The following is a 43,761-nucleotide window of genomic DNA, read 5'->3' on the forward strand; positions in this document are numbered from 1 at the left end:
GTTTTTGGGTTTTCAACCGAGGCGGATCGAGATTATGATAACAGTATCATGATACTGTTATCATAATCTCGATCCGCCTCGGTTGAAAACCCAAAAACCACCTGCTTTCCTTCCGTTTTTCCATCCGCATACAGCCATTTCCCTCCATTTACAGCCGATTCCAAGCTTCCTAGCCGTTTTCCATCCAAAATTACACAAGCTTATACAGACTATCCGCTCGTTCGATTGCAATTAATTTATATATTGACACACAAATTCGACCTGCAAATATATATTTTTATATATGCAGCGCGGTGAATTTAGCAATTTTATATCTTTACTATCTACCCTTCGATTCACCTCTTTCCTTCAACAAGACACACCAATTCATTCGCGCAACTCATCAAGCTCGCGTTATCAGCCTTCATTGCTCATCCAACCATAAGATCAACGAGCCATTTCAACGGGGCGCTGAAAGCTACCTCGTAACTTTATATGTGTGGCACCTCTCAGCGCCCCCAAACTATCAAACCTCAATTCCAGCCAGCATCCGGGCCCGTATGCTAAGCTGAAATCCAATCGTGCCCATATTCTACTTCTCTGCCTCTATCCGTATTCCAAACTCAGCTATGCTCGAAATGACTCGACGCGCAGTAAGAAGCCCATTCCGCCCATAGGGTCACCAACGGGTTATTCCGCCTGCACAGCAAGCATTTCATTTATCAAGCTCCACTCAGATGACTGAACCACCCAAACAAAACCCGCCGCCGCCTCACTTGGGATCTCCAACGAGTACCGCAACTTCAAAGACTATAAAGGAAAAAACTCTCGCAGTAAATCATAAATAGGCTTAAATTCCTATTTTATGCCTGGAAAAAGCAGAAAGGCAAAATGTGCTTTCGATTACGAAAAACGCACTTCGTCAAGTTAAGAAGCAAGCTTAATGGGCGTTTCGCCCGCATCCTCAAAACCACGATCATCTTTTGAAACAGACAGAAATTGAACACCCATCCCCCGCTCGGACGAAAACTGATCAGGAACATTATCGAGATGCTTTATAGCTGCGAAAATTCGTGCGCAGTTCTCACCATCGCGATGAGGGAAGGTTTTTTCTCGCCTAACCGCATATTTCTTATCACTCAATCCTGTGAGCGCCCTGCTCGTATGCTTCAGCAAATCATCATGAGTCGTGGCAACCGGACCAAAGCCGTCCGTTTCATAATCAAAGTATCCAACTTTATAACCATGTCCATCACCGAAGAATTCATCTTTATCAAACTGATAATATATAACATCCCGGTCAATATAAGCAGCCTCAAATGCAACTGAAGAATAATCAGTAATCATCACTTTTGACTGACCAAACAACGACTGAAGATCAATCGATTCATTCTGAGAGAGAACCTTAACGCCAGGAATATTCTCGAAAAAAGATTTGTAGGCGTCGAACATGAAGTGCAAAACAAATACTATTTCGCAAGAATGCTTTTCGGCCATCTGGCGTAGCTTTTTACTCTTTAAATATGCCTTCCATCGTAACGCATAATTGGACTTCGAAAACGATTCAAGCGGCTCCCTAACGCTCGTACCTGCAACGCTCTTCGCTAACAGAGAAGTCCGCCAAGTAGGCATAACCAAAATCGTTGACGGGTTATGAACCCGGCGGGCCAGCAAAGCATCATGACGAGCAAGACCTGTTAACTTTGTCTCTCTGGTACTGAGCTTGTAAGTCGACAGATCACCAGCAATGGAGTGGAACTCCCCTACTGTCGACGTAATCAACAACCGCGGCTGAACTGCATTTATTGCAGACGATACATCATGTAAAATGATGCCATGCTGCAAAAATATGAATTTGCTCCGTATTAAGTCTTTATATTTACTTAGAGGTAAAGGAAGTCGAATATGCCGTCCAGAATGAGAAGATATAATGTACTTGCAATTTAAAACTGCAAGATGATGCCGCCACGAACCGAACTCCAATAATTTGAAGCCTTCATTCTCCAGCCGTAGCCAATCCGGAGAAGACTTTCGAAGTAAGAAGTAAATATTCGGCGCGTCGGATCGACCTTTCAAATATCGATAAAAGTGCTCTCCATTGTCATCAGCTCTATCCTCACGATCTGCAATCAACCAAGCGTCATTAAAATACTCCCTTACCTGAGAGCGCTTAGCATGCCATTTCTTCACTCTAGATAGAAATTTCAACTTCGCCGTTATCTCGATATTGCATAAGACACCTATAGCTTTTTTTACAGGTACAACGTCATGACGCACGCCCTTAACGAAGACAGGTGCAAAGGAGCCGTCGACACATACACGTGCAGAAGTTACACCTTCAACATGCACCCAAAAAATCGTTTCGTAAACGAAATCGTGGTCCAAAAATTTATGCGCTACAGTCTTGCGATGAAGAATATCTCCTTGGACACCATCAAGAAATACCGAAAACGTCGTATCTTTTAGTCTTGAAAAATAACGGAATCTCAAGCAACCAGAGTCTTGATCATATTCTTCAGAATAAAAGTTATTAAAATCAGTACCACTAGATTTTAATAAACTACATATTCCTATTTTATGAAATGACCAAATACCTGCTAATTCGAAGCTAACGATATTGCTAACTGATATTGCAGAGAAAGCCTGCCTCAATAGTGTAAAGTAACGCTGTTTTTCGTGAGTAGATAGAAAACTTGTCGCGCTCGGATTATTTGTCACCCGTCGAAAATGCCACGAAAGATCATACAACACCATTCTCTGTATCCAGAACGGAGTTTCGCCTAATTTGCTTTTTGCGTAGTCAAGCAGACCGATCGATCCATATCTGATCTGCTCATCGAACCGCTCTTTCTTCGTCCAAGCCGTGTCAATCGTTGAGGTCTGAGTTTCACGCTTTCGATAATAATAAATACCCTTGTCGGTGAAACACATGTCCATATCGCCTGACTCTAGAAGGTAACGCCCTACGAAGTGAGCGTCTTCAAAAGCAGGTCTTATTCGTGGGTCAAACTTCAGATGTCCGCGCTTAATTATATCGCGCCGGAAAAAAGCAGTGGCAGCAGATAGCTGCATATATTTACCTGGATTGGATATAGGCACAACGACCGTGCCCTCACGAAACCTGTAAGTCAGCGTGTGGTTATCAATAACATTGCCACTCTTTTCATAATACATAAGCAACTTTGGCGCCAATAACGCCAAAGGTCTCCGCCGCCGGGTACGTAAAAGCCTGTCTGCCGCTAAGAAATATCTCCTAGAAACAAAGTCATCAGGATCGATGAACGTAATCCACTCCCCTGTAGCATGACGGAGACCACGATTTCGCGCGGCAGCTTGCCCAGCGTTCCGTTGTCGCACAATTGTAATGTTTTCGGGATAGGCTTCTTTCCAACGGCAACAAATAGAATAGGAGTTATCAGTAGAACCGTCGTCGACGATAACGATGTGAATATTTGATCGGAAATCAATAACTTGCCGAGTTAGCGACACGAAATAGTCGTTTAGATACGGCCCCATATTATACACAGCAGATACTACGGTGAACTTATGATCGGCACTTAGGCTTTTTCTCCATGGAATTTTCTTACCACGAGCAACGATCGCGCCTTCGATCCTATCAAACACCTTGTCTATTTTCTGTGACAGATAGTTACGAACCATTTTCATTAGCTAATCTCTATATCCAATAACCTTGAGCAATAATACCAAATCAATTACTGCAACAGATCACCTGTAACTCTCTCGGCGGGCGACCTAAATGGAAACCGGCGGCTAAGAAAACTTGACTTGAACTTACGAAACGAAACATCTCCTGCACTGCCCCCTCCATCGTTGATACAAAAAAACCGACTCTTCTTAAAGTCGCGCTTCTTAATGACCCGGTTGAAATTTGTAGACCTTATTACCATTGCATTCTCATAGAAAGGAATAGCTCGGCCTTTAGAGAAAGCGAAATGATGATATAAAAAAGAAGTGATCGAAAAATCCGTATGCGCTCGAAATTTTGCTTGTCGCGTAGTTTCCAGTTCATCCGGAAATAAATCCGTCAATTCATAATATAACGTCTTCAACAGCGCATGAGGCGTATGGCAGTGAAGTCTGGTGGGCCAGATACCGGTATAATCCCTCAACAGAGCAGAAGCGTTCACAGCGGCAGACTGCCAGCCTTCAGCGTTTTCAAACGCTACTACATTCCGTAGATAGTGAGTTGTCCCTTCGGCCTCCATACGACTAAGGGATTGTCCGTAGGAAGTGAAAAAATCGGTAGGATTTACGGGAGCAGCCAGAAAAACGTCATCGTTAAAATACAGATAACGCTCTGAAAGCCCCGGAATCTCATGAAGGAAAGTTTCAATCGCGTGGGAGTTGAATAAAGGAAGATATTTTTCCGGTATCACCTCGTGATGCATTATCCAACGTATGCGTTCTGACTCAATAAACCATTCTGGTGGAGCGCAATTCGTAAAGATAAAAACATTTCGCACCCAAGGAGCAAACGTGAACAACGAACGGATCGAATAACGAAGTTCATCGTCCTGAGAAAACCTATCATTGTCTATCACAGCTTCTGCGGCAAATTGCTCAATCAATGTCTTCCAGCCAACGTCAGTTGAGCTAACCCAAGTGTATACGACGTCAATTGCACCACAATGCACATCAGAATAATGCAGGGACTTTGTTTCGAAATGCTCACATTGAAAAAGTAATTTCTTCATTGGCACCTTCGAAGCTACCGCTTCCAGCAATTTACCTTTCTTTTTCCAAAGCGACACAGTAAATCGACTAACCAAATGGTCGTTTGAATCTACTATAGCTATTTCAACAAGACCATTTCGACACGGTTTCCTTACAAACAACTTTGACACGGCGCCTGTGATATGTCGCCATCTGCTAGTCGATGTTAAAACATATACGCTCGACTGCATTCCTCTAGCACTAACGACAAGAGCGTCCAAAAAACTCCAAAAGGATTTCACATGTAGATCGATGAATGTCGGATTACCCGTAGCAGCGGAAGATAATCCAAGATCATACTCTTTAAGCAAATCGTATGGGGTCAATAAGATACTTCTTCGTCGATCAAGAAAGCTTTAACAAGCATTCCCTCAGTTATATCGCCCGATGTGCGACTACAGATAGAAAGTCTTTGAGATTTTCCTTAACGAATTGTGGGATAAACTGCAATCAAAAACCTTTCAAACACACTCGAAATCTAGTTAACAATCTCACTTGATGTCGCCGTTTTCAAAGTAAAATCTCCGACGACCTATTGATTTAACTCTAAAAATGGAGAAAAAACTCGAGTTTTCTCTAAACAAAGCTCTGTAAAGCGTTCTAAAAATCAATACTTCTGCGGACAACCCGAACTCAAATTTAATACGTTGATAGTAGTCTGAGTCTTCTCCTACCGTTGAATCCTTGAAAAACCCCACGCGGTCTAATACAATATCTCGTCTAAACATCATAGAAATAATACATTTCATAACTCGGCGGTCGCCAATTTCGAGACTTTCATCATATTCATTTGTACGCACATAATTACATAAGCAAAGATATTTGTCTTTTCCTGTCAGCAGAGCTTCCAGTTGAACCGCTATTCTATTTGGCTCACTAAAATCATCGCCGTCTTGAAAAGTGATAAAACTGCCACTAGCAGCTAGTAATCCCACATTTCTCGTAAGTCCCGTACCAAGTTGGCTCACGTTGCGGAAAGTCTTCACTCTTTTATCGAGACACGAAAGTTTTGTCAGAATCTCTGGCGTTGCATCATCACTTGCGTCATCGATGACAACTACCTCTATCGCAGCATAAGTTTGAGCCAGAAGCGACCTAATAGACCGCTCGAGTGTGAGGCCGTTATTTCTTGTTGCAACGATAATGCTTACAATAGGCTTGGCGTAGCCTTTGCTGACTTGCCTTTGGAGCTTAAAATCTGTCCACCGATTAAACGAGGTTAAGGGATCTGCAATGAAATCAGAGAGTTTCCCACAATGGTCTAGCCTGCGAAAGAGGCTAGCTAGCAAAGGACTTACTGTTTGCAAGTCTTTGGCCGGGAACCGCCTAAAGCTTTGAAACTTGCTGAGCAACATAAACAGAACTCTCGGAATAACGTTAAGCGAAATATCAAGGATAGAGAATTTTCCCAACGGCCCTAAACCGCCAATCCGCAAGCTCCCTAAAATAAACAGCGGGATTCTGCCTATAAAGCTCCACATCCCGCTCATTCCCCACCTTCGCCACCACCCGCGCAACGATCGGCGTCAACAAATGACGCCAGCCGAGAAGGCCATAAGTGCCATAGGGCTTCCACTTTACGCGCCCGGCCAATGACAGGCGGGGCTTTGCCTGCGGGTCTGCCAGGCTGGCTATTGTCTGTTCGAACGAGCTGGCGGAGCCATCTGCGGGATTAAAATAAAGCGGATAAAGGATATAGGCTGCGGCGAAAAGGGCTTCGACGCTGAGGGTTCGGCCCCGGCGCGGGGTTTGCTGTCTATCATCCGTCAGCCCCCAGCCAGCGTAAAAGGGCGCGCCTATGGTCGTGACCTTTTTTCCCCGCATGAGGGCTTCGAAGCCTGCCAGAGAGGTGATGGTGTAGACGTGATCTGCCGCATCCAGCGCATCTGGCAGAGAGGTTTTTTCCCGCATGATGGTGCAGAGGTGGGCGACATCATCCGGGTTTGAGAGTTCGCGGCGCATGCGGCTCAGCACATCCGGGTGGGGCTTGTAGGTTATATCGGCGTCCGGGTTTTCCGCTGCGGCTGTTCGCACCAGATCATTATTCGTGAAGGGGCGGTCGCAACCATACAGGATGGAAGCATCTTCTTCCACCTGGCCGATGACAAGCACCTGCTTTCGCTGCGTGCCGGGCTGGGCGGGTGTGGGTGCGGGACTGGCGAGGTTTCCGTTATATTTCGTGAGTCGCTGTTGCAGCACGGCATTCATGCCTTCTCTGGCGCGCTGCATGAGGGCTTCGTCTGCATCGAAATCATAAGTGGCGAGGAGGTCTTCCAGATCGCTTTTGCCACGACTATCGAAATAGGGGCGGTTTGCATCCTGCGTGAGGGAGAGCGGCACGGAGTAACCGGCGTGGGCATCCAGCGAGCGAATGAAGCCATCTTCCATATGCCAGACATTAAGCCCTAGGCGCATGACGTGCTGTGCGACAAAATCTGGCAGGTTATTGCTCCAGACGAAGACCTGCGGCTTTTCGGCAGCTTCCAGCAGCGGCAGCACCTTCTTTTCAAAGATGCGCGGCGTGAGCTGGAAGGGAGCGAAGTGGAAGCGCTTTTGCGGGAAAAACTCTTGCAGGAAGGGGTGTTTCCACGCCTTCATGTGAAAAGCGACGACGGTGCCCGGCTGTGCCAGCGCCTGTGTGCGGGCGCTGAGCGTGTTGCGGGCGGAGTTCTGCGTTTCAGGCATCAATCAGTTTCGGTCGCGGATATTGTAATATGCCATGGTGGCCACACCCCAGGCGAAGAGGCAGGCGAGAAACACCAGCGCCACATTCATGGCGCGGGAGGGGTATTGCGCCAGTTCCGACTGTGTGGGCTGGATGAAGGTGGCGAGGTATCGCTGCTGGTTGTTGGCATCCATGCGGGCCTTTTCCAGACCGCCGAGGGCGGCGGTGTAGGCTTTTTCCGCGAATTCGCGCTCGGTCTCCAGCTTTTCGTAATTCAGGATGCGGGTGGCGACATCGCTGCTCTGCGCCTGACCTGCGGTGCCGCTGCCGAAGCGCTGGCGTTCTTCTTCCAGCTGCTTCTCTAGGCTGGTGATCTGCGTTGTGATGACGCGGATGCGAGGGGAATTCGTCGACATGCGGGTTTTTGCCGCCGTGAGTTCCGTCTTCAACTGTGTGAGCTGCTGTTCCAGCGAACCGACGAGCTGGGCGGCGAGCTTAGCCGCCTCGACCGGGTCTGCTTCCTGCGAGATATCGCGGAAGTTTCTGAGCGCCACGCGGGCGGCGGACAGCCTGCCTTCGGCCAGCGCCACCTCTTCCTGCGACGCCTTCAGCACGCCGTTGCGCGCTTCCAGCGACAGGTCGTTGATGAGGCGTTCGCTTTCCACGATGATGGCGGAGGCTATCGCCTGCGCGGTTTGCGGCTCGAACGCCTTGACGTGCAGGTTGAGGATGGAGGAGGTGTGGTCATAATTGACGCTGACCATATCCTTCCAGTATTCCAGCCGGTCCTCGATAGGCTGGCCGGGGGCAAGGGCGTAGAAGAAATCCGCACCACGGCGGGCGAAGGCCTGCTCCAGATCCACCACTTCCGATACGGCTTCGACCATGCGTTCGCTGCGGATATAATCCAGCAGCATATAGGAATCCGCGCCTGTGGTGTTGCCGCCGGTGCTTTGGGTGAACATGCCGAGCAGATCGCCAGTGGCCTTGCCATCGATGCTGCGCACCGCAAAGGCAGAGGACGAGTGGTACTGATCCGCCGCGATGAAGGCCATGTAGACGCCCGCCAGCGCCGTGGGGACAGCAACGCAGAGCGCAAAGCCTGCGGCAATCACCATATGCCGCAGCTTCAGGCCGTGCAGCTTGCCCCGGACCGGCGTGGACTGGCGAACGCCTTCGCGCTCAGGCTTGATATCGAGCTTCAGGAGATTATCGAACACGGTAAGGTTGGCACGTTTGGCCGGAACCTTCGCCTCTTCCACCTTCTTGCCCGGGCCTTGCTGCTCGACGCTCATTTTTCGCTTTCCTTCATATTGCGGTCATGAACGCGGATCGCATCCTCGACGTCATCGAAATATGTCAGCTTGCCGTTCTCAAGAACAACGCCGGTCTCGCAGTAATCGCGAATCGTGCCGGTACTGTGGGATACCATTATCACGTCGGAATCCTGCAAGCGATACTTGAACACATCGTGGCATTTCTTCTTGAAATTGGCATCACCGACTGCAGTTATCTCATCTACGAGATAATAGTCAAACTTCACGCCCATGCTGACCCCAAAAGCCAGCCGCGCCTTCATGCCCGACGAATAGGTTCCGACCGGAGCGCGGTAGAATGCGCCGAGTTCGGCAAACTCATCGACATAGGCCACCAGCTCATCCGTATCGACGCCGTAGATGCGGGCCACGAAGCGCACGTTCTGCTCGCCCGACATGCTAGGCTGAAAGCTGCCCTGAAAGCCGAGCGGCCAGGAGATCTTGCCATGACGAACGATCCGGCCGCGATCCAGTTGCAGGGAGCCGGCGATCAATTGCAGCAGCGTCGACTTGCCCGCACCGTTTCGCCCGAGCAGCCCGACGCTCCGACCACGGTTGATGACCAGCGATGCGTTCTCGATGATCGGCTTCTTGATGCCCTTGGTGCGAACATACTTCGTCGCCTGCTCCAGCCTGATCATCGGCTCCTCAACACGGATACGGAGGTGGTGAACAGCACCAGCCCGACGAACATGATCGTGAAGGCGAAGGAGTAGAGATAGAACATGTCCATCTCAAGCGCGCGATATTCCTGATAGAACCCCTTGCGGAACAGCATCACCACATGCACGAGCGGGTTGTACAGCACTATGTCTCGAATAGGTCCCGGCAGTGCATCTGGTAAGAAGAACACGCCGGAGATCAGGAATAGCGGTCGGTTAATGATGCCGAATATCTGCTCGTAAAGTGGAAATCGCAGTGCCGCGACATTGTTGAAGATACCCACCCCAAGCCCAAGAAGCGTGGCCGCAAACGCGGCCTCAATAATGGCGGGCCAGTTGAGGTAGACCGGCTGATTGACAGTCATAAGGATGACGCTGAGAACGCAGAATGTGACCACCGATGTTGTTCCCGCCTGTAGTATGTAGCGGGAAACTATGGTGTCGATTGGAGCGACGTTGGGGTAACTTAAAAGCGTTCTGTTAGCCTTGATAGCGCCGTTGAGATATCCAGCCATGGCCTGATAAAACTGAAAGGCGAGATAGCCCGTCGCAAAAAAAAGCGGAAAGCTCTTTCCCAGAGCAGGCGTGTGGGTGATCGCCATGAAAATCAGTGACAGGAAAGCGATATGCGCCACCGGATCAACGATTGCCCACACGTAGCCACCGGGCTTACTGCCGAAACGCGTCGACATCTCGCGAACCAGCAAAGCAGCCACAACGCGGATATGGGTTTTCAGATAATACAAAAGCCTCGTCTCCGACCGGTGAAACAGACGTCACCGAAAGGTCCTATGGTTAAATCAACCACGCACTGGTATGTCTTATGCACCAATCCGAAACGCCGCACCAGATAGCAATCAGTCCGCGAAGTTCTTCACCTGATATGCGGTTCCTATAGGGCGCCCAACAAGCTGCAGGAAGCGATCGATATCCACGGCAGGATGGCGCGAAACGTAGATTACGTCACGGCTTTTAACGGGGAAGGTTTGTCCCACGATCAGACTATCCGGACGCGTCATATCCAGGCGATAAACAAGCGGGAAACGGCCATCGCGGTTCGGGGTCATACCCTTGTCACGTAGCTGGCGGAAGCGTTCACTGCCAAGAAGATCGGCAACGATCTCCGGCTCTTCATAACGGAATACAAAATAACCGGCGGCATTGGAGCGATCCGACGCGCCACCACCGGCCAGTGCAACTGCTTCAAGAATATTCAGGTCATTCGCGCCGAACTCAATGCGGCTATTCTTCGATACCTCACCTAGAACCGTAAACGTACGAGGGTCCTTGGTCACGAAAATCTGGTCACCCGGCTCGACGTGGATGTTTTCAATCGGATTTTCGATGATCGTTTTGAGGAGCGCGGTTCCAGTCTGCCGTCCGCGAACCAAAGTGACATAGGATTCATATGGCTGGGCGCTAGGACCACCTGCCTTGGCAACGACCTCGGCAATGGTTTCGCCCGTCAGGCTAAGCGGCACCATGGATGGACGGCCGACGGCACCGGAGACAGTGACATTACGCGAACTGGTACTTGTGCTCGTGACGAGAACGTCTGGCTCGACCGCCTTACCTTTCAAGCCCGCAAGAATGGTTTGACGAGCCTGTTCAAGCGTTTTTCCCGCAAATTTGACGGTGCCGACATATGGGATTGCGGCGGTACCATCCGGTTGTACGACGACATCAAGCGCCGTCTGCTTGCTATCCGACGTGGAGAACAGACCATCGGCACCGGCTTCAAAAACAGTGACTTTCAGCTGATCGCCAACTCCGATAACAACCCGCTTTGCGGCCCCACCGATGCCAAACCGGCGCTGAAGCGTAGTCGTCGAGAAATTGGCTACCATCTGCGCCGAGCGGTGACTTACATCGACCACATCAAAAACGGTCGAAACGGAATCACCAGCAACGACAGCAGGCTTTCCTGCTTGATTGTTGATTTGCATCGCGCTCGGACCGGCGCTTGGCAGCGCTTCACAACCCGCGAGACCGGCACTGGCCAAAAGCACTACGCCGCGCAACGATTTAATACTCAACAACCGGTGCAACCCAAATTTCCCCAAATAATCCAACTGCCTGCTCAGATCAGTTAAACCTGCGCGGCCCGTTCGGCTCACATGCCTGTTTTACCCTCAACATCAGATTAATAAAGACCAGATAATCCAACCAAATGTGAGCTCGACAACTCTTTGTTGCCGACTGTGCCATAGTTATCACGCACGCCAGGCGGAAGGCACAATCACGCAGGCAACCGTTTCTTCACAGGTTTTGTGCGCCTTGCGACTCCTGTGTCCGCACCATGCGAATTGATATTCCCCGACAGAAGACGGCCCGCAATGGCTTGCGCCGCAGCTCTCGAGCCCGCTCGGGAGTAGAAATTGCCTCTGACCTGTATGGCTGCGGCCATAAGGCTGAAGAAATCATCCGCCAAAGCAGGCTGTGGCATCTGCGGTGTCCGCCAGAATTCGTCGAGTGATCCCTGATGGGTCAGACCATCCACATCGTAAATGGCGCAACCTAAAATCTTCACGGGCACACCCGTCCTTAATCCGGCAAGAACAGCCGTCGAATTCACCGTAACCATGCCGCTGCATTCAGCCACCAGCTTTGCCAAGTCGCCCCCGTCGATGAAAAGAACACGGTCTTTGACGCCCAAGCAACCTGAAAGCGATTGAATTCCGGCCCACCAGTCTGTGAGACCGTTATCTAGAGGGTGAAGTTTTACGACAAGGACAGCTTCAGGCGAAGAAGCTGCGGCAAAAGAGGTAACGACTTCCTCGATAGCCTCCATCTGAGATGAATATGGTGAATGGGCGCGCAGTTGATAATCCGTCTCCAACTGAAGCGGATAAACAAAGTAGCGGTGCTTTGAACGATGCAGCCTATCGATCACCTGATTTGCCGCTTCTTTGTTACGGCGCGATTTCAGCAACCTGGCACACCATCCCGCATATTCGCGTAGCGGATGAAATATCCCGTGCCGCCGATAGCCCGGGAACAGCGGGAAGAGAAAAACATTAGGCAGATTGTAGGCGAGATCGAAAACCGCTTCCTTCAGGAAACTCTGCCTGTACACCGGCTCCATCGAAGGTGAAAGCAGGTCTCGCGCCGCATCCCGAATTACATCCGGATCATTGGGAAAACGCGAATTCGCTGACATTCCATCGCGCTCGACCGTGACCCAGTCGGGGCGGAGATAACCCATTTCAACAACGGTGACGTCTATGCCGCGCTGTTTAGCCTTATCCACCGCGACGCGGTGATAGGGACGCTCCTCACCGAGAAGGACAAGATCGGTCACGCTACAGGAGCCCATGATCTCTTCTATATAGGTGGGCCAGCCCGCAAAATTGCCGCGATAATTGAGTGCGCCAGCTCTTCTCCAGAACAGCCAGTCACCTGCATTGAGATTGATCCGCAGACATTTATGGCCCGCGGCCTCGAGATGCGCTGCGATTTTTGGGAATAATGGTGACGAGGGCCCCTGTAAGAACAGGAATACCCGAGGACGGGCTACTTCGGTAGCGATGGTCATGCAAAGCGTTCCTTATAAAGCTTTGCGTGCAGAAGAATGGTTTCGAAGAGGTTCCAAGGCGCCTCCTCCCTTCCGTGAGCCGCCACCCGCTCTTGAGAACGGGCGGACCCCAATGGCACGACATAATAGTCAGTGCGCGGGTCTGGGAACGGATCGGCATAGGTTTTCAATAGCGGCGCATGGTCGCCATAAAAGGCCAGCCAGACGGGCCTGCCGGATTTTTCGAGCGCCTCTATGAGTGTCTCCAAAGCCTTGTCGGCCTTTTGCAACAGCTCGCGATATATCTCGACAGGCTCCGTCAAACCTTCGCATCGTCCTGGTCCCCATGGCCCGTGATTGGCCATGGATGCCACGAAAACGAAAGAAGGCTTGTCGGCGCCTATGTCATCAATTGTTTTTAGAACTTTCTGGGTGAGATCGGCATCGGACACATATGGGTTCGTGTCCGTTGGCGTGTGATCAAACTCGTCCAGCATCGTCATATGCTCGAAACCGAGCAGCGGCAAAGCCTTGTGGCGCATAAAGAATGTGCGATCGTAAGGGTGGATGAAATGCGTGTGCCATCCATTGCGCAGGAGTTTATTGGGCCACACCAGTTCCGCGTAATGGCTCGCACGGAGATAAGGATAAGAGGCGTCGACATGCACCTCTTCGGGCTTGAGGCCACTCAGCACCGCAAATTCCGTGCGTAGCGTGTAGCCTCCTTCAAACACATTGGTAAGTCGGCCCCACTGAACCGCCTCTCGCTTCAACCGGTCGATGGTCGGAAGGTGGAGATAGTTATCGCCCATGTGACGCAGGTCATAAAAAGATTCAGACTGCCACACGACGATAAGAGGAGCATTGTCATGTTCACCCTCGATCAGGTCGTGGATAGCCTTTTGAAGCCCTTGGCCTAGTTCTTCCACGATGTGATCGCGGTTCTTACCAAGCCAGACCAGAAAATGTAGCGTCACCGAGGTAAAAGTTCCGAAACGAACCGTGTTCGGCCTGACCTTGAGATGTGTCAGCAGCCTTTCCGACGCACGCGCTACAAGCCGGTTGATCGGCTTTACGAAAATCAGGGCGATCGGAGCCAGAAAAGCCGCGAGACCCAACAGCACGCCAATCAGCTCTGCACCGTCCGGCAACACATGCGGCTCCACAACCATGTAAAGCGCAGTGACACCGAAGACGTAAGACAGGGCTACGATCCAAAAGAGAATATTGAACTTTGAAGCATAGAATATCGTCTTATATTTAAAAACATCCACCACGAGAGCGATGTCTGAGAATATGAGTGGCTCTCGTATAAACCGAAATTTCACATAGGAAATGGCGGTGAAGATGACAAAGAAACTCGCTGTGCCCTGAGCGGCATAAATCGGACGCCACGAAATTGCGAAGAAAAACAAAAAGATGAATGCTATAACCGGAATACGCGCACTATATTCCAAAAGAGCGCGCATAAGACTACGATCTTGACGGTATTTGCTCTTTGCCTCTTTCGGAAGCGCAAACCCGTCAGTCGCGTAGACAAAGAGCGCCGTCACAGCAAAGCAGAGCGCCGTTAATCCGACTGGATAGTTATGTAGCTCAAAAGAATTAGTCATGTTTTCTTATGAGCGCCTGCGGATAAAGGTGCAACTGTAGAAAGTCACTGGGTTTTGGATGCAATGGCGCAAATCGTCTGAATCACTTCGGGACCGGATCTAGACGCGGCGTGATAGGTATCGGTAGATCAATGGTTTAACCAGGGGTCCAAGTAAAGCTAGCGCCTTGAGTTTCCATCCGAAGTGCACTGTCTCTCGACCGGTTTTAAACGCCCCATATATCTCATTTGCCACAGTCTCCACAGGCCAGATCGGACTTTTGCCCATCAAGCCTCTGGCAGCCGCGGAACGCTTCGGAAGCTCCATGACAAGTTGCGGAGTGTCCGTGTCCGGAGGAAACGCAACTGCAATTTTAACCTCCTTTTCCGTTTCACAGCGCAGGCTTTCGGCAAAGGATACGAGTGCTGCCTTTGACGCGCAGTATGCGGCATACCCCGGCAAACCAATCAAGGCGGCCCCCGAGGAAACGATCATGATCGAGCCGCGTCTTTCTTTTTGCATGGCAGGGAGTACAGCGCGCACAGCGTTGACCACGCCGAAGAAGTTTGTCTCCACCTGCATCTGAAAGGTCGATGGCGGCATTTCTACAAAGAAAGCGGGTTCTACCACACCCGCACTGGCGACCAGCAGATCGCAGTGGCCGAACTGGGCGACGCATTCTGCGATTGCCGCTTCGATCTGCTCCCTGTTGGCGACGTCTGCGGTGACTGAAAGAATGGTGGCGCCGGGAACGGAGCGCAACTCCCGAGATGCGCCTTTCAGCCTATCGATATCACGTCCAATGATGGAGACGTGATGTCCGTCAGCAGCAGCAAGTCTCGCCACGGCAAGCCCTATACCGCTCGACCCTCCCGTTATGATGACGTGCATTCGTTACCTCAGCGAAGGGACAAACTGCGTTGTAATGCCTCTAAATCAAGCGATGACGTACCGACGTTTTGAGCAACGAGTTTTTGTAAGAGCGTTGCGGTCTTTTCAACTGCCTCACTGATCTGTTCCTCGGTGTGGGTACAGGTGAGGAAAAAACGTATGCGGGCTAATCGCTCTGGAACGGCGGGGTGGATGATCGGAAGGGCATTGATGCCTTCGGCAAAAAGACGATTGCTCAATTCGACAGCGCGAAGCGAATCGCCAACGATGACCGGGACAACGGAATGTCCGGCGCTCGTGCCCGTATCCAGTCCTCTTTCTTTGGCTCTTTGCAAGAAAAAGCGCCCGTTGTGACTGAGGCGTGAGATGCGGTCCTGACTTTCGCGCAGTATCCTAAGGCTGGCCAAAGCGGCTGCGGCCAGTGGTGGGGACAGGCCGACGCTATAGACGAAACCGCCCGCGTGGGCTTTGAGAATATCGATAAGCGCGGCACTTCCGGCGATGTAGCCGCCGCAACTGGACGATGTTTTGGAGAGCGTACCCATCCAAATGTCGACTTCGTTCGGGTCGATTTCCAGATGTTCAAATGTTCCCTTGCCCGTTTTGCCAAGAACACCAAGTGAATGGGCCTCATCGACCATTAGCCAAAACGGGCACTTTTTGCGAAGATCCAGGATGCCGCGCAGGTCCGCGACATCGCCATCCATCGAATAAATGCCTTCAACAATCACAAGAACGTTGCGGAACTGGCCATTAATGTTGGCGAGAACCCGTTCCAGGTCGCTGATATCGTTATGTTTAAAGTTGAGGCGCTTGGCGCCTGAGAGCTGTGCGCCGGTCAAAGCACTGTTATGGATAAACTCATCGTGGATGACGACATCCTGTGGACCCATAACGCAGCTGATGGCGGTGATATTCGTGAGATAACCACTGACAAAGCAGACGGCGGATTCCACGCCGTAGTTCTCAGCTAGCGCGCGCTCGAGTTCTGCATGGACCGGACGCTCACCCGCAACAAGGCGGCTGGCGGAGGCGGATATCCCGTACTGATCGATCGCCTGTTTTGCAGCTTCATGAACGCGGGTGTCCGCATTGGTGGCGAGATAATCGTAGGACGCAAAATTGAGGAGCTTTCGGCCTTCTATCATCGTTTCCGCACCAGCCACTGTTTCGTGGGGACGGTAAAACGGATTTTCGACACCTGCGAAAGCCGCGACTGCCTTTTGGACCTGAACTGTTTTGTAAGAGTCGAGCTCTTCGAAACGTTTTTGCTTTCTCACTGCTTGCGGAGATGTGTTCGGTGGATTTGCCGCGTTACGCCTAACAGGGCCAGCACTGCGCTGGTTTTTCAGCTTTTCCAGCATTCCCGCTGAAAGCAGTTTACCCTTCGATTGCCCTCCGTCTCCCCGCCCCTCCGTCATGCTACATCCGCCAAGGCTTTGGGAGCGGTATGCTTCGTCGTGAGGCCGGAGAGCAGTTCCGCAGCTGCATCGTCAGCGCCATCCAGCGCCTGCCGGTTGTTGAGTTTATCCCGTAGTTTGGTGACGATATCCCCGACAGTCGTACCATCGGAAATTGCGCTCAAGGGGAGATCAATCCCGGTCTTTTGCTGGAAGCTCGTTCCCAACTCCATCGCCATCAGGCTGTCGAGACCGATATCCCGCAAAACCTTGTCTTGGGTAATATTCGTTTCTGCCATCTGAAGGATGAGCGCAAGTTCGGACGCGATTATGGAGTGAAGGGCAGCATCCATCTCCTCCACTGACTTACCTTCGATCAGAGTGTAGAGATCGAGATGCTCTCCGGCATTTGCCTGCTGGGCGATCTGGTGGCTGCCGATGGTGGCAAATAGCGGTTTGTTGACAATCGTCAGGCCTGCGGCGGTGGACCAATCGATTTCCGCGATTACAACTGAGCCGACCATACTGCCGGAAGGTTCGCATGTCAGATATTCCTCGACATGGCGAAGTGCATCGCGCGCCTTCATGGCCGAGCGACCGATGCGTTTCGAAAGGATTTCGTTGACGCTGGTGTTTCGGGCGAGGAAGCCCGTGTCCGCAATAGCACCGAAGCCGACAGCCAGTGCCGGTTTTCCGCGCTGGCGACGGGCGGTAGCGAGACCTTCGAGATAACCGTTCGCCGCCACATAGTTCGACTGACCGGGATTGCCGACCATCGTCGTTGCAGAGGAAAAAAGCAGGAAGAGGTCGAGATCATCTTGCTCCGTCAGTTCGTCAAGCAGCCGCGCGCCTTCGACCTTGGTGTGGATCACTGGCTGGTTTCGCTCGAGATCAAGGTTGGCGATCAGTGCATCATCCAACACCATCGCAGCGTGAATGACACCTTTCAGCGGACCGATGCGGCGCAACTCATCGAGCAATGCGTTGAGTTGCTCCGCGTTGGTCACATCACAGGCATGGACCGAAGCGGTTACGCCCTGATCATTCCAGCGCTCGATCGTATTGCGGGTCTCGTCGTCCAAAACACCGCTGCGTGTTGCAAGCGCGATGTGCGACGCGCCTTTCGCGGCGACCCAGTTCGCCGCTTCAAGCCCGAAACCGCCAATGCCTCCGATGACGAGGTGGACGCCACCTGAAATTTTTAAAGGATTCCGACCGTCGCGATGAACCGCATCCACGCCTGGGACCGGCGGAGTGACGATGATTTTGCCGATGTGGCCAGCACTCTGCATGAGGCGGAATGCAGGTGTTATCTCGTTGAAAGCAAACTGCCGGTAAGGGAGTGGTTTCAGGTGGTTCTCGTCGAACAGCACGGCAATCTCTTGGAATATTTTTGCAGCCGTCTCCGGCGTTTCAACGAGAAGCTGGTCGGCGTCGATGCCAAAATAGGAGATATTCTTGCGGAATGGCCGCAGGCCGATCTTGCTGTCTGAATAATAGTCGCGTTTGCCAAGCTCTAGGAAGCGCCCGAATGGCTTGACGAGTTCCAGGCTGCGTTCCATCGCCTCTTGGAACAATGAGTTGATAACGACATCGACGCCTGCGCCTTCAGTGACGTTGAGAATATCATCGACGAAATCCAGCGAGCGGGAATCGAAGACATGATTTGCGCCAAGTCTCTTCACCAAATTGCGCTTTTCATCCGTACCGGCAGTCGCAATGATCTTCGCGCCATTTAGCTTTGCGATCTGTAACGCGGCCAATCCGACGCCGCCAGCGGCACCGTGTATGAGAACGGTTTCACCAGCGCGCAGTCTTCCAAGCTCTACCAGAGCATAATAGGCGGTGAGGAATGTCACTGGGACTGTTGCAGCTTGCGCTGTGTCCATCGCCTTGGGAATGCGGGTAACGCCGTTTTCGGAGACAACCACATGCGTCGAGAACGCTCCAGGACCAATCCCCATCACGCGATCACCGACCTGCAATCGTTCGACGTTGCTGCCCACAGACAGGATCGTGCCGGAAAACTCCATGCCGATCGTAGCGCCAGCAAAACCATCTTCCAACGCCTCTTCCGGCAGCATTCCCATCGACCACATCACATCCCGGAAGTTCAGCCCGGTTGCTGCAACGGCAACAACCACTTCATCCGGCTTCGGCTCTCGAACCGAAGTCTGCTCCCAGGCAATCGTTTCGATACGACCTGGAGACCTTTGAACTATTGAAGCAGCCTGATAATCCCGAGTGAGCTCTTGCGAGCGTGTGAATGCGCCCGGGACGACCCGCAAAAGATCGAAGCGCCCAGATTGCGTGCTGTAAGCGATTTCGTTTTCGCCGAGTTTCTCAAGCTCGAAAATCTCGCTCCAGACGCTATCCGACACGTGCTCGCTTGCTATGTCGACCAGCGTCACATCAAGCTCGTCATATTCATTTTGAAGTACGCGGGCGAATGCCCATACACCCTGCGAAACCGGGTCGGTATCCTCTGAGAGTCTTGCACCTCCAGGAGAAAGGATGAAGAGCCGCGAAGGCTCTGCCCCCCCGCCACCGAAATTCGACCTCAAAGCTTCAGCGATGCGACCCAGCACGTTCACATGGTTCTGTATGGAGAGCGAATGCTGCGTTGTCCGTGACGAGGCATTCATGACATAAATGACGTCTGTCGGCTGCCCGGCATGACCCGCAAGAACGTCCTGAATGTCGGCAAGGCCACGCCCCGACACAGAGTCGAAACTGATCGGCTGGCAGAAATCGGCGCCTCTGAAACGGACGCCATCGCAAAGGATCGTGACGTTGTTGGTCGCGAGTTTCCTAGTGGACTTAGTGTTGGAATATCCATCTCCATCGCCCAGCAGGAAAACCAAGGACCCATCTGCGAAATCAGCCGAAACGCAGGACACCTGCCTGAAGCCGACCTGATCTAGCATTCTCTTCATTCCATCCTCGGATGGAATTTTGCCAACCGGCAAATCTGCCGTTACGGTATTGGAGAACCAATCCGGCTGAAGTCCGAAAACAAAATCGGCAAGAACGCCGTTTTTATGCTCAGCGAGAAGAATTTCAGCGCCGGTCGCTGCGATTTTCGTCAAACCCTGTCTAAGAGCGGCGCTTTCCTGAATACGCGTACACAGGAAGCCATTTGCACTGACCGCAAGGCCGATGTTTTCCGGCAGCACCACACCGTCATCATCAACGACGCTGACCCACGGATTACGGGCAAACGAGGTGCTCAGATTGCTGCGAAGGTTCTCATCGTCTTCAAGAATAAACAGTCTTGCATCGAACTGCTCGGCAATGGAAGCAAGCCTCTCGCTAACCGTGATCGACGTTGCTCCGACTTCGACAAGTACAAAGCCGGGCTTGCCCCGAGAGGCCTGTTTAAGGAAAGATTCAACGAGGTGACAGGTTTTGTCGACCCGCGTCTGTGCAATTCCAAGACCGTTACGGAAGTGATCGAGCGTCGCTTCCGAAGCTTCATAGGGGGGCAACTCTACCCCGCTATCCTGTGCCAGCGCTTCGATGGCGTCCAGCACGAACTGCCGGTTATTGTTAACAAGGATCGCAGCAGAACTACTGGCGGGAAAGCTTCCGACAAGCTCACGAATAATATCGGCGAACTCGGGCAGCTCTGCGTCTCCGCTCAAAATCCAATTGCCAGCATCGCCTGAAGCTAAGCCACAATCCTCCAGAATGAGGAGGCAGTTCGAAATGAAAGCGTTCAGGTCTTGATGCGAGGCAAGGAGGGATTCAACGCTTTTACCTCTCTTCAGGACGGAGTCGGCAATGTCATAGCAGGCGCGATAAATCGCGGCATCATAGAGCAGCGTCTCTTCACTCGGCTCTTCGGCGATGATGGACGATAGGATTGAAGGCAATATCCGATCACCCACAGGTTCGAGAACACTTGGCACCTTCTCGTAGTGAAATGAAATTGTCTCAAGGCTGTGATGAAGCTTTAGGAAAGTCCGCCTGAAACGGCAATCATCCAAGACAGCAATCAATTCACCTTCCACACCGAAGAGCTCGACCCGGATTTTCAAGGAGTGCGGAGAAAAGCGTAAAATCTCGATTTGGGCGGAGCGAATTTCATTATCGCCGGCATGAATGCGTATGGAACCGAAGCGAACCGGAATGTATGGTGCCCCGTCCAACTCACCCGTCAACTCGCCAAACAGCGCGACCAGCCCGTGAAAAGCAGCATCAACAGAGATTGGATTGATGTGATAGGACAGATAAGGGTGCGACGGCTTCGAACTGGACGAAAGCTCGACCTTCAGAACGTTGTCATCGAACACGCGAACGTTACGCAGCAACTGGAATAACGGACCGTAATCAAGACCGAATTTCCTTGCTGTTTCGTACGCGTCTCCCCCTGCAATTTCCAAAAAAGAAACATTATCTTGCTTATATTTGTTAATTTTTGACTTGAGCGCCGTTATGGGTTTTCGAATGCGTGCGACGGCGTGGACGCTCCAGTCATCTTCGCTCATATATTCGCGGGAGCGAATCTCGATCTGCCCCGTTTCGATCGACACGATGGTCGAAAGCTCACTCAGCCGGGTGGTGTGCAGCTCCAGTGGCCGAACAATTTCGAGATTGCTGACTTCGATCTCCGCGCTACCCAAAAGCTGATGGGCGGCTGCAACCGTGATTTCAAGGAAAGCGCTACCCGGAAGGATCGACTTGCCATCGACCACATGTTCGGCCAGATCCGGGAAAAGATTTGCATCGACGTGGTTTTTCCATGATGTCGATTTTGGATCGGTTCGCCAACCAAGAAGCGTATAACCCTTGGAGCTAGCGCTTTTACCGAAGAGATTGACGCGATCCGACGTCTCCGGCGCGCGCAGGGTTTCATTCTCGAACGGAAGCGGCGGCAACACGACATGAGCATTTCGCGGCGTAGCCTCGGGAACCCATGGCGAAACACCGTTGGCAACCACGGCCGCAACGATATGAGGTATTGGATTTCTTTCATGCGCCGTGCGGACCAGTGTCGGGATGACCTGTATGGAAGCTCCGGCCTGACGTGCGTTCTCGGAGAGATAAGATGCGAGGATTGAACGCGGCGTTATTTCGATAAAGAGGTTGCAGCCTGTTTCAATAGCGGTTGCGTTTGCCTCACTGAAGCGAACGACCTCCCGCACATTGTTCCACCAGTAGCGACCGTCCAGTTGCTCACCGCTCGATCTCTGGCCGGTTACGCTGGATATAAATATAACGTCGCCGGAGCTAGGCGTGAAATGTGGCAGGTCGAGAAGAAATGCATTCTTCTCACGGTCGATGGACGAGTGGTGAAACGGATAATCGATGTCGAGAATATGAGCCGAGACGTGTGCCTTTTTAGCGAATTCCCGGTATGCGGTGATCTCTTCCGCCGGCCCGGTCAATGTCACCGAGTTGGCACTGTTGATTGCGGCAAGTTCAATGCTTGACAGACCGTTTTTCTGAGAAAGCTCTAAAGCTCGCTCCGGCGACAAGGCAACAGCCGCCATTTTGCCCTCGCCAGCCAGAGCATGTTGATGGCGCGACCGAATAGCGACGACGGCAACCGCCTGATCGAGAGAGAGAATTCCAGCGCAGTAGGCAGCCGCGATTTCGCCTACCGAATGACCGAAAACGGCATAGGGCTTGATGTTTCTGCCGACAAGCACATCCGAAAGGCTGGCTTGAATAGCAAAGAGCAAAGCCTGCGCAACGCGGGTATCCGACAAACTGGATTGAAGCTCATCGCTCTGGAAGAGCGTAAGCAGATCAAAATCGAGCCACTTCCCAAACGTCGAACAGATTTCGCTAAAGCGGGTCGCAAACCCTGTATCGTAACGAAACGCATCCAAGGCCATACCAGCCCATTGGCTGCCATTGCCTGAAAACACGAATGCTGGACGAGTCTCGCCTGCTGGCACTTCCCCCTCCCGGCCCAAAGCGGAAGGCATGCAGCCGAGGAAGTCTTCTATGGCCTTGTTGACAATTCCTGGCTCAACGCTGTCCACCGCGAAACGGTGCTTCTGATGAGTGCGATTAATGGCCGACGTTGCAACAAGTTCACGAAGATCGGTGCGATCACTGTTTAGTTCCTGTCGATAGCTTTCGAGCAGGCTTTTCAGGGCAGATTGCGTATGAGCACTGACCATGAAAGGGCCACTGCTTATATTTACGGAAACGCTTTGTACGCGCGGATCGGAGATGACGACATGCGCATTGGTTCCGCCGAAACCAAACGAATTGATGCCAGCAAGACGTGCTTTTTCAAGGCGTGGAAGGTCACGGCCCTCACGGTTTACCCGTACGCACAGATCGTCAAAATCGATATCCGAATTCAGCTCGTCTGCATGGAGCGACGCGGGCAGATAATTATGCTGGAGCGCCAGCATGGCCTTTAATAAACCAAACATGCCGGATGCCGGTTCAGAATGGCCTACATTGGACTTTATAGAACCGATGAGCAGTTCGTCGTGCCGCTTTTGGCCTAGCTCCGTCCCGATCGCCCATAATTCCGCAGGGTCTCCGACTTTAGTGCCGGTTCCGTGTCCTTCGATAAAAGCGAGGTCATTCGGGTCAAGATCGTTCTGCGCATAGATCCCGCGTAGAAGTTCGGCCTGCATTTCGCGCGATGGCAAGGAGATACCATTCGTACGGCCGGCTGAATTCAAACCGGTTGCGACGATCCGCGCATAACTGCGATCATTGTTGGCTTCTGCTGCGGTTGTGGTGCGTAAGATGACGACGCCCCCACCTTCGGAGCGCACATAGCCCTGGCCGTTCTCGCCATAGGCGCGGCACAGACCTTCAGGGGAAAGCATGCGAGCCTGCGAAAAACCGACAAAGGAGAAAGGATGCGCGAGGAGATTAACACCGCCGACGATGGCCGTGTCGATCGCTCCGCTCTCAAGGGCACGAACAGCTTGGTCAAGCGCAACGAGCGACGATGAACAGGCTGTGTCTATCGTAAGGCTCGGCCCGTTAAGGCCGAATATATGCGAAACACGGTTGGCGATGATGGACAGCGTATTGCCCGTCATAAAGTACGGGCCACCGGCTGCGGGATCCTCGATATAGGTGTTTCCCGAATCGAGGCTGGAGGCACCGACGTAGACCCCCACCCGATCCTTTTGCAACATTGGGACAGTGAGAGATGCATCCTCAAGCGCGCGCCAGACAAGCTGGAGTAGAATGCGCTGCTGCGGATCCATATACATGGCTTCACGCGCCGTCAGGCCAAACAGGGTCGGATCGAAATCATAGATGCCGTCGACGATACCTGCCGCGAAACTATAGGATTTTCCCGGCGTACCAGGAACGGGATGCCAGAAGCGAGCATGCCCCCACCTTTCAGCTGGAACGGTGGTCACAACGGAGCGTCCAGCCTTAAGCAACTGAAAGAGCTCGTCTACATCTCGAGCGGAAGGAGTACGAACAGCGCGTCCGATGATTTCAACTGACATGTTTTGACTTCTCACCTTTAAGTAGCCTGAATGCAATATAGCGGCTTGGCGATCAACCTCTTATTTTCACTCTCTTTGTATTCAAGTGAGCATTCTGGCTAGCAAAAATCTCCGTCGTTCACGATCGAAGCTGACGGTACACGGCAAGCGATCTTAAGCCTCGAACGCTTCCAATTTTCTGGCAAACGTCACTAGCCAGCCATATCTTTAAAGGTAATTCGATGGCTGCCGTCAGTTGTTGGCCGAGTGGTCCAGCCGAATACAAACCACTTTTCCTTCGAATTTCCCTAAGAGTGAGCATCAGCCGCACTATCAACGGGTCTAGCAGGCCACCCTCGCCCCGGTCGATGATCATCATCGGCTTGATACGGTGCACATACCTCCCGACAAATATGTGAAGGTAGGTCGCCGATATTTAGGTCTTTTGGGCAACATCAGTAAGCGTCCTCAATCGCATCGATTTCCACTTGTCGAACAACTTTCGCGTGCCTAAAAGGAGAAAAAATGTCAGTGCGGTTTGAGAGAGGATCGACTTCGTGGAAACGCCAAATTCAAATTCTGGAAAGAGCCGACGTAACGCGCTGCTGGCGACGGTTGCGGGGGTGATTGTCGTTGCCGCGGTTGGCGCATACGGCGCTAAAGTTTTCTACGAGAAGAAGATCAATGAGGTTTTTGCGCGCAGCGTTGCGGCCGCGGGTTCTATTGGCGTCGATTTTCTGGGGAACGTTCACATTCGTGATCTGACCGTGCCGGTTGACGGCGGGAAGCAGATACGGGTTGCGACCATCGATGGACGCCCGAAGCTAGCATTTCTCGATGGCACACTGGAGATGAGCGGTGTCGATATCGACATGCCGACAGGTGATATCTCAATTCCTCAGTTGCGCATCGAGAACGCCGCTTTTCATGATCTGGCAAAGCCCGCCCCAGTAGCGGATGGCCAGCAATCCCAGCTATCCAGCTCTATTAAAAATTTTGCTGCCGAGCGTATCTTCACACCTGAGATGACGATCGTTCATTCCATTGCGCAGACCAGTCAGAAGATCGTTTACAAAAACGTAGCGCTGGCGAATGTGGCTGGCGGACAGATCGCAAACTATTCTGCAGACGGCGCGAACCAGGATATTCAGATCAACCTGCCAGACAGCACAGGTTCGATCAAAGAAAGGACGATGGTTGTCTCAACTGGCGCGATAGCGGGGAAAGACTTCGATGCAGCCCTTCTTGTCAGGCTCTACACGGACAAGGCGGGACCCGAGGACACGGAACCCAGGCCGCTCTACGGCCCCCTTTCCGTGAGCAAAATCTCCTTTTCTGACGGCAACGGCAAGTTCAGTTTTGATGAAATACGCAGCGATGGCTTTAGCGTTCGAATGCCAGCGGTGCCGCTACTTGAAACGTTGAATGCACTGAGCGCGGTGAAGAATACAGATCAGCTTTCACCGAAGGACAGCCAGGCTCTCATTACGCAAACGCTTGCGATTTTCGACATGATCGGAAAGAGCAATATGCAGTTGCTCGGGTTCAAAGCAGACGCGCCGGACGGAACCGATAGTTCCGGCGCAAAAAGGATTACGGCTAACATCGAGCGTATGGAAATGCAGATGGATAGGCGCAAAGTCGACTTTGGCGTCTATGGGATCTCGATTGCAAACGGGGATGACAGGATAGATGTCGCCGAGGCAAGTCTTGACGGCTTCGACTGGGGCGCCACGATGGATACTCTTTCTGAACTCGTAGCCCTTGATGAAGCGCAGATCGCAACGTTTCCGTTTAACAAGATGATCCCTGAACTGGGACGACTGCGCGTCGGCGGCATCAACGTGGATGTCGCACCGCCGGAAAACCCGGACACAGAGACAGATGGCGTTGCAGAACGGGTAAAATTCACTCTGCGAAATTTCGAAATGGGCCTGACAAAGCCCTTCAACGGCATTCCGACCGATATCGAAATTAGACAGGACGACTTGTCCTTGCCTGTCCCTGAAACTTCATCCGAAGAAATGTTCGTTGAAGCCCGGAAACTCGGGCTTGAAAACATTACACTTTCTTACGCCATGTCGGCGGGTTGGGATCAAGCGAATGACAATCTGAATATCCGGGAAATTTCCCTGAGCAGCAAGGGTTTTGGTAGCGTCAATCTCACCGGTTTGATCAGCGGTTTCACAGAGGAGTTTTTCGCTTTCGATGTAAACCGGGCGCAAGCCGCGCTCTTCGGTCTCGCTGGCCGCGAAGTCAAACTGACGATCACCGATGAGGGTTTGATGGACAAAGCCATTCGGATTTATGCGGCTGAAAACAATATGACGGAGGATCAGGTCCGGGGGACTTTAACGTTTGCGGCAAGTATGGTGCTGCAACAAGTTGCCGCCGCGCAGCCAAAACTGCAGGAAGCAGTCAATGCAGTTGGCAGCTTTATCAACACGCCAGGCGTATTGACAGTGAGCGTTAAATCCACGGGACAGAACGGTCTTGGAGTGTTCGATCTGGTCGCCGCCTCGCAAGACCCGATGCTTCTCTTAGACAAAGTCGATATTCAGGCCGTTGCAGAATAAGAGATTTGACGTTTCGTAGCGTCGATAAAAAACTCATCGTCTAAGCGTAGCATAACCCAGATATGGCTGCCGTGGAGAACCGCGGCAGTTTCGGATGGGAATCGCACCATCCATTCCGAGCAAGCGCATTTTCTGTTTTGAAGGAATCGCGCGCTTCCCTTTTGTCGGCGGTTGTCGTGAAGCTGCCTAAAAGGCTTCACCTCATGCTATCCAGGTCGCCGACCCACCGATATCTGTTCCTAAACAGCAACTTTACAATAGTGCATGTTTAGCCACGCGAGGATGCCGTTAAAAAGCGCACCGGGCTTCGCTATGGCTGGTTATGTTCGTGATTTCGAGGTATCGTTGCGTATGCTGACATCTTCTCAATGCCGCGCAGCCAGAGCGCTATTAAACTGGTCAAAACAAGACCTCGCCGATCAGTCGAAGATCGATAGTGCTATAATCAGCGATTTTGAGAGTGGTCGATCATCCGCGCAAGGTACTACCGTCGAGGAGCTGCAACGGTGTTTCGAACGGGCTGGCCTCAAATTCATAGACGACAATCAGGCATCGGCAGCAGGCGGCCCGGGCGTTCGCTTTGCTCTATCTCCGAAACCGGAAGTTCCAGGCCCGGAAACTGTCCAGTACCCCGAATACACAGCGCCTGATGCATCGACCGGAGCAGGTGGCTAAGATGTCCAAGAAACAAAAACTAGAGCACTCGGAATTTTCAGGTGAATTCGAAGACGATGGTATCACCGTGCTGGTCGATATATTCCGGCCCGCCGGTACAAACAACGACTGGCAACTGGAAGTGATAAGCGATCAAGACGATGTCACTACCTGGGACGAACCCTTTGCTACCGACAAAGACGCTTGGGAAGAGTTTCTGGCCACCTGTGAAAAGGACGGCATAAGAAGCTTTCTTGGTAGCGAAGAAGAAGCTCTACATTAGTATACAGCCCTATCAATTGATGCCCATCTCCTCGATGCGACGCTGAGGCGAAGCGGACGGGTGAAGCATTCTTGTCGAAAGATATCGACTTGGTCGGACCTGTTAAACTCCAAGCGTAAGACAGCTCATTTTGACGAATCTGCTCGAGAGTGCGTGGCAGCACTTTGTGCAGCCGCGTCGACGCCTTGCTATAAGAGCGAGGTGCCAAGACTAAAAACGCAAAACGAGGTTTTCCCACTGGTCGAAAGCAACGCAATTTAATTTCGAGAGTCATAGCCCTGTGCACACAAAAAGGCATCGGAGCAGACTGAAATTAGTGCTTTTCGAGTCCCCCGTTTATCTCGTACGCCTGTGTCAAAAATGACGAAAGCAGGAACGAGAATGGCAAAGCCTTTTTACTGGAATGAGCTTAATACGCTGGACTTTGCAGACCTGCACAAGGACCGGACAATCGCGGTATTACCGGTCGCCTCAACCGAGCAGCATGGTCCTCATCTGCCTGTGGCAACAGATGTTGCAATCGCCAATGGGATGCTGGCGCAACTAAAGGTCCAGCGACCGGATGATATCGATTTTCTAATTTTGCCGACGCAGGAAATTGGCAAGGCCAACGAGCATGTTCATGGTCCAGGCACACTGTCTCTTGGCCCTGAAATCCTAATTCCGGCGTGGACGGCGATAGGCGCGAAGGTGGCCGAGGTCGGTATCCGCAAGATGGTGATCGTCAACTCCCATGGCGGCAATGTCGATATCATGAGCATCGTTGCGCGTGAACTGCGCGTCAAGCATTGCATGGCGGTTGTCGGCACGCAGTGGGGTCGCTTCGGAAATCCTGATGGTATGATCTCTGAGCACGAACAGAAATTCGGGATCCACGGCGGTGATGTCGAGACATCTCTGATGCTTCATTTCCGCCCTGACCTTGTACGTATGGAGTTTGCGCAGAACTTCAGATCCAAGGCCGAATGGATGAAAGAACAGTCAAAATATCTACAACCATTGCCGCCCCATTCATTGGCATGGATCGCCCATGATCTCAATCCGCACGGCGTTGTCGGAAATGCAGCCGCTGCCACTGCAATCAAGGGAGAAGCCATCTGCCGTCATCAGGTCGCTGGCTTCATCGAACTGTTGCGCGACTTGACAAACTATTCGCTGGACAATCTCTATGTAGAGTGACTCCCCTCGCCTTTGTCCGATTGGCGTTGCGGTGGTACGTGGCCCTTAACTTCCAGATCAGCCACAATCTCTGCCAGCTGCGACAACAGAAACTCAACGAAAAGACTCGTCGCGGTATCCAGCGAAGAACGCGAGCGAGCGAAAAGCTTCATGGGCTGATGCCGAGAATGTGGGCCAGCTAAAGGACGAAAGACCAGTTCCCCTCGCTGGCATTCCGTCAGCACGTCGAGGGGGTTCAGCAGCGTCAATCCTGTGCCGAGCTTGACAAGCTGCTTGAGCATATCGGACGCATTGCTTTCAACGACGGGCTGAACAGCGACGGAAAGCGGCGCGAACGCCAAATTGATCACATTGCGAAGGCTAGTTCCCGACTGCGCAAGCACCAAAGGTTCCTGTGCGACGTCTGCGAGGTCAATGGCCTCCTCTCCCGCCAGACGGTGCCCGGTCGGCAGAACGACGCCGATTGGAATGTCGAAATTGGCAAGGGTGCGAATACCGGGCGTGGCGGGAATATTGAAGCCGAGGCCGATATCCACCTCGCCCGCCAAGACTGGAGAGATCGTTGTCGAAGGACCGTCATTGCGCAGATGGATATGTATCCTGGGACGCTGCGAGATAAAATTTGCGATGATCTGCGGCAGCGGACCCGTAGCAAGCCCCACGGTTGCAACCATTGAAACCTTGCCAGCCTGCGGTGCCTCCAGTCCCCTGATACGGGTCTCCATCCGCTCATAGGTCTTGAGCACGTCGCGGATATGCTCGATGCATAATTCTCCCGCCGCCGTCAGCCTCAATCCACGTGGCATTCGCTCAAAAATAGGCGTACCCAACTCGTCCTCCAAAGCCAAGATTTGCCGGTTTATGGCGGATGACGCGACGTTCAATCTGGCAGCGGCCTTTCGGATCGAGCCGCACCTGGCGATTTCGTCGATGTAACGAAGCTTTCTGGAGTGGAGCACGTACACTGATCCTTTGCTTAATTTTAAGGCGCGCTGCCATTTTCAGCAGTTCAATTCATAGGCGATGCCGGAAAGGCATCAATGCGCACGAATTTTGATGCTTTTCAAAGATCATTGCAACCGCTCAAATGCGCGAGAGCCGTCACGCCAACGATGACGGCAACAAGGGGAACAGAACGAAATGTTCAGATTTTCAGGGACGAAGAGCTGCCTGACTGTAATGAGCCTATGCGTTGCCACGCTATCAGCGCAGCCCACGTTCGCACTTGATGAGGTCAGCTACGGAACCAACTGGCTGGCGCAGGCTGAACATGGCGGTTTTTATCAGGCCGTAGCCGATGGCACATATGAGCGCCACGGTCTGAAAGTGACAATCGTCCAGGGCGGTCCAAATGCGGCCAACCGTTCTCTTTTGTTTGCCGGAAAAGTCGATTTCTACATGAGCGGTCAGTTGGGCGATATGGATGCGCGCAAGGAGGGCATCCCAGTGGTGGGCGTTGCATCCCTGTTCCAGAAAGATCCACAGATGCTGATGACCCATCCTGACGCTGGCATCGAGACGTTCGGCGACATGAACAAGCTGACAACCATATTCATGAGCAAAGAAGGCTTCGCGACCTACTTCGAATGGATGAAGAAGAACTATCCCGGTTTCAAGGAAGAACAATACAAGCCCTATACGTTCAACCCAGCGCCCTTCATCGCCGACAAGCAGTCCGCACAGCAGGGCTATCTGACCTCGGAGCCCTATGAAATCGAGAAACAAACCGGCTGGAAGCCGAAGGTCTTCCTGCTGGCCGATGCGGGATATGCACCGTACTCAACGATGATCACCGCCATGCAAAAGACCGTGGATGAAAAGCCTGATGTGGTCCAGCGCTTTGTCGATGCGACGCTGGAGGGGTGGTACTCGTATCTCTATGGTGACAACAAAGCCGCGAACGAACTCATCAAGAAGGACAATCCGGAAATGACGGATGGTCAGATCGCCTACTCCATCGCGAAAATGAAAGAATACGGCATTCTTGAATCGAGCGAAGCAGCAACAAAGGGCATCGGCTGCATGTCCGACGAGCGGTACAAGAAGTTCTTCGACGATATGGTTGCGATTGGGGTCGAGCCCGCCGACCTGGATTACAAGCAGGCTTACACGACGAAGTTTGTGTGCAAGGGCGTGGGCATGGCCCTCAAAAAATAAGACCGAGGATAGGATCATACGCCGCGCTCTGGCGGGTGAGGCGTGACATTCCGTTACAACGGACAGACAGTCCCCACGTCACGACGTTTGCCAAGGCCATACAATGAACCTATCGCCCGTTTCGACATTGCCACAGACCAGAGAAGCCAGAAAGCGACCACTGGTCAGCATGAGCAGCGTTTCAAAACAGTTTTCAAACGGGACGCTGGCCCTATCTGATGTTTCGTTGAGTATTGAGAATGGCGAATTCGTAAGCCTGCTCGGCCCGTCTGGATGTGGAAAATCGACGGCGCTTAGAATCATTGCCGGGCTTGGGGACGCGACATCCGGCATAATCGACTGGCCGAGTTCGCGCATCAATTCCAAAGGCCAGCCGGATGGCGACATCTCCTTCGTTTTTCAGGAACCGACGCTGATGCCCTGGCAGACGGTATTCGGCAATGTCCATCTGCCGTTAAAGCTGAAGGGCATTTCCAAGAACGCTGCCAGAGATGACGTCGCCAAAGCGCTTGAGACGGTTGGACTGCACGATTTTGCCGGTGCTTACCCACGCGAACTGTCCGGTGGAATGAAGATGCGTGTTTCAATCGCACGCGCACTCGTCACCAAGCCGAAACTGCTGTTGATGGACGAGCCATTCGCGGCGCTGGACGAGATCACGCGGCAAAAACTGAACGACGACGTGCTGAAACTGTGGAAGCAGACCGGCATCGCCGTCGTGTTCGTCACGCATTCGGTTTTCGAAAGCGCGTACCTGTCCAATCGTATTGTGATCATGCGCCCAAGGCCGGGTCGAGTGCACGCGGATTTCCCTCTCGTCACCAGTCTGGAGCGGGACGCATATTATCGCACGTCGGAGGAATATCGTCAGGCCTGCGAAAAGGTATCGAGCATGCTGATCGAAGCGATGGATGGTGGAGAGCATCCATGACATTCAATCGCGACATGGCTCTACGTATAACAATACCGATCGTCGTGGTGATCTGCATGATCCTGGTGTGGCAGGCCATCATCAGCGCATACGCGATCCCGCAATATATCCTGCCCGGTCCGGCCGCGGTCGGAAAGTCGCTCTACAATGACTGGGGCACGCTGTCGCCCGCATTGCTGGTGACGAGCAAGATCACGCTTCAGGCGCTGACACTGGCGTTGATCGGCGGTGTCGGTATCGCCATCATTCTCGTGCAATCCAGATGGCTGGAGATTGCCCTCTATCCAATCACGGTCATTCTTCAGGTGACCCCTATCGTTGCGATTGCACCACTCATCCTCATTTACACACCGACAACCCAGATTTCCTTGCTGATCTGTGCCTTCCTCGTGGCATTTTTCCCGATCCTGTCGAACATGGCGCAGGGCCTGAAAAGTGTTGACCACAATCTGCTCAACCTTTTCGACCTCTATGGCGCGTCCCGTTGGCAAACGCTGATTTATCTCAAGCTGCCGTCAGCGCTGCCCTATTTCATGACGGGCCTGAGGATTGGTGGCGGGCTTGCACTTATCGCAGCCGTCGTCGCGGAGTTCGCGGCGGGCTCTGCCGGGGCCGGGTCCGGCCTCGCCTTCCGGCTCCTGGAATCACAATACCGGCTGAACATTCCGCGGCTTTTCGCAGCATTGGTGCTGTTGTCGCTGTTGGGTGTGGTGATCTTCTGCATAACCTCCTTCATTTCGTGGCTCTTCCTGCACCGGTGGCACGAGAGTAGCATCAGGAGAGAAAATTGACGACGAATGGATTTACGGCACTGCCGCAAGGGGAACGTTTTGCGCTGACGAACGCCACATTGCCCTTGGTAGCCGTCGAAGGATTTGAAGCGCAAGCAAAGGATGGCCTTGTTTCTGCGGATATCGTGATCGCGGGCGGCAAGATCGAGGCGGTCTTGCACGCGGGGACCGCGCCTTCAGATCTGCCACGAACAGACTTGCGTAACGGCATGATTTTCCCGTGTTTTGTCGACATGCACACCCACCTGGACAAGGGCCACGTCTGGGATCGGCGACCGAACCCGGACGGCACCTTCATGGGCGCCCTGGACAATGTGCGGGCCGACCGCGTCGCGCACTGGTCATCGGACGACATCCGCGTCCGCATGGAGTTTTCACTGAAAGCAGCCTTTGCGCATGGCACGAAGCTCATTCGCACGCATCTGGACAGCATTCCACCACAGACGGATATCTCCTTTCCCCTGTTTGCCGAAATTCAGCAGGAGTGGAAGGACCGCGTTGTATTGCAGGCAGTTGCTCTTCTACCGCTTGAAAGTGTGCTCGACAAACCGGTTTTCGACGCCATAGTCGCCACCACCCGAAAACACGGTGGACTGCTGGGCGGCGCGACCCGCATCCTGCCGGATTTCGACAAGATCCTCGATACGCTGTTTCGCAGCGCTGCCGACAATGGCCTCGATATCGACCTTCACGTCGATGAGACCGAAGACCGGGAAGTGCTGACGCTAGAGGCTATCGCCGATGCCAGACGGCGCTCTGGATTCCAGGGTTCAGTGACTGTCGGCCACTGCTGTTCGCTTGCACTTCAGGACGAGCACACAATAAAACGGGTCGTCGGCAAGGTCGCGGAGGCCGACATCTCCGTCGTGTCATTGCCGATGTGCAATATGTATCTGCAGGCTCGCCATGTCGGCCGCACGCCGCGCTGGCGCGGAACGACACTCTTCAAGGAACTCACAGCCGCTGGCGTCTCCACAGCTGTCGCCTCCGATAACACTCGCGATCCATTCTACGCCTATGGCGACCTCGATGCCGTCGAGGTGCTGCGGGAGGCAGTCCGCATTCTCCATCTGGACCACCCGATTGACGACGTCGCGCGCATTGTGACAACGACGCCTGCCAATATTCTCGGCCGCCGCGATATTGGCCGCATTGGCCCGGGTCTTCCAGCCGATCTGGTATTGTTTACGGCACGCCGGTGGAGCGAATTCCTGTCCCGTCCGCAGGCAGACCGCATCGTGATGCGCAATGGCAAGGCCATCGATCGTCGCCTGCCGGACTACCGAGAGCTTGATCCCATTTTGATGAAAGAGTGACGTATGGCCGATTATGTGCAGATCAAAAAAGAGCTTGAAGGCATTGCAACAGAAGACAATCCTGCTCTTGTACGCCAGAAAAGCCGCGATTTTTATTGGTATTCCCCCGTCCTGAAACGGCAGCTGGACAATGTCACAGCCGATCTCGTCGTCTCGCCGACGTCCGTTGAAGAGGTCATCCAGACGCTCAAGGTGGCCTATGCCCATGGTGTGCCCGTGACACCGCGCGGCGCCGGTACCGGCAACTACGGCCAAGCCATGCCCCTCTCGGGCGGGATTGTCCTGAACCTCATCAACATGAACAAGGTCAAGGAAATCCATCCCGGCCGTGTGATCGCCGAGCCCGGAATTGTCATCGCAGAACTCGACCGTCAGACGAAGGCGCATTCCAACCAGGAACTGCGCTTTCATCCCTCGACCGCCCAGTCAGCGACCATCGGCGGTTTCATTGCGGGCGGCTCCGGCGGCGTCGGCTCCGTCCGCTGGGGCGGATTGCGTGATCTGGGTAATATCCTGCGCCTGAAGGTCGTGACGATGGAAGCCGAACCACGGCTGCTCGACCTGACGGCATGGGACTTGCAAAAAGTGACCCACGCCTATGGCACCAACGGCATCATCGTTGAGGTCGAGATGCCACTGGCACCCGCCTATGATTGGGTGGACGTTCTTGTGGGTTATGACGACTACATGGACGCGGTTCGCCTAGGCGATGCCATCGCTCACAAGAACGGTATTCTGGTGAAGGAAATTGCTCCGATTGCCGCACCGATCCCGTATGATTATTTCCCACGCCACAAACCATTCATTCGCCATCGAGACCAGTCGATCTGCGTTTTCATGGTGGCACCCCATTCCATGGATGCCTTTACCGCTTTCACCGAACGGCAAAAAGGAGAGATACTGTTTCGCTCCGACAAGGTCGAAAGCATGAAGCGCATACCGCATGCCTATGAACTTGCCTGGAACCACACGACGCTCCGCGCGCTGAAGGTCGATCCGAGCTTCACCTATCTTCAAGTTCAATATCCCGGGCCCGATCATGTCGCAAAAGTCCAGAAGATGACGAAGATTTTCGGTGACGAGGTTCCGGGTCACCTCGAGTTTCTTAAATTCGATGGCCATATTCAGTGCTCGGGCCTACCCCTGGTGCGTTTCACGACGGAGGAACGGTTGGAGGAGATCATAAAAATCCATCAGGACAATGGATGCCCGATTTTCAATCCCCATCGATACACTCTGGAGGAAGGCGGCATGAAGCAGACGGATACCGTCCAGCTCGCCTTCAAAAAAGAGACCGATCCTCAGGGACTGCTCAACCCTGGCAAGATGATCGCCTGGGAAAATCCCGACTTCGATTTCAAAAGCGGCGAGAACTATCTTTTCCCCGGTCTGGCGGCAGCGGGTGGCTGATGAAAATCCTTGTCCTTCACGCCCATCCGGTTGAATCGAGTTTCGGCTCGGCCCTTCATACAGAGGCCGTTGAAACGCTTCGCAGGGCTGGACACGAGGTGGATGACTGCGATCTCTACGCGGAAAACTTCAACCCTGTCCTAACGCGAGAAGAACGCCTCGGCTACCACACGGTACCAGCCAACATCGAACCGGTACGGGACTATGTGGAGCGGTTGCGCGCAGCCGATGCGCTGGTGATCGTAACTCCCGTCTGGAATTTCGGGTGGCCCGCAATCCTGAAAGGCTATTTCGACCGCGTCTGGCTTCCGGGCGTCACCTTCGACATGGATGACGGCGACCGGGGGAAACTTACGCGCAAGCTCACCAACATCAAGAAAATCATCGTTCTGACGACCTATGGCGGAAATCGCTTGCGTGCATTCCTTGCTGGCGACCCGCCGCGTAAGATTGCAACCCGTGTGCTGCGCGCGGTCGCCAGACCCGAAAGAGGCGTCACCTATCTCGCGCATTACGACATGAACAACTGCACGGTTCAGACGCGCGCCCGATTTTTGGAGGAAGCTCGTGCAGAAATGCAACGCTTATAGAGAAACAACTACGAATATAGGATTAAAATCCTTGAGCATTCATTCAAGCCCTAGAAAACCTTGGCGGCGATGATCTCAATTTCCACCAGGAATTCCGCACGGGTGAACCCACCGACAACAAGCAAGGTTGAAACCGGCTTGGGATCGAGCGTAAATCGATCACGAACGGCCATATAGGCCGGGAAGTCTTCGCGCCTGGTCACGAAGCCGGAGATGCGGATGACGTCCGCATAGGTCATGCCCGCCTCTTCCAGAATATCCCCAATCGCCTTGAAGCATAGCTCAGCCTGTGCGGAAACGTCAGGCGGAATCGTGTCATCTGGATTAATCCCCAATTGACCGGATGTTACGAGCAAACTCGCGCCCGGCTCCACCAGCAATCCATGGTTATATGCGCCGAAGGGTTGGCGCACGGAGGGCGGATTGAAAACACGCTTCATGTTGCATCTCTTTTGATGGTGGTGAAAGGCTATCGGTGTTGATTTTCACTGAGAGCTGACCCGGTAGTTCCACCGAGACTTGGCCCACTTTTTAGATATGTTTCGGGTCTGGTGATTTGGTCAAGTCGCTGTTTATCTCCTTTGTATTTTTTGGTTCGTGGGCGGAAGCGTCGTTCCGGTGTCGAGGATGTGGCAATGATGAGTGAGCGGTCGAGCAGCGCGGTCATCATCTTTGGCGTCGCCGAACACGCTGGCCCAATCGCCAAAGCTGAAGTCTGTGGTGATGACGACAATGGTGCGCTCGTAGAGTTCACTCAGCAGATGGAAGAGCAACGCGCAAAGACCTGCACTTCGGGGATATCATTGCGCAAGAATGGTCCCGCCGAGGCGGAAGGGTGCAGAGATGGCTCCCCCAACGCCGTTGAGTACGAGTGCGCCCGTTCCGGCCACCGGATTGCGAAAGCCCTCTCGAAGTTGCGGATAGACTGCTGCTAGGCCGGCAAAGCGATCGTGGTTCGTGCCATTCAGCGAGGGAATTGTCGAAATGTCGATGATTTCGAGATTAGCATTCGTTGCAAGTTCTCTGGTTCTTGGATCATCGACATCGAGAGAGCCTGCAGTGGCCGCCGAACCTGCAAGCCGCTTTGAAAGCGCGAGTGCAACATCGTCCTTTGAAGCAAGGATGACGATGGGCTTAGACAGGCGGTCGGTGACAGACAACTGCTTACGCAATAGATCAATGTCGATATCGGGAGCGGCGAGGACCAGTTGATCCACCGCTCGCACCGCGTCTGCCCTCCCCATCAACGACAGTTGTCTGATAGACTCGACAGCGAGCCAGGCACCCATGCTGTGAGCCATGATGGTGGGGCGAACTCCAGCGTGCGATAGGTCTTCGAGAAACCGAGCGAAATCATCCCGCGAGAATGCAGCTGAGTCCTTGTCTGCCACATAACCCGTTACCTCTGCCTGTGATGGCCAGTCGAAGAGGATGGCCCTCTCTTCCACCTTCGAGTCGGCTGCCATCTGCGCCAGTCTGAACAGCGCTTCCTGATGGCTGTAATTGTAGCCATGCACAAAAATCCCGGCGCGCCCATTCACAGCCGAGTGACGTGGGCCTCTTGCCAAGATGGAAAACTCCTCAGACGTCAACTCGCGTCGATTGACGACTGCAAATGAGGTGCGCGGATCTGGCTTTAACGCTGGCCATTCGATTTTTGACGGGCGATGCTTCGGCGGAATGGAAACGGTGACTTCGGAGTATCGAATGCGGTCCCCTCTCCCAGCCGTAAACACGCCATCCTGACTTTCATCTGGAACGCGGTTGGTGGCCACAAGTATCGCAACAGTTGTTGCCTGTTGGATAGGTGCCACGATTGCAAGCGTCTCGGGTCCGGGGCGAGCACAGGAAACAAGGGCGGTCACGGCAATACAAAAACAAACTAGGAGACGCAATCGATGATACTCATGATTCAAACTCAAGCGAAACTAGACGTTATCGAATGGGGGAGAAGTGTCCTTAAACGCAGCATTCATCAATTCTGGAAACTGTTGCGGCAAGGCAACGGATGTTTCTCCGGTATCACAGGTCTGGAATGCGGGTTTCGCAAACTCCGGGACACAAACTTCAGTAAACGGCGAGTATTATTTGCCAAGCTTGACGTTACCCCCGCCCATTAGAGAAGCGCCAGCTGCGAAAGTTATCATTGCAGGTACACTCTCGCATGCCATCATGACGAAGACCTTTGTACTGAAACATGGAGACCACCTGATGATCTGGTAGCGCCCTGAAAGCCTTGCCCCCAAGCGAAGATGAGCGTTCGCCATCTCTTTTTGAGATGATTGGTAGCCGCGCCATTACCTCAAAACTTTTTGCTCAAACCTGCTCTCGCGCCGACAGCTTTTTGCCCCTCATTCTCGAGGTTGAAAAGAAAATCGAAATCAAGATTCCACGCCTCGACGGTTTCCATTGACAACCCTGCGGAAACTCTTGCGAACGCACCTGACCCGTCTAGACCGGAAAAGCCGCCAGTGAGGCCAACCTTCGGTGTTAAACGGGTTTGATTTTCGAGTGTAAACTGCCGGGCAACCTCTGCTCCGAGACTGACCCGCAGTTGCTCTGTCGTAAAACCGCGCATCTCCAGCATGTCGCCATTCTGGTTTTCGACCGCATAGTCATGAACTGACTCGGAGAAGTAGATCGCCCGCATCTGTGGTGTCAGTACCGTTACATCATCTATGTTCCATTGCCCGCTAATCGCAGTATCCAACAGCCAACGTTTTGTGTCGAATGATCCATCCCAGAATGCAGTATCAATGTCGTTTGAAGATCCACCGTAAAGCAGGTTGGTATCCCAGAAAACGCCCTTACCGATCTCGAGGGATGCACTTGGGCCGACCAACCAACCGTTACCGGTAAGATCCGCGTCCCCATCTGTCGGATCAGTCATGCGGTCATAGTGAAAAGAAAAGCCAATAAGCGCTTTGTCTGATACGAGATAATCTGCACCTGCAGAGACCATGGCAAAGCTCCCCCATTTGCTGCCATTCTCATCGCGGTTATGCAGCATGAAGGTGCCATCGATCCATATGTTAAAAGGTGATAGCTCCGCTGCTGTGATGCTTTCGGCGCTACCCGATCGCATCTGCGCAAGGCTGGTCGAGAAATTCATGGTCATGCCGTTCTCCGATGGCAGCATGCGCGCAGTGATCGGGTCTGTGACTGTCGCCATCCGCCGACGCTCCAGAAGGCCGGGAACCTTGATGGTCGAGGCAATCATGTTCTGCCTCGATCGAACGAAGCCCCGCACAAGACTGTCGATCTCCATCTTAACTTCGTTAAGGTCACCGATCATGTAAACAACGACCGCCGTATTCGATACCCCGAGTGCGCTCGTTAGACGGAACTGTACACTTACTTGCCCAGAGTAGGACGGGTTAGGGATAAACTTCAGATACCAGCCGAGAGTACCAATCGGTCCCGATTGGGCGAATTCACCGTTTACGATGCTGACCGTTCCGGCGTTAGGCGGGCTGACGGTCACTATGTTAGCCGACACGAACGGCCCACCAGTTGCGCCTTCAGTCAGATCAACATTATTGGGCGCAGTACCGGCTGGTACATTTCTTTGTTTGTCAACCACGGTTACGGAGCGTTCCAGAACCGAAAGCGTGTAAATTTCATCCCCTTCAGCTCCATTGTTATCTCTGACATGAATGGTGAAGGTGTAGCTTCTGATATCGGCGTTTACATCCACAGTGCCGCTCAACTCTCCAGTTGCAGCGTTAAGACTTATGCCGTTTGGCAGTGTTCCGGTGCCGAGACTATAGACCAACGGACTGGCACCACCGTTAGCAGTGATAATCTGATTGTAATCCTCACCAGCCATGGCTTCCTTCAAACTACGATCGGCCGGACTAAAATTGAACACAGGCGATTGGGCTACCACTGTTACGGTCGTTGCCGTGGATGTCGCACTTCCGTTGTTCGAATCACCATCATATTCCGCGGTGATCGAGTGCGGGCCAACCGTCAGGGCTGCCGTCGAATAGGTCGCGGTCGTGCCGGAGATCGTGCCTGTTCCAAGCGTCGTCGTCCCGTCTTTGAACGTCACCGTTCCGCTGGGCGAAGCACCACCCGAAAGGGTCGCGGTGAAGGTCACCGATGCGCCAAGTGCTGGTGTGGTGTTTGATGCGGAGACGGAGATGAAGGGCGTAACCTGCCCGACCGTGACGGTCGTTGCCGTGGATGTCGCACTTCCGTTGTTGTTATCGCCTTCATATTCGGCAGTGATCGAGTGCGGGCCGACCGTCAGGGCTGCCGTCGAATAGGTCGCGGTCGTGCCGGAGATCGTGCCTGTTCCAAGCGTCGTCGTCCCGTCTTTGAACGTCACCGTTCCGGTGGGCGAAGCACCACCCGACAGGGTCGCGGTGAAGGTCACCGATGCGCCGAGTGCTGGTGTGGTGTTTGATGCGGAGACGGAGATGAAGGGCGTAACCTGCCCGACCGTGACGGTCGTTGCCGTGGATGTCGCACTTCCGTTGTTCGCATCACCATCATATTCGGCGGTGATCGAGTGCGGGCCGACCGTCAGGGCTGCCGTCGAATAGGTTGCGGTCGTGCCGGAGATGGTGCCTCTTCCAAGCGTCGTCGTCCCGTCTTTGAACGTCACCGTTCCGGTGGGCGAAGCACCACCCGTCAGGGTCGCGGTGAAGGTGACGGATGCGCCGAGCGCTGGCGTATTGTCGGAGGCCGACACGGCAATCGTCGGTGCGGCCTGCCCGACCGTGACGGTCGTTGCCGTGGATGTCGCACTTCCGTTGTTCGCATCACCACCATATTCCGCGGTGATCGAATGCGGACCGACCGTCAGCGCAGCCGTCGAATAGGTCGCGGTCGTGCCGGAGATGGTGCCTGTTCCAAGCGTCGTCGTCCCGTCTTTGAACGTCACCGTTCCGGTGGGCGAAGCGCCGCCCGACAGTGTCGCGGTGAAGGTGACGGATGCGCCGAGTGCTGGCGTGTTGTCGGAAGCCGATACGGCAATCGTCGGAGCAGCCTGTATGTAAGTAAAAGCGTCGGCGAGCGTTGCAGTTTGTCCGCTGACGGTTACCAAAACATCGACCAGACCTGCGGCTCCGGCGGGTGTCGTCACAGTCAATTGCGTCGCAGACGCCCCAGTCACGGTACCGGTTGCTGCACCGAACCTGACTATATTGTTAGCAGGCGTCGCATCGAAACCGGTTCCGGAAATGATGACCGAAGTATTCCCGGCGATCGAGCCGGATGCCGGTGAAAGCCCTGTAATGCTAGGAGCGGTGGAAGATGAGGCCGGTGTACAGGTAACCGTCATTGTTACCTGAGCGGGTACAGGGTCAACGGTGACGTAGTATAGAATGATTTCCAGTGCGGCAGTGCCGCCATCCGCAACAAAGGTATGGGTTCCGCTGGCGGACAAGCTGCCGGTCGTTTTCGATTCATCAGCGTACTCGTAGGTCTCATAATCCCCCACGTAATAATTTACAAACGTTTCGCTTCCGGCATACGAGCTGCCACTGACCGACCAGGATATTTTTTCACCGGCCTCGAACGGGCTCAGTTCATCAAAATAGGTGTTCAGTCCCGAAGTAGCCGAGGTCGAAGTCAGCGACCGCCCGCCTGACCAGTTGTCGTTAACAGTCTGGCATGCGTTAGAGGCCGCAAGCGCAGTTGTTGAGGCGATAAAATACCATGCCGACAGCGTTATAAAACAAAAGCAAAATCTAAGTATGAGACGAACACTGTTCGCTATAACGCCATGCCGCATTATCACGCCTTCCCGCATAATATTGTCCACAACTTCCGATCCCGACAGCCGAACTGCGGCTTGGGCGATTTAGGCACTCTCACGAATCCGATGTCTTCAGAGCCGAGATTGCCCTGGCACTTTTGCGTCCGAATATTAAAACAGAGAAAATCGAGATTAACGTCGCCAGCCTCGTGCAATAAAAAAATTCACGGCGGCATAGGGCATTTAACGCATATATATATAGATATAATAAGCGATGAAGTTGCCGCCCGGCACCAACTAACGCAAGAGGAGTATTGCAGATATACATGCTGCGCAAATACCTATGTGCTCGACCGACAAGGGCGATCGGATAGACCTGATTGGAAAGACGCTTCGCCTGCGATCCACGGATGCAGACAAAGAATCTTATTCAACCCAAGCGTATTTCAACTGAAAAATTCTTGCCATTACTACGTGCACAATCATTGATGGTGTTCGCTAGAATTTGTCAGCTTTGTGGCAAACATGTCTCGCGGCGTATTTACGTAGTAACTCACGCTCCGGGTGGGTCGATGTGCCAACTTTTTCGACACAAACAAAAGTCTATCGTCTCGCCGAGATACGAGCCGCTTTTGCTATTTCCTTATGAAAGAGGTGTTCGGCAAGGCGCGCACGTTATGTCGCCTCGCCGCGTTGATGGTTCAGTCTATGTCGGGATTACGGTCTGTTCGGGTATAGTCCCTGAACTGCGATGCACACCGTCATGCCCATACTCGGCGGCTGGGTCGGAGTGGTGGCTGTTGCCATAACCAAAGCGTTTGGATTTACGGTGACATTTCCGCCAGTGATGCCTGTGGGAACATTGAAGTTAACAGCGCCGTGGCCAGCCGTACCTGTGAGCTTGACTTCCAGCCCGCCCAGTTCAACCGTCGTTGCCGTCGTTGCCGAGGGAACGTAAATCGGCGCTTGAGTGGAACCCGTACTCGCCCCCTGCCCAAGAAAGGATCCAGTGGCCGCGCTATTCTGACCTAACGTTTGTTTCGCAGTTAGTATCGATGTGACGCCCAGTGAGCCCGGAGTTGCATCAATCTTGACAGGCTGTGTACCGCCACCGGTACCGACAAATGTTGCAGAATGCGTGTGTTGCAGCAACGGGACCTGTGTCGCATTGAGCAGCACTGACTCCTGGCCAAATTTTTCACCCATCGCGACATTTGTCAGCCCTGGACCCTGGCCTTTGGCGACAGTTACGCGCCCACGCAAATCCGGTAGATTGAACACCGCGGTATTATCGCCGCCGTAACGAAAGCCGATAAGTCCAAACAACGCCTGATTCTGCTGAATAGTAAGACCTCTGCCGTCCGCTGGAAGATACCCCATAGGGCACCAGTCCATGGCGAATGTGCAAATGCTTGCAATATACGGCTCTGTATTGCAAGCCGCCGCAGGTGTGGCCGTGACGATCGCCAATGTGCCCATTCCCGTTGCAAGGCTGGCGACCAATCCCAGCGTCGATATTCCACTTACCAAACGTCGATTTAGCGTATTTAAATCCTGCATGAGCTGTATCCTTTCGCGCTACCCAAGAGTGCGCAAATCGACAGAAATATATACCGCAGATTGCGCAATCTGAGATTGCTTGAAAGAAGTAAATGAAACTTTAGCATTGTTGTTCAGGCTTTGATAATACAACCAAAAGAGCAATAATTCTAATTCGCGACGACCAGCCGGTTTTACGCCACATAAACGCGTGAGAAATATTTAACCGCTTTGCGCGAACCCTTACTTCGTACGCTTAAACTATCTGTGTCGATCACAATCGATAGATTAATGACAAAGCGTATGAGCGACTTAGGTATCTGTATTCTCAGAGGTGGCTCGGAAAATCTGCACAGCTAGGATAAGTGGAATTTCTGCCTGACTTCAGCTTAAATGCTGAGAACAGGAGATACCATGACGAGACGACCGCGCCGGAACCATAGCCCGGCTT

Annotated in this window: 28 protein-coding genes and 1 pseudogene; 10 read left to right on the forward strand and 19 right to left on the reverse strand. The window is 53.0% G+C overall.

Annotated elements, in window-relative coordinates; translation table 11 throughout:
• Positions 1–906: 906 nt before the first annotated feature.
• The 13 genes from G6L28_RS13240 to G6L28_RS13300 all read right to left on the reverse strand — a co-directional run bounded on the left by G6L28_RS13240 (position 907) and on the right by G6L28_RS13300 (position 24,198).
• Positions 907–3,645 carry a CDP-glycerol glycerophosphotransferase family protein gene (locus G6L28_RS13240; protein WP_174064298.1) on the reverse strand — a complete coding sequence of 913 codons (2,739 nt, stop codon included), beginning with the start codon at positions 3,643–3,645 and terminating at the stop codon, positions 907–909.
• 47 nt (positions 3,646–3,692) lie between these two features.
• Positions 3,693–4,694 (reverse strand): stealth conserved region 3 domain-containing protein, encoded by a 1,002-nt coding sequence (locus G6L28_RS13245; protein WP_174064299.1) that lies wholly within the window; start codon positions 4,692–4,694, stop codon positions 3,693–3,695.
• A gap of 510 nt (positions 4,695–5,204) precedes the next feature.
• Positions 5,205–6,203: a glycosyltransferase family 2 protein gene (locus G6L28_RS13250; protein WP_234902564.1), complete on the reverse strand. Its 999-nt coding sequence runs from the start codon at positions 6,201–6,203 to the stop codon at positions 5,205–5,207.
• Positions 6,103–7,398 (reverse strand): capsular polysaccharide biosynthesis protein, encoded by a 1,296-nt coding sequence (locus G6L28_RS13255; RefSeq protein WP_234902565.1) that lies wholly within the window; start codon positions 7,396–7,398, stop codon positions 6,103–6,105. Before G6L28_RS13255 ends, G6L28_RS13250 begins: the two co-directional genes overlap by 101 nt.
• Before the next feature lie 3 nt (positions 7,399–7,401).
• Complete coding sequence (locus tag G6L28_RS13260; RefSeq protein ID WP_174064301.1) at positions 7,402–8,673, reverse strand: RkpR, polysaccharide export protein; 1,272 nt, start codon at positions 8,671–8,673, stop codon at positions 7,402–7,404.
• Positions 8,670–9,335 carry an ABC transporter ATP-binding protein gene (locus G6L28_RS13265; protein WP_174064302.1) on the reverse strand — a complete coding sequence of 222 codons (666 nt, stop codon included), beginning with the start codon at positions 9,333–9,335 and terminating at the stop codon, positions 8,670–8,672. Before G6L28_RS13265 ends, G6L28_RS13260 begins: the two co-directional genes overlap by 4 nt.
• Complete coding sequence (locus G6L28_RS13270; RefSeq protein ID WP_174064303.1) at positions 9,332–10,102, reverse strand: ABC transporter permease; 771 nt, start codon at positions 10,100–10,102, stop codon at positions 9,332–9,334. Before G6L28_RS13270 ends, G6L28_RS13265 begins: the two co-directional genes overlap by 4 nt.
• A gap of 111 nt (positions 10,103–10,213) precedes the next feature.
• Positions 10,214–11,392 (reverse strand): polysaccharide biosynthesis/export family protein, encoded by a 1,179-nt coding sequence (locus G6L28_RS13275; RefSeq protein ID WP_425292677.1) that lies wholly within the window; start codon positions 11,390–11,392, stop codon positions 10,214–10,216.
• A gap of 203 nt (positions 11,393–11,595) precedes the next feature.
• Complete coding sequence (locus tag G6L28_RS13280; protein WP_174064304.1) at positions 11,596–12,891, reverse strand: capsule biosynthesis protein; 1,296 nt, start codon at positions 12,889–12,891, stop codon at positions 11,596–11,598.
• Positions 12,888–14,483, reverse strand: coding sequence for an LTA synthase family protein (locus G6L28_RS13285; protein ID WP_174064305.1), 1,596 nt, complete (start codon positions 14,481–14,483; stop codon positions 12,888–12,890). The genes G6L28_RS13280 and G6L28_RS13285 overlap by 4 nt, the downstream gene beginning before the upstream one ends.
• A 99-nt stretch (positions 14,484–14,582) precedes the next feature.
• Complete coding sequence (locus tag G6L28_RS13290; RefSeq protein ID WP_174064306.1) at positions 14,583–15,353, reverse strand: SDR family oxidoreductase; 771 nt, start codon at positions 15,351–15,353, stop codon at positions 14,583–14,585.
• An 8-nt stretch (positions 15,354–15,361) separates the two neighbouring features.
• Positions 15,362–16,774 (reverse strand): aminotransferase class I/II-fold pyridoxal phosphate-dependent enzyme, encoded by a 1,413-nt coding sequence (locus G6L28_RS13295; RefSeq protein WP_174064307.1) that lies wholly within the window; start codon positions 16,772–16,774, stop codon positions 15,362–15,364.
• Positions 16,771–24,198 carry a type I polyketide synthase gene (locus tag G6L28_RS13300; RefSeq protein WP_174064308.1) on the reverse strand — a complete coding sequence of 2,476 codons (7,428 nt, stop codon included), beginning with the start codon at positions 24,196–24,198 and terminating at the stop codon, positions 16,771–16,773. The genes G6L28_RS13295 and G6L28_RS13300 overlap by 4 nt, the downstream gene beginning before the upstream one ends.
• Before the next feature lie 536 nt (positions 24,199–24,734).
• Here G6L28_RS13300 and G6L28_RS13305 point away from each other — a divergent pair.
• The 4 genes from G6L28_RS13305 (at position 24,735) to G6L28_RS13320 (ending at position 28,869) form a co-directional block, all read left to right on the forward strand.
• Entirely contained in the window at positions 24,735–26,753 is a 2,019-nt protein-coding gene (locus G6L28_RS13305) for a hypothetical protein (protein ID WP_174064309.1), read from the forward strand.
• A gap of 312 nt (positions 26,754–27,065) precedes the next feature.
• Entirely contained in the window at positions 27,066–27,428 is a 363-nt protein-coding gene (locus tag G6L28_RS13310; protein ID WP_174064310.1) for a helix-turn-helix domain-containing protein, read from the forward strand.
• A 1-nt stretch (position 27,429) separates the two neighbouring features.
• Complete coding sequence (locus G6L28_RS13315; protein WP_174064311.1) at positions 27,430–27,690, forward strand: hypothetical protein; 261 nt, start codon at positions 27,430–27,432, stop codon at positions 27,688–27,690.
• 381 nt (positions 27,691–28,071) lie between these two features.
• The gene (locus G6L28_RS13320; RefSeq protein WP_174064312.1) at positions 28,072–28,869 is read left to right on the forward strand and encodes a creatininase family protein; all 798 of its coding nucleotides are present in this window, start codon (positions 28,072–28,074) and stop codon (positions 28,867–28,869) included.
• On the opposite strand, the gene G6L28_RS13325 is transcribed toward G6L28_RS13320, so the two are convergent.
• On the reverse strand, positions 28,857–29,828 hold the full coding sequence (locus tag G6L28_RS13325; RefSeq protein ID WP_174064313.1) for a LysR substrate-binding domain-containing protein: 972 nt from the start codon (positions 29,826–29,828) through the stop codon (positions 28,857–28,859). The two genes, G6L28_RS13320 and G6L28_RS13325, sit on opposite strands and share 13 nt — an antisense overlap.
• A gap of 220 nt (positions 29,829–30,048) precedes the next feature.
• On the opposite strand from G6L28_RS13325, the gene G6L28_RS13330 reads away from it, so the two are divergent.
• The 6 genes from G6L28_RS13330 (at position 30,049) to G6L28_RS13355 (ending at position 36,064) form a co-directional block, all read left to right on the forward strand.
• Positions 30,049–31,026 carry an ABC transporter substrate-binding protein gene (locus G6L28_RS13330; RefSeq protein WP_234902568.1) on the forward strand — a complete coding sequence of 326 codons (978 nt, stop codon included), beginning with the start codon at positions 30,049–30,051 and terminating at the stop codon, positions 31,024–31,026.
• A gap of 103 nt (positions 31,027–31,129) precedes the next feature.
• Positions 31,130–31,957 carry an ABC transporter ATP-binding protein gene (locus G6L28_RS13335; RefSeq protein WP_174064315.1) on the forward strand — a complete coding sequence of 276 codons (828 nt, stop codon included), beginning with the start codon at positions 31,130–31,132 and terminating at the stop codon, positions 31,955–31,957.
• Positions 31,954–32,748, forward strand: a complete 795-nt coding sequence (locus G6L28_RS13340; RefSeq protein ID WP_174064316.1) for an ABC transporter permease — start codon at positions 31,954–31,956, stop codon at positions 32,746–32,748. Before G6L28_RS13335 ends, G6L28_RS13340 begins: the two co-directional genes overlap by 4 nt.
• Positions 32,745–34,064 (forward strand): cytosine deaminase, encoded by a 1,320-nt coding sequence (locus G6L28_RS13345; RefSeq protein ID WP_234902566.1) that lies wholly within the window; start codon positions 32,745–32,747, stop codon positions 34,062–34,064. Before G6L28_RS13340 ends, G6L28_RS13345 begins: the two co-directional genes overlap by 4 nt.
• Before the next feature lie 3 nt (positions 34,065–34,067).
• Complete coding sequence (locus G6L28_RS13350; RefSeq protein WP_174064317.1) at positions 34,068–35,474, forward strand: FAD-binding oxidoreductase; 1,407 nt, start codon at positions 34,068–34,070, stop codon at positions 35,472–35,474.
• A complete protein-coding gene (locus G6L28_RS13355) occupies positions 35,474–36,064 on the forward strand; it encodes an NAD(P)H-dependent oxidoreductase (RefSeq protein WP_174064318.1) in 591 nt (196 codons plus the stop codon). Before G6L28_RS13350 ends, G6L28_RS13355 begins: the two co-directional genes overlap by 1 nt.
• 50 nt (positions 36,065–36,114) lie before the next feature.
• Here the strand turns inward: G6L28_RS13355 and G6L28_RS13360 are convergent, their stop codons facing one another.
• The 5 genes and pseudogenes from G6L28_RS13360 to G6L28_RS13380 form a co-directional block, all read right to left on the reverse strand.
• Complete coding sequence (locus G6L28_RS13360) at positions 36,115–36,504, reverse strand: RidA family protein (RefSeq protein WP_174064319.1); 390 nt, start codon at positions 36,502–36,504, stop codon at positions 36,115–36,117.
• Between the two features lie 174 nt (positions 36,505–36,678).
• Positions 36,679–36,840 (reverse strand): annotated as a pseudogene (locus tag G6L28_RS13365) (ATP-binding protein); the annotation flags it as partial.
• Positions 36,841–36,864: 24 nt separating this feature from the next.
• Entirely contained in the window at positions 36,865–37,878 is a 1,014-nt protein-coding gene (locus G6L28_RS13370) for an alpha/beta fold hydrolase (protein WP_174064321.1), read from the reverse strand.
• Positions 37,879–38,366: 488 nt separating this feature from the next.
• Positions 38,367–41,459 carry an Ig-like domain repeat protein gene (locus tag G6L28_RS13375; RefSeq protein ID WP_174064322.1) on the reverse strand — a complete coding sequence of 1,031 codons (3,093 nt, stop codon included), beginning with the start codon at positions 41,457–41,459 and terminating at the stop codon, positions 38,367–38,369.
• A gap of 1,029 nt (positions 41,460–42,488) precedes the next feature.
• Positions 42,489–43,331: a phage tail protein gene (locus tag G6L28_RS13380; RefSeq protein WP_174064323.1), complete on the reverse strand. Its 843-nt coding sequence runs from the start codon at positions 43,329–43,331 to the stop codon at positions 42,489–42,491.
• Positions 43,332–43,761: the final 430 nt, after the last annotated feature.

The sequence above is a fragment of the Agrobacterium larrymoorei genome, assembly GCF_013322225.1.
Classification (GTDB): Bacteria; Pseudomonadota; Alphaproteobacteria; order Rhizobiales; family Rhizobiaceae; genus Agrobacterium; species Agrobacterium larrymoorei_A.

Excerpts from the sequence above, each read along its gene's own strand:
- G6L28_RS13240 (WP_174064298.1), bottom strand. The coding sequence starts at position 3,645 with ATGAAAATGGTTCGTAACTATCTGTCACAGAAAATAGACAAGGTGTTT.
- G6L28_RS13245 (WP_174064299.1), bottom strand. The coding sequence starts at position 4,694 with ATGAAGAAATTACTTTTTCAATGTGAGCATTTCGAAACAAAGTCCCTG.
- G6L28_RS13250 (WP_234902564.1), bottom strand. The coding sequence starts at position 6,203 with ATGAGCGGGATGTGGAGCTTTATAGGCAGAATCCCGCTGTTTATTTTA.
- G6L28_RS13255 (WP_234902565.1), bottom strand. The coding sequence starts at position 7,398 with ATGCCTGAAACGCAGAACTCCGCCCGCAACACGCTCAGCGCCCGCACA.
- G6L28_RS13260 (WP_174064301.1), bottom strand. The coding sequence starts at position 8,673 with ATGAGCGTCGAGCAGCAAGGCCCGGGCAAGAAGGTGGAAGAGGCGAAG.
- G6L28_RS13265 (WP_174064302.1), bottom strand. The coding sequence starts at position 9,335 with ATGATCAGGCTGGAGCAGGCGACGAAGTATGTTCGCACCAAGGGCATC.
- G6L28_RS13280 (WP_174064304.1), bottom strand. The coding sequence starts at position 12,891 with ATGACCATCGCTACCGAAGTAGCCCGTCCTCGGGTATTCCTGTTCTTA.
- G6L28_RS13285 (WP_174064305.1), bottom strand. The coding sequence starts at position 14,483 with ATGACTAATTCTTTTGAGCTACATAACTATCCAGTCGGATTAACGGCG.
- G6L28_RS13290 (WP_174064306.1), bottom strand. The coding sequence starts at position 15,353 with ATGCACGTCATCATAACGGGAGGGTCGAGCGGTATAGGGCTTGCCGTG.
- G6L28_RS13295 (WP_174064307.1), bottom strand. The coding sequence starts at position 16,774 with ATGACGGAGGGGCGGGGAGACGGAGGGCAATCGAAGGGTAAACTGCTT.
- G6L28_RS13300 (WP_174064308.1), bottom strand. The coding sequence starts at position 24,198 with ATGTCAGTTGAAATCATCGGACGCGCTGTTCGTACTCCTTCCGCTCGA.
- G6L28_RS13310 (WP_174064310.1), top strand. The coding sequence starts at position 27,066 with ATGGCTGGTTATGTTCGTGATTTCGAGGTATCGTTGCGTATGCTGACA.
- G6L28_RS13315 (WP_174064311.1), top strand. The coding sequence starts at position 27,430 with ATGTCCAAGAAACAAAAACTAGAGCACTCGGAATTTTCAGGTGAATTC.
- G6L28_RS13320 (WP_174064312.1), top strand. The coding sequence starts at position 28,072 with ATGGCAAAGCCTTTTTACTGGAATGAGCTTAATACGCTGGACTTTGCA.
- G6L28_RS13330 (WP_234902568.1), top strand. The coding sequence starts at position 30,049 with ATGAGCCTATGCGTTGCCACGCTATCAGCGCAGCCCACGTTCGCACTT.
- G6L28_RS13335 (WP_174064315.1), top strand. The coding sequence starts at position 31,130 with ATGAACCTATCGCCCGTTTCGACATTGCCACAGACCAGAGAAGCCAGA.
- G6L28_RS13340 (WP_174064316.1), top strand. The coding sequence starts at position 31,954 with ATGACATTCAATCGCGACATGGCTCTACGTATAACAATACCGATCGTC.
- G6L28_RS13350 (WP_174064317.1), top strand. The coding sequence starts at position 34,068 with ATGGCCGATTATGTGCAGATCAAAAAAGAGCTTGAAGGCATTGCAACA.
- G6L28_RS13355 (WP_174064318.1), top strand. The coding sequence starts at position 35,474 with ATGAAAATCCTTGTCCTTCACGCCCATCCGGTTGAATCGAGTTTCGGC.
- G6L28_RS13360 (WP_174064319.1), bottom strand. The coding sequence starts at position 36,504 with ATGAAGCGTGTTTTCAATCCGCCCTCCGTGCGCCAACCCTTCGGCGCA.
- G6L28_RS13380 (WP_174064323.1), bottom strand. The coding sequence starts at position 43,331 with ATGCAGGATTTAAATACGCTAAATCGACGTTTGGTAAGTGGAATATCG.